We start from the raw sequence: 57671 nt of genomic DNA, 5'->3' as shown, positions 1-57671 counted from the left end.
CTCTGCACGGCGATCGAGCGCGTGTACGTGCACGACAGCGTGCACGACCGTTTCGTCGCACTGCTGAAGGACAAGATGGCCGCGGTACGCAGCGGCGACCGCGCGGAAGACGCCACGCGGATGGGCCCGCTCGTCAGCGCATCGGCACGCGCGCACATCCACGGGATGGTCGAACGCGCGATCGCGGCAGGCGCGACGCTCGAAACCGGCGGCGCGATCCCCGACGGCCCCGGCTTCTTCTACCCGGCCACGCTGCTCACCGGCGTGCGGCAGGACATGGAGATCGTGCAGGAGGAGACCTTCGGCCCGATCATGCCGGTGCTGCGCTACGCGACGATCGACGAAGCGATCGCGCAGGCGAACGACCACCAGTTCGGCCTGTCGTCGGTGCTCTACACCGAGCACTACCGCACCGCGATGACCGTCGCGAACGCGATCGAAGCCGGCGAACTGTACGTGAACCGCACGCCGGCCGATCCGTACCAGGGCTTCCACGCCGGCTGGAAACGTTCGGGCCTCGGCGGCGACGACGGCAAGCACGGGATGCTCGAATTCACGCAGACGCGCCTCGTCGTCATGAAGTACTGACACCGCGATACCCACGCACCGTTTCCGGCGCGCGCACCAGGGCACCACGCCACGCCGCGCGCCGGCCCTGACCAGACCATAAAAAAACTGCAGGCGTCCGCCTCAAGGACGCCTGATGGAGGAAGACATCATGCCGACCCAACCGTCGACGCCCGCGGCGTCGCTCGCGTTGCAAGACGAAGCGCTCGCCGCTCACGCGTCGCAGCATTCCCGCGCGCAACGCTACCTGCAACTGCTGCTGCTCGTGATTGCCGCGGGCGCGATCTATCCGATGCTGTATCTGCGGCAGGTGTACCAGCCGACGATGCTGCAGTTCTTCCATATCGACGACGTGCAGCTCGGCTACCTGTACTCGTCGCTCGGCACGATCTTCCTCGTCAGCTACCTGCCGAGCGGCTGGCTCGCCGACCGCCTGTCGCCGCGCTGGCTGATCTGCTTCTCGCTGCTCGCGACGGGCGCGCTCGGGCTCGCCTACGCGACCGGGCCGTCGTTCGACACGCTCGTGCTGCTCTTCGGCGGCTGGGGGCTGACCACCGGCCTCACGTTCTGGGCGGCCGTGATCAAGCGCGTGAACATGATCGCGGGCCCCGACGAACAGGGCCGCTTCTTCGGGCTGCTCGACGGCGGCCGCGGGCTCGTCGAGGCGCTGCTCGCGACGATCGCGATCACGCTGTTCGCCTACGTGACGCAGGCGCACGGCGGCACCGACGCGGCCGGCTTCAGGCTCGTCGTGCACCTGTACGCGTTCTTTTGCATCGCGCTCGGCGTGCTGCTCGCGCTGGTGAAGGATCCGGCGGGCACGAGCGACCGTGCGGCCGCCGCGAAGCGCCGCACCGGCAGCGACCGCCAGGGCAACGTGCTGACCGACCTGAAAACGCTCGCGGCGATCCCCGAGCTGTGGCTCGTCGCCGCGATCGTGTTCTGCGGCTACCAGGTGTTCTGGGCGACCTACAGCTTCTCGGCCTATCTGCACGAAGGCAATTTCGGGCTCAGCGCGACGGCGGCCGGCTTCATCACGACGCTCAAGCTGTGGATGCGCCCGATCGGCGGCATCGGCGGCGGCTTCCTCGGCGACCGCGTATCGAAGGTGTCGGTGCTGTTCTGGGCGCTGCTGCTCGCCGCGCTGTCGCTCGTCGGCCTGATCGCCGCACCCGCGCACAGCCCGCAGGCGATGCTCGTCGTGCTCGTGCTGTTCATCGGCATCCTCACCTACGCGATCCGCGGCCTGTACTGGTCGCTGCTCGACGACTGCAAGGTGCCGGCGCATTGCGCCGGCCTCGCGATCGGCCTGATCTCGGTGCTCGGCTATTCGCCCGACGTGTTCGTGCCGCTGATCAACGGCTACGTAACGCAGACCTGGCCGGGCGCGCACGGCTACCAGCTCTATTTCGGCTATATCGCGGCCATCGCGCTCTGCGGCGCGGGCGCGGCCGCCTTCCTCAAATACCGTCTCACCCGCATTCACCGAATCCAGGAGTCCGCATGAAGATCGTTTCGCTCGAAACCCATATCGTCGCCGTGCCGCCGCCGCATGTCGGCGGGATGTACTGGATCTTCGTGAAGCTGAAGACCGACGACGGCATCGAAGGCGTCGGCGAGATCTATTCGGCGACGTTCGGCCCGAAGGCGATGGCCCCGATCATCGACGACGTGTTCGAACGCCACCTGCTGAACCGCGACCCGCATCACGTCGAACGGCTGTTCCGCCAGGCCTATTCGAGCGGCTTCACGCAGCGACCGGACCTCACGATGATGGGCGTCGTCAGCGGCCTCGAAATGGCGTGCTGGGACATCATCGGCAAGGCCGCCGGCAAGCCCGTGTACGAACTGCTCGGCGGGAAGATCCACGAGCGGCTGCGCTCGTACACGTACCTGTACCCGAAGAACGCGAAAGGCGAATACGACTACGACGATCCCGATCTCGCGGCCGAATGCGCGGCCGAAAACGTGAAGCTCGGCTTCACCGCCGTGAAGTTCGACCCGGCCGGCCCGTATACGGCCTACTCGGGCCACCAGCTGTCGCTGGACGTGCTCGACCGCTGCGAGACGTTCTGCCGCAAGGTGCGCGAAGCCGTCGGCAGCAAGGCCGACCTGCTGTTCGGCACGCACGGGCAGATGGTGCCGTCGTCGGCGATCCGGCTCGCGAAGCGGCTCGAGAAGTACGACCCGCTGTGGTTCGAGGAGCCGGTTCCCCCCGGCCAGGAAGAAGCGATCGCGCAGGTCGCGAAGCACACGTCGATCCCGATCGCGACCGGCGAGCGCCTGACCACCAAGTACGAGTTCCACAAGCTGCTGCAGGCGGGCGGCGCGTCGATCCTGCAGCTGAACGTCGCGCGCGTGGGCGGCCTGCTCGAAGCGAAGAAGATCGCGACGCTCGCCGAAGTGCACTACGCGCAGATCGCACCGCACCTGTACAACGGGCCGGTGGGCGCCGCCGCGAGCATCCAGCTCGCGACCTGCACGCCGAACTTCCTGATCCAGGAAAGCATCATGACGTGGGGCGGTTTCCATGCCGAAGTCGTGAAGACGCCGATCCGCTGGGAGGACGGCTACATCATCCCGTCGAACGAGCCAGGCCTCGGCATCGAGCTCGACATGGACGTCGTGCGGCGCCACACGCCGTACACGGGCGAACGGCTGCACCTGCAGATGGGCGAACACCCCGTCGACGTGAAGGATCTCGCCCCCGCGAAGGGCTGAGCGCAAAGGACAGACATGAGCTACGACTACATCATCGTCGGCGCGGGCTCGGCCGGCTGCATCCTCGCGAACCGCCTGAGCGAATCGGGCCGGCACTCGGTGCTGCTGCTCGAGGCAGGCGAACGCGACGCGTCGTTCTGGTTCAAGGTGCCGGTCGGCTTCACGAAGACCTACTACAACCGCCGCTACAACTGGATGTACTACAGCGAGCCCGAGGCGCAGCTCGCCGATCGCAAGCTGTACTGCCCGCGCGGCAAGGTGGTCGGCGGGTCGGGCTCGATCAACGCGATGGTCTACGTGCGCGGCCAGCGCAGCGACTACGACGACTGGGCGGCCGCCGGCAATCCGGGCTGGGCGTATGACGACGTGCTGCCCTACTTCCGCAAGCTCGAAACCCACGCGGCCGGCGCGACCGATCCGCAGCATCACGGCACGACGGGGCCGATTCACATCACGTCGATGAAGGCCGACGTGCATCCGATCGTCCACGAATTCCTGAAGGGCTGCGGCGAACTGAACCTGCCGCGCACCGACGACTTCAACGGCGCGCAGTTCGAAGGCGCGGGCATCTACGACCTGAACACGAAGAACGGCGAACGCTGCTCCAGCAGCTTCGCGTACCTGCGTCCCGCGCTGGGCCGCGCGAACCTCACGCTGCGCCCGGGTGCGCTCGTGCGGCGCGTGACCTTCGACGGCACGCGCGCCACCGGCGTGGTCGTCGCGGGCGCGCACGGCGACGAAACGCTCGTCGCCGCGCGCGAGGTGATCCTCGCGGCCGGCGCGGTCGATACGCCGAAGCTGCTGCAGTTGTCGGGCGTAGGCGATCAGGCGCTGCTCGCGCGCCGGCGCGTGCCGCTCGTGCATGCGCTGCCGGCCGTCGGCCGCAACCTGCAGGACCACCTGTGCGTGAGCTTCTACTTCAAGGCGAACCGGCCGACGCTGAACGACGAGATGGGCACGCTGCTCGGCAAGATGAAGATCGGGCTGCGCTACCTGCTGACGAAGCGCGGGCCGCTCGCGATGAGCGTGAACCAGGCCGGCGGCTTCTTCCGCGGCACGGACGATGCGCACGAACCGAACCTCCAGCTCTACTTCAACCCGCTGTCGTACCGGATTCCGAAGAGCGACCGCGCGAGCATCAAGCCCGAGCCTTACTCCGGATTCCTGATCGCGTTCAACCCGTGCCGGCCGACGAGCCGCGGCACGATCGAGATCGCATCGAACCGCGCGGAAGATGCCGCTAAGATCCACGTCAACGCGCTCACCACGCGGAAGGATCTCGACGAAGCCGTGCAGGGCAGCAAGGTGATCCGTGCGCTGATGCGCGCGCCGGCGCTGAAGTCGATGACCGTCGAGGAAATCTCGCCGGGGCCGCAGGTCGATTCCGACGAGGCGATGCTGCAGTATTTCCGCGAGCAGTCGGGTTCGATCTACCATCTGTGCGGCTCGTGCGCGATGGGGCCGGACGCGGCGACGTCGGTGGTCGATGCGTCGTTGCGCGTGCACGGGCTGCAGGCGCTGCGGATCGTCGACGCGTCGGTGTTCCCGAACATCACGTCGGGCAACATCAACGCGCCGACGATGATGGTCGCGGAGAAAGGCGCGGATCTGATTCTGGCGGATGCGTCGCGCGGCGAGACGGCTGGCGCGCGGACCGGCGAACGGGAGCCCGTCGCGCACTGAGTGGTCGCCAGGGGACCTGTCGAAAGTCGTTCATAATTTACGAGGTCTTCCACCTCGCGCGACAGGTTCCCGATTCGATGGCGACACAAAAAAAAGAAATGAAGAGATGGCACGCAATCACCTTTCTCTCGCTGATTCTCGCGCCGCTCGTCATCATGTTCGTCGGCCTGTTTGCGACGAAGCACTGCTACCCTGCCGACTGGCCCGGTTCCTCGGCTGTCGTCGCCGGATTCGCCATTGCCTTCGCGCTGCTTGCCGTCATCGTCACGTCGGACCTGCGAAAGGCGGGCGGCCTCAAGGAGCTCCTTTTCTGCCTTTTCATGTTCGGCGGCCTGGGCATGATGTTCGGCAACTTCACGCTCATCGCGCTGGTCAGAATGACCGCGCATTCGCCCCGCTCCTTCGAGGCCGGCTTCGCGCTGGACGAGTCCGGTCCGAAGGGCTGCCGGCACCAGGTCACATTCATGGACAACGGCCTCGATGCGCCGGTCTCGGTGTGCAACCGTGATCTGGATCTGCCTGACGCAAGCGCGTCGGGCATCGTCCGCGTCAAGGAACTGGTCGGCCCGTACGGCGTGCGGCTGACCGACATATCGGTCGTCACGTCGACCGCGGCCGGCAAGTAGTGTCGTCTCGCAACCTACCACCGCCGGCCCGGTTCGCACTCGTGCGCCTCGCCACGAACCGCCTCACATCATCGTCGGCCGGCGGCGACGGAATATCGTCCGGCGTGCCGCCGGGCAGGAGCGCGATCCGGTTGCCGTTCCCGCCTCAATCCTCCACCCCGCCCTGCACCGGCACCTCGTCGAACACCCGCACGATGTGATCGATCATCGCGCTCATCCGCGCGGTATGCCGCAGATCCTTGTGCGTGACCATCCAGACTTCATAGGGCCGCGCCGACGTGCGTGCCGGCCACACGCGCACCAGCCCGTCGCGCTCCGCGATCGGCACCGGGAGTTCGGCGAGCCCGAGCCCGGCGCGCGCGGCCGCGCGCAGCATGAGATTCGAATTCAGCGCCGACACGATCCGCCCCGCGCGCACCGGCTCGCCGACCACCGTCAGCGGGCCGCGCGCATTCAGGTGCGGCAGGAAGCACACGAGGTCATGCCCTTCGAAGCCGGTGCCGGGCACCGGCTCGCCATGCCGCTCCAGGTATTCCTCCGACGCGTACAGCGCCGTCGGCCATGCTGCGAGCCGGCGCATGAGTAGATCGGGATTGTCGGGCTTGATCGTGCGGATCGCGATGTCCGCCTCGCGCTTGGCCAGGTTCTCCACCTGCGTCGACGTGTTGAGCAGCACGCGCACGTCCGGATGCTCGTCGTGCAGGTTGCGCATCGCGCGCATCACGAATTCGAGCCCGATCGTATCGGTCGTCGTCACGCGCACGTCACCGGCGAGGCGCCGGTCGACGCCCTGGGTCTGCCGCACCAGATCGATCGCCGACTGCTCCATCTTCTCCACGTTGCGCAGCGCCACCTCGCCCACCGCGGTCGGCACGTACCCGGCCGACGTGCGCAGGAACAGCGTCGCCCCGAGCGCGCGCTCGAGCGCCGCGAGCCGCCTGCCGACCGTCGCCTGGTCGAGCCCGACCGCCCGCGCGGCGCCGCGCAGGCTGCGTTCACGGTGGATCGCGAGAAAAATCCGTGCGTCGTCCCAGTTCAAGCGCCCTCTCCCGGTGTGATGCAAATTTGCATCTGTGGTCGTGAAAATCGCTGCGCGAATTCATCAAGGCCCAAGCCTATACTTTTTTCACCGATCACTCACCTGGCTTTCCGAGGCAAACATGTCCGATACGCTCTCCCCCGTTCCCGCCGACATGGCGGCAGTCGAAATCACCCGCCCCGGCGGCCCCGAAGTCCTCGCGACCGCACGTCGCCCGGTGCCGCGGCCGAAAGCCGACGAAGTGCTGATCCGGGTTCACGCCGCCGGCGTGAACGGCCCGGACGTGCTGCAACGCAAGGGGCTCTACAACCCGCCGCCCGGCGCATCCGACATCCCGGGCCTGGAAATCGCGGGCGAAGTCGTCGCGACCGGCGAAGCCGTACACGACTTCGCGCCGGGCGACCGGGTCAGCGCGCTGGTGACGGGCGGCGGTTATGCGGAATACGCGGTCGCCCATCACCTCACGACGATGAAGCTGCCGCCCGGCCTCGACATGATCGAAGCCGCGGCGATGCCGGAAACGTTCCTGACGGTCTGGCTGAACCTGGTCCAGCGCGGGCGGCTGCAGGCGGGCGAGTCGGTGCTGATCCACGGCGGCGCGTCGGGCATCGGCACCACCGCGACGATGATCGCGAAGGCGATGGGCGCGTCGACCGTCATCACGACGGTCGGCTCGGAAGCGCATCGCGCCGCGAGCCTGCGCCTCGGCGCGGATCACGCGGTGCATTATCGGGAAGAAGATTTCGTGGCCGAAGTCGACAGGATCACCGCCGGCAAGGGCGTGGACGTGATCCTCGACATCATCGCGGGCGACTACGTCGCGCGCAATTACCGGGCCGCGGCGATGAACGGGCGGATCCTGCAGGTCAGCGCGCTCGCCGGGCCGGCGAAGGAACTCGACGTGTGGCCGATGATGACCAAGCGCCTCACGCACATCGGCTCGACGCTGCGCTCGCGCACGCCGGAGGAGAAAGGCGCACTCATCGCCGAACTCGAACGGCACCTGTGGCCGCACGTCGCGGCGGGCACGGTCAAGCCGCAGGTGTTCCGCACCTTCGCGCTCGACGACGCGCGCGGCGCGCACGTGCTGATCGACTCGGGCGAGCACGTCGGCAAGATCGTGCTGACGACGGCCGCGCACCGCGCGGCCTGATCGGGCACGACGCGTCAGTTCACGCTCGTGCGCTTCTCGACGAACCGCTTCACGTAATCGTCCGCCGGACGCGACAGGATGTCGTCCGGCGTGCCGACCTGCACGAGCGTGCCGTCACGCAGGATCGCGATCCGGTCGCCGATGCGCAGCGCCTCGTCGAGATCGTGCGTGATGAACACGATCGTCTTCGCGAGCGTCGCCTGCAGTTCGAGCAGCTGATCCTGCATCTCGGTGCGGATCAGCGGATCGAGCGCGGAGAACGCCTCGTCCATCAGCAGCACATCGGTATCGGCCGCCAGCGCGCGTGCCAGCCCGACACGCTGCCGCATCCCGCCCGACAGCTCGTCCGGGTAATGATCGCCATACCCGTCGAGCCCGACCTTCGTCAGCCAGTTGCGCGCGGCGTCAGCCGCGTCCTGCCGCTTCTCGCCGCGCGTGCGCAGCGCATACGCGGCATTGTCGAGCACGGTCTGGTGCGGCAGCAGCCCGAAGTTCTGGAACACCATGCTGACCTTGTAGCGGCGCAGCTCGCGCAGCCCGTGCGCGTCGAGCTTGATCACGTCGCTGCCGTCGATCACGATCTCGCCGGCCGTCGGCTCGATCAGCCGGTTGAAGTGCCGCACGAGCGTCGATTTCCCGGAACCCGACAGCCCCATGATCACGAAGATCTCGCCCGACTCGATGCCGAGGCTCACGTCGTTGAGCCCGACGTTGCAGCCCGTTTCGGCCAGCACCTCGGCCTTGCGCCTGCCCGAGCGCAGCAGGTCGAGCACGCGCGCATGCGCGGCCTGCGGCCCGAACAGCTTGTACACGTGTTTGACGTCGATGGTCGCCATGTCTGCCTCCGTTCCTATGCGCGCGACGATTGCGTCGCCTGATTCGAATCGACGCCCGCCGGCTGCGCCTTGCGCGGCAGCCGGTACGGCACGCGCGACGCGCCTTTCTGCCGGCGCTGCTGCGCGAGCCGGCGGCGCGCGCGTCGCTCCTGGCCGAAGCCCTGGCTGATCCGGTCGATCACGATCGCGAGGATCACGATCGCGAGGCCGGCCTGCGTGCCCTTGCCGACGTCGAGCGTCTGGATGCCCGCGAGCACGTCCTCGCCGAGCCCGCGCGAGCCGATCATCGACGCGATCACGACCATCGACAGCGCCATCATCGTCGTCTGGTTGATGCCGGCCATGATGCTCGGCCGCGCGAGCGGCAGCTGCACGTTGACGAGCAGCTGCCAGCGCGTCGTGCCGAACGCGCGCGCGGCCTCCGTCACGTCCGGATCGACCTGGCGGATGCCCAGATCGGTCAGGCGGATCAGCGGCGGCAGCGCATAGATGATCGTCGCGAGAATCGCGGGCACCTTGCCGAGCCCGAACAGCATCAGCACCGGGATCAGGTACACGAAGCTCGGCAGCGTCTGCATCACGTCGAGCACGGGCAGCAGCATCCGCCGCAGCCACGCGCTGCGCGAGGCGAGGATGCCGGCCGGCACGCCGATCGCGACCGACAGCACCGTCGCGACGAGCATCAGCGCGAGTGTCTGCATCAGCTTGTCCCACAGGCCGAAGCAGCCGATCACGTAGAGCAGCAGCATGAAAAGCGCGCCGAGGCCGATGCGGCGCGTCGCATTCCACGCGATCGCGCCGACGACCAGCAGCACGAGCCACGGCGGCGCCACGCGCAACGCGCCTTCGAGCGGCACGAGCAGGTAGCGCAACACGAGCACGCTGAAGTGATGGAAACTGTCGCCGTATTGCGCGACGAAAGTCTCGAGCGCGCTGTTCACCCAGTCGGCGATCGACAGGTGCAGAAAGAAGCCGTTCATGTTGATTCTCCGTCGCGCCGCGAAGGCGCGTGACGGCGGCGGCGGGCGCGGGCCCGCCGCCGCGCGCAGGTTACGCGCCCTTCAGGCTGCCGGCGATCTTCTGCGCGACGTCGGCCGGCACCCACTGCTTCCACATGTCCTGGCGGGTCTTCAGGAACTGCGTGGCCATCGCCGCGCCGTCGATCTTCTTCGTCGTCATCTCGAGGATCGTCTGATTCAGGAAGTCCATCGGGAAACGCACCTTGCCGAATACGCCGACGAGATCGGGATTCGCATCGGCGAACGGCTTCGACACGCCAACCGTCAGCCGCGACACCATGTACGACGACGCGCACTGGTGCGTGCTGCTCTCGTCGCGCAGCGTCTTCCAGCATGCGTCGTTATAGGCCGGCATCTTCAGCGCGGTGAACTTGTACTTCGCCATCAGCGCGGCCGGGCCCCAGTAATAGAACACGATCGGCGCGCCGCGCTGGTACGCGGACGCGATCGCCGCGTCGAGCGCCGCGCCGGTGCCCGGATGGAAGTTCGTGTACGACTGGTCGAGCTTCAGCACCTTCAGCAGACGCGTGTTCACACGCTCGCAGTCCCAGCCCGTCGGGCAGTTCAGGAAGCGGCCCTTGTCCGGCTCCTCCTCGTCGGCGAACACCTGCTTGAACTTCGGCAGATCGTCGACCGACACGAGCCCGGGCGCGACCGGCTTGATGTTGCGCGCCGGATCGCCCTTCACCACGTAGTCGGGCACGAACCAGCCTTCGGTCGTGCCGCCCGGCAGCGTGTCGCCGATCAGTTTCACGGCGCCCGACGAGACAGCCTTCGCGGTGATCTCGCTGCGGCCCGTCCACTGCTCGGCCCAGATCTGCAGGTCGTTGCGCGCGAGCGCCGTTTCGGTGGCGGCCGTGCTGCCCGGCACGACGTCCGTCTTGCAGCCGTAGCCCTTCTCCATGATCTGCCGCAGCACTTCGGTCGCGAACGACCCGCTCTCCCACGTGATGCCCGCGAAATGGACCGTCTTGCCGTCGGCGCACGCGCCGCCGGCCGCGTGGGCCGCGGGCGCGGACAGGATCGCCGCGGCGGCGAGAAGGACCGTTTTCAGTCGTCGAATCTGCATGGTGGGTCGTCTCCAAATCGAATCTGTTGTTTGTGCGTCGCGGCATGCGCGGCGACCGGCGAATCGTGCATCCAGCCACGTCCGGTTAGCCTGCATGTTTCAGCCGCCAATATGTTTAGGGAAACGAGTAATTCCGATCATGGCTATCGGCAGCGCCAATCGATCTCCGGGTGCCCCGCCAGGCCCGCCTGGCGGGCCTCTCGTCCGATTTCCCGCGCCTGCGCACGGCTCCGGCCAGGCTGCGTCGCGCCCCCGTCCGGCGATGGCCAGACCGGCGTTGGCGCGCGACGCCGCGCATACGGTTTCGACTGTCGAAACGGCCGGCCGCGACCCCATCGGCGAACCCGATCCCATCCATCGAAATTACTCGCTTCCGGTTCCTCTTCGGCTTGGGAAGAATGCGCGGTGTCATCGGAGGAGACACGACCCGGCACAGCCGGTCGCCGCGCCGCCGCGCCTCGCGCGTTTCCGGCGCCGCGCGCGCTGCGCCGGAAACGCCCCGTATGACGGGGCGCGCCTCGCCGGTCGCGCCCACGACAACCGATACAAGAAGCTGGATATCCCGGAGATCTCTCAATGAAAAAGACCCTGACGGCGCTCGCCGTAACGGCAACCTTCGCCGCCCCCGTGTTCGCGCAGAGCAGCGTCACGCTGTACGGCGTGATCGACGAAGGCCTGAACTACACGAACAACGTCGGCACCGGCCACGTCTACGAGATGGCGAGCGGCTACGCGCAGGGCAGCCGCTGGGGCCTGAAGGGCAGCGAGGATCTGGGCGGCGGCATGAAGGCGATCTTCCAGCTCGAAAACGGCTTCGACGTGAATTCCGGCCGGCTCAACCAGGGCGGCCGCATGTTCGGACGCCAGGCGTACGTCGGCCTGAGCCAGGCGCAGTACGGCACGCTGACGTTCGGCCGCCAGTACGACTCCGTCGTCGACTATCTCGCGCCGACCACGGCCAACGGCAACTGGGGCGGCTACCTGCTCGCGCACCCGTTCGACAACGACAACACCGACAACTCGTTCCGCCTCGACAACACGGTGAAGTACGCGAGCCCGAACTTCGGCGGCTTCACGTTCGGCGGCGCGTACAGCTTCAGCAACAGCACGAACTTCTCGGACAACCGCGCGTACAGCTTCGGCGCGCAATACCAGAACAACGGGCTGCTGATCGGCGCCGCGTACCTGCAGGCGAACCATCCGGGCAACGGCTCGGCCGGCGCGATCACCGCGAACGACGCGAGCTACATCGCGGAACGCATGCGCGTGTTCGGCGCGGGCATCAACTACACGTTCGGGCCCGCGACGGTCGGCTTCGCGTACACGAACTCGAACTACAAGAACCCGACCGGCAACGGCTACCTCGGCACGCCGGGCGCGATCATCGCACCGGGCGCGACGGTCAGCGCGATCAAGTACCAGAACTTCGAGGTCAACGGTTCGTACCAGGTCACGCCGGCGTTCATGGTCGGCGCGCAGTACGTGCTGTCGCTCGAGAAATACGACGCGTCGACCGGCGACGCGAAACCGAAGATCCACTCGGTCGGGCTGATGGCCGACTACAACCTGTCGAAGCGCACCGACGTGTACGTGCAGGCCGCGTACCAGCACATCGCCGGCGACAAGACGAACTCGATCCTCGACAACGCGTTCATCCCCGGCACCGACGCGCCGTCGTCGACGTCGAACCAGGTGGCCGTGCGTCTCGCGCTGCGCCACAAGTTCTGACGCAACCCGGTTCTCCGTTCTTCACGCGACACCCGCGCCGGTCGGCCCGGGGTGTCTTCGCCCGCCCGCACGCGCCAGCCTGCCGGCGGGTTTTTTCATTGTTCCTCGCCGATTTGCGGCGCGCGTGCGAAAGCGGCCATCGCGTCAGACCGGACCCGCGCGTTCGACGGCCGCACGAAAATCCACGAAAATCGCTTCCGGCCTTTCATGTCCGCTGGTGCCCGTCTCGGTCCTGCGCCCGCGCCGATACGTTCGCAGGGGCGCGGTATCCGTCCGACAGCGCACGCTTCGCCACGTTCGGGTCGCTCACCGATGAGCCCCGCGCGGAATGAAGGGCGTTCGCGGTGGCGCATTGCTCACAATAGTTTGCAATTCCGCGTCAAGCCGGTCGATATGATCTGCCTGTCACCGTCGGGGCAACATCGGCATCAACCATCCCGCGGCCGCGAACTGCAACGAGCCCGAACGGCTCGACGACCACAACGCATCGGGGGCGACGACAATGGAGCGCAATGAAAACCAACAATCGCACGGCGCCGCAGGCTTCTGGCGACGAACCGCCGCCTTTTCGATCGATTCATTCATTCTCGGACTGATCGGGCTGGCAATCGCGATCCTGTTCTTCGATGCCCTTTCGACGATCGGCGATTGGGGAAGGCTGATCGGCTTCCTGATCGGTTCCATTTACTTTGGCCTGCTCGAAGGCGGAAATCGGCACCAGTCGTTCGGCAAGCGGCTAATGAATATCCGTGTTGCCGATAGCGCCGCGCCCGGCGCATCCGGTCCCGGGTACTGTCGCGCCTGGGCACGGTACGCGCTGATCGCCGTTCCGCTGATACTCGGCGGCATCGGCTTTATCGACCTGCCCGCGCTTCACGATCCGGGCATGCAATGGCTCGCCACCGCAAACAGCGCAATCATGTTCTTCTGGGGCATGGCATTGCTGTATCTGCTCGTTTTCAACAGGCCGAGCCGCCAATCCATACAAGATCTGCTCACCGCCAGCAGGGTCGTGCGTGTCGCGGTGCCCGTCGAGGATACCGCTCCGGTTGGCCGGAGGCACTGGGCAATCCTGGCCGGCGTTGCCGTGCTTCTGTTCGTCGGCAGTCGTTTTGCGGTAACGCGGCTGATCGATGACGATCGCATGGACGACGTCCGTCAGATCCAGCGCGCGACATCCACCGTTCCGGGCGTGATCCAGAGCGGCGTCTGGATCGGCAACATGCGTGCGGTCGGCCCGGCTGGCCAGACGTCGAAAGCGGTCGCCACTATCACCGTGCTCTCGAGCACGCCGACGCTGCTGAACAAGGCCGGGGCGACCGCGGTTGCACACGCAGCGCTTTCCGCATCGACCTGGCTGCGGCAGCAGGATCTCGTCAACGTGGTGAGCGTCCGCGCGGTCAATCTTGGCATAGCGACGTGGCGTAACCAGTTTTTCATGGGTCGCTCGCCGGCCGACTGGGCCGCAACCGCCAGCAACGGGGTGACGTGATGAAGCCGGCGTGACCGCATCCAGCTCGATTGCGCCATGCCCGTCCGCAGGACGAAAGCAGGCGGGCGCGAAGCGGGAGCGACGGTGCCAACGCCAGCGCACGCGGCCAGTGATTGCGGCGATCGCAAGCCCATGCGGGGCAATCGTCGGGAGCCGACAAGCCGTATCATGGCGCCAGTTGAACATGATTGAACGCACATCCACACACAACGGAACATCCTGAATGAGTGACATCGGCATCGACCTGCCGATCTGGGTCATCCCGGTCCTTTACGGCGCCATCTACTGGCCGGCGACGCTCTTTTTCGGATCCCTCTGCCTGTATGTCGGCGTGACTCGCCTGCGCGGCATCGGTCGTATTGCCTTCATCGTCATCGCGCTCCCGCTCATCGCCGTTGCGTGCCTCGGGATCTATTACGCCCTTGCCGGATATTGAGCAACGGCGCATTGCCCCGCGACTGCTCGATATCCGCGGATATCCGGGTTCGATCGTGTCATCCCGTGTCATGAAGCGCCTGCCGCCCGTCAATCGTGACAGGTCGACAGCCGGCGATCCGTCGATACACTGTGTGCCGCCCCATCCGAAGGAGTGTCACTTGAAGCACTGGCGCCGCGCGCTGTTCACCCTCGTCGCCGGCCTTCTGGCCAGCGCGACTTCCCATGCCCACCCGGTGTGCACCGTCGTCGCCGACGCCGCCACCGGCCAGATGCTCGTGCAGCAAGGCGACTGCGCGACCCGCGTCACGCCCGCGTCGACGTTCAAGGTCGCCATCAGCCTGATGGGCTTCGATGCGGGCGTCCTGACGGACGCTCACACACCGACGCTCGAGTTCCACACCGGCTACCCCGACTGGGGCGGCGCGCCGTGGCGCGAGCCGACCGATCCGGCGCGCTGGATGAAGCTGTCGGTGTTCTGGTACTCGCAGCAGGTCACCCAGGCGCTCGGGCAGGCGCGCTTCCAGCAATACACGAGCGCATTCGGCTACGGCAACGCGGACGCGACCAGCCCGCAGGGCGAACTGAACGGCGTGATGGGCGCCTGGGTCAATTCATCGCTGCGCATCTCGCCGCTCGAACAGGTCGGCTTCATGCGCAAGATCGCAAACCGGACACTGCCCGTCAGCGCGCACGCGTACGACATGACCGAGCGCATCACGCTGATCGACACGCGGCCCGGCGGCTGGATCGTGCACGGCAAGACGGGCACCGGGTCGCCGGGGCGCAAGTACGATGCGTCGCATGCCTACGGCTGGTTCGTCGGCTGGGCGGCCAAAGGGCCGCGCACGCTCGCGTTCGCGTACCTGATACAGGACGACGAACGGCAGACGCCGAACGCCGGCCTGCGCGCGCGCGACACGTTCCTGGCGACGCTGCCCGCCCTCGCCGAACCGGGCAGGCCGCAATGAGCGCCGGCCCGCGCAACGCGCGGATCGACCTGCTGCGCGGGATGTCGATCGTGCTCGTCCTGCTGCATCACTTCAACATCCCCTACTCGCTGCGCGAGACGTCGCTCGCGCGCGTATTCGGCTGGGAAACGGTGCATGCGGTGGTGCGCAACGGCAACTACGGCGTGACGATGTTCTTCGCGATCTCGGGCTACCTGATCACGTCGAATGCGCGGCACCGCTGGGGCAACCTCGGCGCGGTCGACGTGCGCGCGTTCTACGTGTCGCGCGTCGCGCGCATCGTCCCGTGCCTGCTCCTGCTGCTCGCGCTCGTCAACGGCCTCGCGGCGGCCGGCGTGCCGATCTTCCGGAACCACGCGCCGGAGGGCATCGCCGTGTCGTTCTGGCTCGTGAATCTCGCGTCGCTGACGTTCTGGATGAACGTGCTGATCGGCGCATACGGGTGGGTCAACTACGCGCTCGGCGTGCTGTGGTCGCTGTCTGTCGAAGAGGTGTTCTACCTGTCGTTTCCGCTGTTGTGCATCGCGCTGCGCCGCGACGCGCGGCTGGTCGCGTTCTGGGTGGTTATCGCCGCGATCGGGCCCGTGTACCGCTTCACGCATGCCGGCGACGAAGGCGGGTTCCTCTATGCGTACTTCGCGTCGTTCGACGGGATCGCGATCGGCTGCTGCACCGCGTTGCTGGCCGAGCGCAAACGCTGGCAGCGACTCGCCGCGCCGCTCGTGCAGGGGCTCGTCGCGGCGGCGATGGCCGCGCTGTATCTGGCCTGGCCGATCGCGGAAAGCCACGTCGCCGGCGTCACCGCGATGGCGCTCGGCACGGCCGTGCTGCTGATCGGCGCGCACGTCAACGGCACGCGCGCGCCGGGCCGCCTGCTCGCGCCGTTGCGCCGGGCCGGCACGCTGAGCTACGAGCTGTACCTGTTTCACCTGATCGTGCTCGGCGGGCTGCGCACGTTCTGGCCGCCGTCGGCCACGCATGGCGACACCCGGCTGCTGTTGCTGATCGCGTATCTGGCGTTGTCGGCGGTGCTGAGCGCGGCGATCGCGCGCGGCTATGCGACACCGCTCGACCGCTTCATCAAGCGGGTCGCGTCGCGGCCGTCAACGCGCGTGCCGGACGGTGCGCGGTTCTAGCGGATCGTCGGCCGCCCCTGCCGGGTGACACGACTTCGGGAAGAGAAAAAAGCGGCCAGCGCCCGGCCGTATCGCGATGGCGATACCGGCCGGCCTGACCGCAAACCCCGCGTACGCATCGCACGATCGACCGAAGCCGTCGGGTAATCGGTAGCGTGTGGCCGCCCGCCGGTCAATCCAGATAGTCGGCGTATTCCTTGCGCGCGTAGCGGGCGAGCGTCGTCCACGGCGGCGGCTCGCGCCGCGCGGCCGGCGCCGGTGTCAACGTCAGCTTGCGCACGACGCGGCCATCGGCACTCCGGTATTCGACCGACAGCGGCGCCTGCAGCGTCTCGCTCCACAGGATCCGGTTCACGCCGCGCGCGCCGGGCGTATCGACCGCCTGCTCGTACCAGAGGGTGCCGGGCGCGTCGCCGCGCTTCGCGACCGCGAGCCGCTTCAGCTGCGACGGCGGCGTGACGTAATACGCGTTGTCCCACGAGCCGTCGAAACCCGTGGTTTCGTACTCGGCCGGCGGCACGCTGACGACCGTCCGGTTCGCCGCATCGACGTACTCGATGCGGGCCGTCTTGCCGTCGTAAGTCACATGCCGTGCAGCCGCCTGGAAGTTGAAATGCCTGTGGCCAGCGTGGGCGGCCGCCGGTTGCACGCCGGCGCGGCGGCCCGGGCCCGCATCGTGGTCATGATCGTGATCGTCACCCTGCCCGCCGCCGGCCGACGCGGCGGGCAGCACGCGTTCGACCCACACGTGCCCGTCGCGCCGCACCATCCGTTCGCGATACAGCGTCGTGCGCGTCACGCCGTCTGCCGTCACCGTGCGGCTCTCGTGCAGCAGCACGGCGTCGAGATCGGCCGCTGCACAAGCCGGCAGCGCAATCATCCCGCCGGCGAGCGCACAGAAGATCTGGCGTTTCATCGCGCGTTCCTGTTCATCGTCCCATCACCCGCCTCAGAAACCGAACGCCGAGCGCACGAGACCGAACACCTTCGTGTTGTCGATCGTGCCCTTGAACGCCTTCGCATCGGCACCGTCGGCGAACAGCATCACGTCGCCGCCGCCGTGCGTCTCCGAACCCGCGCTGCCCATCCGCACGCCCACTTCCTGCAGATACGCATCGTTCGTCGCGGTGGCCGAATCGACCGACGCGCGCACGTTCGGCCGGTTCGCGCCGTTGCCGAACACCAGCGTCGTGTAGGTATTGCCGTCGGCGTCCTTGCTCGGCTGGCCGTCGCGATAGTTGCGGCTGATGTCGAGAATCGGGTTGCCGCGCTTCGAATAACCGTTGATCGTCATCGTGTGGTCGTGGTCGGCCGTCACGACGATCAGCGTGTTCGACAGGTCGACCTTCGACAGCGCGACGCGGATCGCTTCGTCGAATGCCGCCGTGTCCTCGAGCGCGCGCTTCGCGTTGGTGCCGTGCAGCGCGTGATCGATCCGGCCGCCTTCGACCATCAGGAAATAGCCGTTCGAATTCTTCGACAGCACGTCGATCGCCTTCGACGTCATCTCGGCAAGGCTCGGCTGCGACGGCCCTTCGCCCTTGCCCGCGACGCGATCCAGTTCGTATTCGAGATGGCTCGTCGAACTGAACAGGCCGACCAGCTTGCCGTTGCCGGCCTGCGCGAGCTGATCCTTCGTCGCGACGACCGTGTAGCCCTTCGCCTTCATCTCGTTGAGCAGGTTGCGCCCGTCCGCGCGGCCGCGCTTGTTGGCCACCGGATCGAACGGCGTCCAGTGGTTGCGGCCGCCGCCCATCAGCACGTCGACGCCGTCGCCGAGCGCCGCGTTGTAGCCCGCGCCGCCCGGCGCCGCCTGCGCGGCGATATCGTATTGCGCGTCGCGATGGCAGATGTGCGAATAGGTCGCGGCGGGTGTTGCGTGCGTGAGCTCGGTCGTCGTGATCGCGCCGACCGCCTTGCCGCGCGCCTTCGCCAGTTCCAGCAGCGTCGCGACCGGCTGGCCGTTGCCCGGCGCGCAGTTGTTGACCGTCTTGTTGCCGTTCGCGTCGTTGCCCGGCGCAACCGCGCGCGTGTCGGACGACATCGACAGCACTTCGTTGTTCATCTTCACGCCGGTCATGTACGCGGCCATCGACGGCGCGCTGTCGGTCGTCTGCGCGTCGTTCGAGAAGGTCTTGATGCGCGCGGTGCGCGCCAGCTTCTCCATCGTCAGTTGTCCCGACTCACCGACCTTGTAGATCCGGCTCGCCGTCACGGTCGTCGGCCCCATGCCGTCGCCGAGAAAGAAAATCACGTTCTTCGCCTGGCCGGCGGCCTGCGCCGCGCCGCATGCGAAACCCGCGACGGCCAGCGCCGCCGCGATGCACTTGATGGTCGACATCCTGTATTCCCCTGTACCCGTATGGTCGGCGCTCACAGCTGCACCGCGTTGCGCACCAGCTCGAAGACCTTGTTGTTCTCGATCACGCCGTGGAACGCATCCGCGCCGCGGCCGATCGCGCCGAGGAACACATCCGTTCCGCCGTGCGTCTCGTTACCCTTGTCCATTCGCACGACCGCCTCCTGGCGATAGTCGTCGGCGCCCGTCACCGCGTCGGTGAGTGCGGTGCCCGCGCGGCTGCCCTGCACGCGGTTCTCGCCGTTGCCGAAGCCGATGATCGTGTACGGCGCGCCGTCCGCGTCCTTCGCGACCGCGCCCGTCTGGTAGTTGCGCAGCACGCCCAGCACGCCGGCCTTGCCCGCTTCGGTCTTGCCGGTGCGCGCCGCATAACCGTTCAGCACCAGCGTGTGGTCGTGGTCGGCCGTGACGACGATCAGCGTGTTCTTCAGGTCGGGATCGGTCTTGCGCACCTTGTCGAGCGTGGCCTTGATCGCGTTGTCGAACGCGACCGTGTCCTGCAGCGCGCGCTTCGCATTGGTGTCGTGCAGCGCGTGGTCGATCCGGCCGCCTTCGACCATCAGGAAATAACCGTTCGGGTTCTTTTGCAGCACGTCGAGCGCGCGCGTCGCCATGTCGGTGAGGCTCGGCTCCTTCGTCGCGCCGCGATCGAGGTCGTAGCTCATGTGGCTCGACGAGAACAGGCCGACCAGCTTGCCGCTCTTCGTCGCATCGGCCGCCAGCAGGTCGTCGCGGTTCTGCGCGAACGCGTAGCCCTTCGCCTTCAGTTCGTTGACGAGGTTGCGCCCGTCGGTGCGCTTGCCGCCGCCGTCCTTCGGCACGAAGAACTGCGTGCCGCCGCCGAGCACGACGTCGACGCCGTCGCCGAGCGCACCGTTGTAGCCCGCGCCGCCCGGCACGAGCTGCGCCGCGATGTCGTTCTCGGCGTCGCGATGGCACACGTGCGCGTAGGTCGCGGCGGGCGTGGCGTGCGTGACGCGCGTGGTCGTCACGACACCGGTGGCCATGCCCTTCGCCTTCGCGATCTCGAGCAGCGTCGTCGCCGATTTGCCGTTGTTCGCGCCGCAATTGCCGGTCAGGCTCGCGCTCGGCTCGATCGCCTTCGTGTCGGGCGACATCGAGATCACTTCGTTGTTGGTCTTCACGCCGGTCATGTACGCCGACATCGACGGCGCGCTGTCCGTCACCTGCGCATCGTTCGAATAGGTCTTCACGAACGCGGTTTCCGGCAGCGTATCGATCGTGAGCGCGCCGTCTTCACCGACACCGTAGATGCGTGCGGCCGTCAGCGTCGTCATCCCCATGCCGTCGCCGAGGAAGAAGATCACGTTGCGCGCGGCCGTCTGAACGGGCGGCTGGGGGGGCGACGTGCTGGTCGGGCCGTCATCGCTGCCGCATCCGGCGAGCGCAAGGGCGCCCGCGCACAGCAGCGCCGCCGTTTTGATTCGATTCATGGTGCCGGTTCTCCCCGCCGTTGATGCTTTCGAAATGAAAGGCGATGGTAGGAACCCGATGTGACGGCAATGTGAATGGAAACTGGAAGGTGCCGAATGAATTATGAAAGGCGACGGCGAGGCGCCACCGCTGCGCGTGCTGCGGCGTCATTCCGCGTGTTCGGCGGCGATGTTGCGCACGGTCACGATGCGCGCAGGCGGAATGTTCGCCCAGACGATCCGGCTGCCGCAGGCGACAAATGCCGGATCGCCCAGCGGATGCCGCCCGGGCGGCCGCAGGTCATATGTGAACTGGATCATCACGCCGTCGGCGGACAGCACGCGATGGCACTGGCCGACGATCGCCGTCACGTCCTGGCGCGGCAGCGTGCGCAGCGGCAGGCACGACACGATCGCGTCGACGCGCGCGTCGGGCGGCAGCAGGCGTCCGAGCTGCCGCGCGTCGCCCGACACGATCGAGATGCCCGGAAAACGTCGTCGCAGATGCTGGACGAACGCCGGCGAACGCTCGACCACGACGAGCCGCCGTGGCGCGACGCCGCGTTCGAGCAAGGCCGCGGTGATCGCGCCGGTGCCGCCGCCGAGCTCGACGACCAGCCCGTCGCCGTCCGGCACCGCATCGGCCATCACGCGCGCCAGCTGCCGCGAACTCGGGCACAACGCGCCCACCGCGGCCGGACGGCCGACCCACTCGCGCACGAACAGCGCCGAGACACGCCACGCATTCGGCCACATCACAGGCAGCCCTCGAACGATTGCGCCGCCGGCAACGACGCGTCAAAGACTTCATGGAACAGGGCTACGGCGACACGGGGCTTTGGCATGCGCATCCTCCTGGACGAATCGGTCCGTCGCAGGAAGCGCGACGATCAAATCGATTCTAGGAAACGCAAACTTAAGGCGACGTGAAGATTGACCCTGATTCCCCCGATCAATTCGTACCGGATCAACGGCCGACGCCCGCCCCGTGCGCGGCCCGTCTCACCGCAGGTTGGTTCTCGCCAGCTCGACGATCTCGTCGCCGCGCCCGCTGAGGATCGCGCGCAGCATGAACAGGCTGAAGCCCTTCGCATGCGCGAGCTCGATCTTCGGCGGCATCGCGAGCTCGTACTTCGACGTGACGACGTCGACGACGGCCGGCCCGTCATGCGCGAACGCCGTGCGCAGCGCTTCCTCGACGTTCTCCGAGTGCTCGACCCGCACGCTGAAGATGCCCGCGCCCTTCGCGATCGCCGCGAAATCGGTCGGGCTCAGGTCGACGTTCGTATCCAGATAGCCGGCCGCCTTCAGCTCCATCGACACGAAGCCGAGCAGGCTGTTGTTGTACACGACGATCTTGACCGGCAGCTTGAGCTGGCGTGCGGTGAGCAGGTCGCCGAGCAGCATCGACAGCCCGCCGTCGCCGGACAGCGACACCACCTGCCGCCCCGGATGCGCGCCCTGCGCGCCGAGCGCCTGCGGCATCGCATTCGCCATCGAGCCGTGATTGAACGAACCGTGCAGTTGCCGCTTGCCGTTCATCGTCAGGTAGCGCGCGGCCCACAGCGTCGGCGTGCCGACGTCGGCCGTGAAGATCGCGTCCTCCGCCGCGACTTCGTCGACGATCTTCGTCAGGTATTGCGGATGAATCGCGCGGCCCGGCGGCTCGGCCACCGCGAGATCGTCGAGCCCCTTGCGCGCGGCCGCGTAGTGCTTCAGCGCATTCTCGAGGAAACGCCGCTGCGTCTTGCGCGTCAGGCGCGGCAGCAGCGCCGCGATCGTTTCCTTCACGGTGCCGACGAGGCCGAGCGCGAGCGGCGCGCGATGGCCGAGCTGCGAGCCTTTCCAGTCGATCTGCGCGATCTTCGCGTTCGACGGATAGAACGGCCGGTACGGGAAATCCGTGCCGAGCATCAGCAGCGTGTCGCACGATTCCATCGCGTGATAGCCCGAGCTGAAGCCGATCAGCCCCGTCATCCCGACGTCGAACGGGTTGTCCCATTCGACGAACTGCTTGCCGCGCAGCGCATGCACGACCGGCGCGCCGAGCGTGTCGGCCAGCGCGACCACCTCGTCGTGCGCGCCCTGCGTGCCGCTGCCGCACAGCAGCGTGACCGCGTCGGACGCGTTGAGCAGCGCCGCGAGCCGATCGAGATCGGCGTCGGCCGGCAGGATCGACGGCGGCGCCGATTCGCTCCATGCCGGCGCTTCGTCCGAGCCGTCGCCCAGCGCGATGTCGCCCGGCAGCACGATCACCGCGACGCCGCGTTCGTCGATCGCGGTGCGCATCGCGCGCGCGAGCACGCGCGGGAACTGCGATGCGTTCGTCACGAGTTCGGCGAAATGGCTGCACTCGCGGAACAGCTCCTGCGGATGCGTTTCCTGGAAGTAGCCGAGGCCGATCTCGGTCGACGGGATGTGCGCGGCGATCGCGAGCACCGGCTGATGATTGCGGTGGCAGTCGTAGAGGCCGTTGATCAGGTGCAGGTTGCCGGGGCCGCAACTGCCCGCGCACACCGCGAGCCGCCCGGTCGACGCGGCATCCGCGCCGGCCGCGAACGCGGCGCTTTCCTCGTGCCGCGTATGCATCCAGCGGATCGAGCCGATCTGGCTCAAGCTGAACGACAGGCCGTTCAGGCTGTCGCCCGTCACGCCCCAGATACGCTCGACGCCCGCTGCCGCCAGCGTCTTCGCCAGGTATTCCGCCATCGTCTGTCTAGCCATCATGCCCTCGCTCGTTGATCGGTCGTCACACGATTGAAGCGGCAACGGCGGCCGCCGTTGCCGCTGACGGGACGAGCATACGCGATCGTGCCGCGCGGCGTCGTGACGATGCAAGCGCCCTGCGCGCCGTCGCGGCAGCGATCCGTCGTGCCGCACGCGGCCCCTTTCGACGGCGTCGGGCAATCGTCGGCGCTTTGTCATGGTTCCGACTGCAGCCGGCAGCCGAAAGGCGGGCAGGCGCGCCTGCGACGCCCCGCTCAGCTCCAGTCGGATGCCGCTTCGTCCGGATCGACGAGCGTCAGTCCGGACACCGGCAACGGCAGCGCGGTCTTGTAGCGCACCTGCTTCAGCGCGAAGCTCGACCGGATGTTCGATACGCCGGGGATCGTCGTCAGGCGCTCGATGATGAAACGCTCGAGCGTGCGCATGTCGGGCATCACGACGCGCAGCAGGTAGTCGGCGTCGCCCGACATCAGGTAGCACTCCATCACCTCGGGCCGCTGCGAAATCGCTTCCTCGAAGCGCTGCAGCGCGTCCTCGACCTGCTTCTCGAGGCTGACCTGGATGAACACGTTGATCCGCAGCCCGAGCGGCTCGGGGTCGAGCAGCGTGACCTGCTGCCGGAACAGCCCGAGCTTCTCCAGCGCGCGCACGCGGTTGAAGCACGGCGTGGCCGACAGGTTCACCGCACGCGCGAGTTCCGCGTTCGTGATCCGCGCGTTCTGCTGCAGCTGGTTCAGGATGCCGATGTCGATGCGGTCGAGCCGCCGCGGGTTTGAACTCATGGTCTAAATATTCCGGAAGAGTGGCCACAACCGGAATATTTACACTATCGGCGCACGAAATCTCAATGAAATCAGACGCATATTTTGCGGATCGGCGGGTAGCATGATCCGACCGATTGCCACTGATGCGCGCCGCTCCCAACCGGCGCGCGGGAGACCTGCGATGACGGACCTGTCGAACGGTATCGACGCCACGCGGCGCGCGGGCGGCGCTCACAACGACACCGACCCTGAAGAAACCGCCGAATGGCTGGAGGCGCTCGACGCCGTCGTCGCGCACGTCGGCAAGGAGCGCGCCCAGTACCTGCTCGGCCGGCTCGCCGCGCATGCGCACACCCGCGGGCTCGCGGCGCCGCGCGGCCCGGTCACGCCGTACGTGAACACGATCGCCGCGCACGAGCAGCCGCCCTATCCGGGCGACGCCGATCTCGAGGAACGGCTGTCCGCCGCGCTGCGCTGGAACGCACTGGCGATGGTCGTGCGCGCGAACCGTGCGTACGGCGAGCTCGGCGGCCACATCGCGAGCTACGCGTCGGCATCCGACCTGTTCGAAGTCGGCTTCAACCACTTCTTCCGCGCGGCGCCGGCCGGCGCGGGCGATGAAAGCGGCCCTGGCGGCGATCTCGTGTACTTCCAGCCGCATTCGTCGCCGGGCGTCTATGCACGTGCGTATCTCGAAGGTTTTCTCGGCGAGGATCACCTCACGCACTATCGCCGTGAAATCACCGGGCCCGGGCTGTGCTCGTATCCGCACCCGTGGCTGATGCCCGATTTCTGGCAGTTCCCGACCGGCTCGATGGGCATCGGCCCGATCAACGCGATCTACCAGGCGCGCTTCATGCGCTACCTGCAGCATCGCGGCCTCGCGAACACCGCGGGCCGCACCGTGTGGGGCTTCTTCGGCGACGGCGAGATGGACGAACCCGAATCGCTCGGCGCGCTGTCGCTCGCCGCGCGCGAGGGGCTCGACAACCTCGTGTTCGTGATCAACTGCAACCTGCAGCGGCTCGACGGCCCGGTGCGCGGCAACGGCCGCGTGATCGACGAACTCGAGGCGCAATTCGCGGGTGCCGGCTGGAACACGATCAAGGTGCTGTGGGGCTCCGACTGGGATCCGCTGTTCGCGCGCGATCACGCCGGCGCACTCGCACGCGCATTCGCCCATACCGTCGACGGGCAGTTCCAGACCTTCTCCGCGAACGACGGCGCATACAACCGCGCGCGCTTCTTCAGCCAGGCCCCCGCGCTCGAAGCGCTCGCCGCGCAGCTCACCGACGCGGAGATCGACCGCCTGCGCCGCGGCGGCCACGACGCGCGCAAGCTGCACGCCGCGTATGCGCGCGCGCTCGCGCACCGCGGCCAGCCGACGGTGATCCTCGCGAAAACGATGAAGGGATACGGGATGGGTGCGGCCGGCCAGGGCCGGATGACGACCCATCAGCAGAAGAAGCTCGACGTCGACGATCTGAAAGCGTTTCGCGACCGCTTCCGGTTGCCGCTGTCGGACAGCGACGTCGAGCAGTTGATGTTTTACAAGCCAGCGGAAGACAGCCCGGAAATGCGTTACCTGCATGCCCGCCGGGCTGCCCTGGGAGGCTATCTGCCCAGAAGGCGGATGGCGGCATCGAAGGGGCTGACCGTCCCTTCGATGCCGGCCTGGGGTGCGTTCGCGCTGGATGCGGCCGGCCGCGAGATGTCGACGACGATGGCGCTCGTGCGCATGCTTGCCGCGCTGATCAAGGATCGCGAGCTCGGCCAGCGCGTCGTGCCGATCGTCGCCGACGAAGCGCGCACGTTCGGCATGGCGAGCCTGTTCCGGCAGGTCGGCATCTACTCGCCGCTCGGCCAGCGCTACGAGCCGGAGGATCTCGGCTCGATGCTCTATTACCGCGAGGACACGCGCGGCCAGATTCTCGAGGAAGGCATTTCGGAAGCGGGTGCGATCTCGTCGTGGATCGCCGCCGCGACGTCGTACAGCGTGCACGACCTGCCGATGCTGCCGTTCTACATCTACTACTCGATGTTCGGCTTCCAGCGCATCGGCGACCTGATCTGGGCCGCCGCCGACCAGCGCGCGCGCGGCTTCCTCGTCGGCGCGACGTCCGGGCGCACGACGCTCGGCGGCGAAGGGTTGCAGCACCAGGACGGCAGCAGCCACCTCGCCGCGTCGACGATTCCGAACTGCCGCGCATACGATCCCGCGTTCGCGTACGAAGTCGCGACGATCGTCGATGCCGGCATGCGCGAGATGGTCGAGCAGCAGCGCGACGTGTTCTATTACGTGACGGTGACGAACGAGAACTACGCGCAGCCTTCGCTGCCCGGCGGCGATGCGCAAGCCTTGCGCGAAGGAATCCTGAACGGGATGTATCCGCTGGCGGCGGAATCGCATGCGACGGCGCGGGTGCAGTTGCTCGGCGCGGGCGCGATCCTCGGCGAAGTCATCGCCGCGCAACGCATGCTGAAGGAAGACTGGGGCATCGATGCGGCCGTGTGGAGCGTCACGAGCTTCACCGAACTGCAGCGCGACGGGATGGAGGCCGAGCGTCGCGCGCGGCTCGACGACGACCACCCGCACGCCACGCCGTATGTCACCGGCGCGCTCGCCGCGACGCGCGGGCCCGTGATCGCCGCGACCGACTATGTGCGCGCGGTGCCCGAACTGATCCGCGCGTACGTGCCGCGCCGCTACGTGACGCTGGGTACCGACGGATTCGGCCGCAGCGACACGCGCGACGCGCTGCGCGCGTTCTTCGAGGTCGATCGTGCAAGCATCGTGCTCGCGGCGCTGAAAGCGCTGGCGGACGAGCACGAGATCGCCCCGGACATCGTGCGGGCCGCGCGCGAACGCTACCGGCACGACACATCGCCGGATACACCACCCTGGCAACGCTGACGCAAAAACGCCGCGCGACCTGCGCGGCGTTTTCGCATGGATCGGCCGTTGCACGTCGTGACCACCGACGGTCATTGACGCCTCGCGCTCCACACCACCCGCCGCCGAACCACACTACACCGGCAACGCGTGCGTCGACAGAATCTCCTTGAGCACCATGAACGAGCGCACCTGCCGCACGCCCGGCAGATAGATCAGCTGCTCCGCATGCAGCCGGTTGAAGCTCTCGTTGTCGCGCGTGCGCACCAGCATGAAGTAGTCGAACTCGCCGGTCACGACGTGGCATTCGACGCATCCCGACACCTTCTGCGCGGCCTTCTCGAACGCGGCGAACGCCTCCGGGGTCGACCGGTCGAGCACGAAGCCGATCACGACGAGCATGCCGGCCCCGAGCGGCTTCGGGTCGAGCAGCGCGACGATCCCGCGAATCATCCCCATCTCCTTGAGCCGCTCGACGCGCCGCAGGCACGCCGGCGCGCTCAGCTTCACCTTCGCGGCGAGGCTCACGTTCGAGATCGACGCGTCCTGCTGAAGCTGCCTGAGGATCGCGCGATCGATGCGGTCGAGCGCGGGCGCCGCATCGGCCGGCGCCGCGGCATGTCCACTTAATTTCATTGCGTCACTCTCCAATTCTTCGATCCGCAATTGCTTATACATCGCCTTATTCATTATCAACGTAGGCCAATGGCATTTATTTCGCAAGCTCATTTCGTACGTACTTGCCTATCATTTTTCCATCGGGAGGCCGCGTGCCGGCGCTTGCCGAAACTGCGCCTTCCCGTACCCACCCCGCCTTTCCGGAGACCCGAGTCGATGAACCTGCAACGTTTCCCCCGTTATCCGCTGACGTTCGGCCCGACCCCGATCCAGCCGCTCAAGCGCCTGAGTGCGCACCTCGGCGGCAAGGTCGAGCTGTATGCGAAACGCGAGGACTGCAACAGCGGCCTCGCGTTCGGCGGCAACAAGACCCGCAAGCTCGAATACCTGATCCCCGACGCGCTCGCGCAGGGCGCCGACACGCTCGTATCGATCGGCGGCGTCCAGTCGAACCAGACGCGCCAGGTCGCGGCCGTCGCCGCGCATCTCGGGATGAAATGCGTGCTCGTGCAGGAGCACTGGGTCAACTACGACGACCCCGTGTACGACCGGGTCGGCAACATCCAGCTGTCGCGCATGATGGGCGCCGACGTGCGGCTCGTGGCGGACGGTTTCGACATCGGCATTCGCCGCAGTTGGGAAGAGGCGATGGAAAGCGTGCGGCAGGCGGGCGGCAAGCCGTATCCGGTGCCGGCCGGCTGCTCCGAGCATCCGCTCGGCGGGCTCGGCTTCGTGGGCTTCGCAGAAGAAGTGCGTGCGCAGGAAGCGCAACTCGGTTTCAAGTTCGACTACATCGTCGTGTGCTCGGTGACGGGCAGCACGCAGGCGGGGATGGTGGTCGGCTTCGCGGCCGACGGGCGCGCGGACCGCGTGATCGGCATCGACGCGTCGGCGACCCCGGAAAAGACCCATGCGCAGATCACGCGCATCGCGCGGCATACCGCTGAAATCGTCGAGCTCGGGCGCCGCATCGACGAACAGGACGTCGTGCTCGACACGCGTTATGCCGGCCCGGAATACGGCCTGCCGAACGACGGCACGCTGGAAGCGATCCGGCTGTGCGCGCGGCTCGAAGGCGTGCTGACCGATCCCGTCTATGAAGGGAAATCGATGCACGGGATGATCGACAAGGTGCGCAACGGAGAATTCGAGCCGGGGTCGAAGGTGCTGTATGCGCATCTCGGCGGGGTGCCGGCGTTGAGTGCGTATGCGGAGATTTTCCGGCAGGGGTGATATTGGCAGGGCGGAGGTACAGCGCGCACCAGCGTCACGCCTCCGCCGAACCGGCACGGCATCCACCTGGTTCGGCTCCGCTCATCGGGCCGTCTCGCCCAGTGCCTTCATCTCGATGTCGCCGTAATACATCGTTCGTTCGGTCACATCGGACGGGCGGGTCTTCCACCACCATTTGTAGAGGCCGAGCTTGAAGTAAGCGTCGCGATCGTTCGGATACGCGTTCGGTACGCCCGTAACATGCACGACGCGTTCGCCGTTCCGGAAAACATCGGTCAGCGCGTCGACGCCTCGATCGTCCGGTCGATACCGCAGCACCCAGCAAACCCGTTTCCCACGATCCGCCGACGGGTCGCCGAACGCAATGGATCGGCTCGGCATGCCCGGCGCGGCGCGCACGTCGACTTCATACCTCCCGTTATTCAACAGCAACGCAAACGGCGGTGATCCGTTGCTGCCCCACTGATGCAACTGCGCGATGAGTTCCGGCTGTCTGGAATCGAACCGGTAGTCGGCGGGAATGACCGTGGACCAGCGCACCTCGTAGTCGCCACCGTTGACGAAGCGAAACACCGACGAGAAGCTGATCTCGGAACGTGGCGTGCCGCTCGCCACGCTGCTGAAGTCCTGCCAGCGGTTCATCGTTACCCTCAACAGCGTGCCGTCAATACCGACAACTTCGGCGGTAGTGATGTTCTGCGCCACCGGCTCCTGCAAACGAAGCCGCGAATCAATGCCGCGCACCCAGTCCGACCGATAAACGCGCGCCTCGTCATGCTTGCCGCCGTCCGGGCCCGCATGGCAACCCGGTGCCACTAGCACGCATGCGGCAACGAAGAACCTATCGCGCATTCTGCTCCCCGGTTCGCCGGAACAACCGCGACACATAGGCGCGCGTCAGCATCACCAGGAAGCGGCTGTTGGTCGACAGATAGCGTTTCCACATCCGCCCCGGCTCCTGGATCACGCGAAATGCCCACTCCAGCCCACTGCGCTGCATCCATAGCGGCGCCCGCCTCACTTTCCCCGCCACCACGTCGAACGTCCCGCCCACGCCCATCACGAAATCGACGCCCAATTGCGATTTCCAGCGATTGATGAAGTTTTCCTTGCGCGGCGACGTGATCGCGACGAACAGCAACCGCGCGCCTGACCGACGAATGCAGTCCACGACCGCCTGTTCATCGTCCCAGAAATAGCCATGGTGATATCCGGCGACCGGCAGCCGTGGATAGCGTGCCGCCGTCACCGCTACAACCCGTTCGACGACCTCCGGCGTGGCGCCGAGCAGATAGACCGGCAGCCCTTTCGCTTCGGCCAGCGCCAACAGCCGATCGAACAGATCCACGCCCGCCACGCGCTCCGGCACCGGGATGCCGAGCAGCCGCGCGCCCCAGACAACGCCCATGCCGTCCACGTTGACGATGTCGCATTCGCGGACCGACGCGGCGAGTTCCGCATCGCGCTGAAGCTTGACGATCTTCGCGACGTTGACGACGACGTGCTGCGTGAATTGCCGCTTCTCGACTCTCGCGCCGATCCAGTCCACCGTATCGTTCATCGACATCAGATGGATCGGGCACGAAAAGATTTCAGCGCGGTTCATTGCAAGCCTCGCCGTCGTTCTTTTTGACGTCCGGAATATCGTCGGCAAATCGCGACAACCGGTGCAGCGACGCGTAGAGTTCCTTCAACTTCGCCGAAACATCGGCGGAGAAGCAACCGAGCGCCGCAAGCTTCTCGCGCCCGTTGGATCGCGCGCCAGCCTTCAACACGTCGGCAAGCTCGTTCGTGAGACGGCCCGCGTCGTTGTCGAACACCACCATGCCCGGCGACACGCCGTCGAGCAGTTGCCGCACGTTGCCGACATCGACCGATACGACCGGCAGATTGAGTGCCATCGCTTCCTTGACCGATTGTGGCGATCCTTCGCGGGTCGACGTCATCAGCAGGCACGCGGCACGCGCCAGCAGGTCGCGCACCTCGCTGCGATCGAGACCGTCGATATGCCGCTCCTGCACCGGGATGCCGTGCTGTTCCGCAAGCTGCCGCAGTACCAGCGCAAACAGCGGATAATTCTTCTCCGGCCGCTTCAGCGACGACGGAAAGACAACGATCGGCACGGCGGATTTCATGAGCGCATCGTCGCGATGTTCGGCGAAGACCGCTTCATCGACAGCGCACGGAATCGTCACGCAACGGCGGCGCGGCCGGATCAGACGCGATGAAATTTCCGCGCTCACGCCGATGCACGCATGCGCGAAGCAAGCCATAGATTTCGACACCGCGCGCATCCAGAGCGGGCCCAGGATGTCCGTGCCGTGGAACGTGATAACAACCCGCGCTTTCGTGAACAGCCGGACCAGCGGTGCGGAACACGCGCTCAGGCCGAAGTGGTAATGCACGACGTCGTACCGGCCCGCACGAGCGGTCTTCCAGACCTGCCAGATCGAGCGCACGTATTCACGCTTGCCGCGATACCCCTCGACGACGAGCACATCGACCGTGCAGCCGCCGGAACGCCGCAGCGCCTCGACCTGCTCGGTGACGAACACGCCTTGCCAGGGGCTCGCGCGGTTGCTGCCGAGATACATGTTCGTGACGACAAGAATTTTCATGAGCGAACCTTCACCGCGCCACGCGATGTACCGGGCCGACGCGCGGTCGCCCCCACGAGAATGCATACATTGCCAGCAGCGCGGAAAATACGTAAGACGGTGACACGAATGCCATCGAGAAGATGTTGTCGAAGCAGAATGCCCCGACGATATAGAACCAGACGGCCAGCTTGCATCGCCCTTGTCCGTACCCCAGCACGAACACCAGCCACGCGAGCGCGCCGAACGCACCCATCTCGACGAACAGGTGCGGGTAGAACGTGTCGGTGGTCTTCAACAGCCCGCTTAGCCCGTACCAGTCGAAGTGATAGAGCTGATAGAGCGGCGACGAGAATTTCACCGATGCCGGACCACCGAAGCTGCCCAGCCCTTCGCCGAGCAGATTGCCGTTGCGGATCGACTCGAACATCACGCGATAGGATTCAGCGCGTGCCGAATTTCCCGCGACGACGTAGAACAGGATCTTCGCCATGCCGACCTTCAACAGTGAATCCAGTACGCCCATTGCCATTAGCACGAGCATCATGCCCGCGATGCCGGCAGCAGCCAGCCACGCGCGCACATCCCTGACGTTCCTCACGAACGGATAGAGCGCCAGCGCTGCGAACAGCTTGAACGAGAAGCCGAGCAACGCGAAGAACAGGAACCCCCACGACGCAATCGCTGCGCGAGGGCCAGACCAGTACCATCGGCACAGCAGAAATGCGCAGAGATTGATGAAGCTGAACTCCGAAAAGAACCCCATCCACCCCTGCGCACGCAAGAACAATCCCGAATCGATCCTCACCGGCATGAACAGCGGCAGCCCGGTCGCATACGACACGTAGAAATACAGCTGAAACAGGTCGTTGCTCACGACCACGCCGATGAACGTCTTGACCAGCACGTCGAGCCGGTCGCGATACGGGAAGATCGCCACCGTGATCGCGATCGGAAAGAGGAAACGGACGAGCTCCTCGATCCCGGCGTGGAAGTTGAACGACAGAAGCATCCCGATGCAGAGCGAAACGACGATGGGGAGCGCGAGAACGGCCAGCCGGTGAAAGCGCGGACGCAGCAGGATCGCTGCGAACACGAGGCCGAACGCGCTCATCTTGACGATCTGCGAACGATCGTCGTCGAGCGTAAGCAGCGTGTCGCTGACGCAAAAGACGAAGTAGGCAAGCGCCAGCAGGCCGGCGCCCAGATCGGATACGCGCGATCGACGATGCGGCACGATCGCCGGAAATCGGGCCACGGCGCTCATGGACACGCTCCCGACGACGCCGGCATCGCCGTCATGCCGGCGCCGTCCGCCGCACGGATCGATTCCGAATAGGCGGCACACACGCGCCGCGCATGCATCATGACGATCGAATTCCGGATCAGCGTGACAACAACGCCTGACGCCAGCATGCAGAAGAACCCGGCTTCACCACCGATCGCGACGCTGCCGCCGAGAAACACGGCGAACAGCGAAGACGTGCCGATGTTGATCCGCGCGGTTACCGCGCTCCGTTCGAATGCCATCATCACGTTGCTGCCGACGATACCGAGCACGCCTGCCGCGCACTGGATCGCGAGCAGCACGCCGCCCGCGAGCAGCGCATACGCATCGATGCCGTCGGGTCCGTTCCGATACGTCAGCCCCGCCACAATCGCAAGGTTCACGACGAGCACGCACAGATTCGACAGGTCGATCGTGCGCCGCATCGCGCCCAGCGTCGCGTCGAGCGACGCGTTGTTCTTCTTCCGCTGTACCAGGGTCGGCAATTGCGCGATCGAAATCGCGCGCGGCAGCAGGTTGCCGATCGCGGTGACCGAAGAAAACAACGACAGCATCCCCGCGAACGATGCGCCGCACATCGCCTTCGCCGCCGGCACGATCACCAGCACGATGCCGCCGGACAGGAAATTGGTCAACCCGAACTGCAGCCCCTTCGCGTCGATGCGCATCGAGAACACGTGACGCTCGGGCACGCCGATCGCGGCGAACATCGCGACAGCCGATACGATCAGTGCAACGGCTAGGCACGGGGCCGACGCATAGCCATGGCGCGCGCCGACCCACAGCATCGCGCACGAGCCCGCGATCAGCAGGCAGTCGAACGCAATCGTGATCCGGTAGCAACGGTACGACACGAAAAAATGCCGCGCGAGCTGATACGCGCTCCAACCCCACAGCAACGCGATCACGCCGCCGAGATCGAACGCCACGAGACCTGTCGCAGACACCAGCACGCAGGCGAGCGTGGCGGCCGCGGCAGTCCAGGCCGCCATCGACACCAGCGAATAGAACGCATTGCGCGCCGCCCGCTTCCCGTCGGCCGCCGGTACGCGCACCAGAATCAGCGTCGCCCAGCCGATGGCCGTGAAAAAGCCGATCATCTGCGCGATCGACAGGCTGGACGCGGCGTGCCCCAGTTCGTCCAGGGAATAGATTCGCTGGACGACCCAGAACGTCAGTACGCGATACAGGCCGGGCGCACCGGTACAGACAAGCGCCTCGAGACGGCCCAGCAGCTTTTTGACGTCGATGTCCCGCATGATCTCGCCCGTCCGTTACCCGCGCACCAGCACGCCGCGCGTGTCGATCACGACCTTGGTCTGCAACCGCACCGGGTCCATGCGCCGGAACGGCGCGTGATCGACGAGAATCACGACCACGTCAGCTTCGGCGAGCGCCGCGTTCAGATCGCACAGCCGGGCCTTCGCGTCGAGCGACGCCGGCAACACGGCGATGTTGGGCTCGACGACCAGGAGCGTCGCGCCGGTGCTCTCCGCCAGCGCTGCGACGATCTCCATCGCCGGACTCTCGCGCAGATCGTCAATATCTGCCTTGAACGCCAGCCCGAGACACGCGATCACCGGCTCCCGGAACCGGCTCGCCGCCTGCCGCACGCGCTCGTGGACGAAATGCGGTTTGTCGTCGTTCACGTTGCGCGCGGTGCGGATCAAACGCGCGTGCTCCGGCGCGGAATCGACAATGAACCACGGATCGACCGCGATGCAGTGGCCGCCTACGCCCGGGCCCGGCTGCAGCACGCTGACGCGCGGATGACGGTTTGCCAGCCGGATCAATTCCCATACGTTGATGTCCAGTTGGTCGCAAATCACCGACAGTTCGTTCGCGAACGCGATATTCACGTCGCGGAATGCATTCTCGGTCAGCTTGCACATTTCGGCGGTGCGCGCATCGGTCAGGATGCATTCGCCGCGCACGAACACCTCGTACAGTTCCTGCGCACGCGTGCCGCATTTGCGCGTCATCCCGCCGATCACGCGGTCGTTCTCCACGAGTTCGCGCACGACATGGCCCGGTAGCACGCGTTCGGGACAGTGCGCGATGCGGATGTCCGAGCGCTCGCCGGCCTGTTGCGGAAATGTCAGATCCGGGCGATGCGCCGCGAGCCATGCGGCGACTTTTTCGGTTGCGCCGACCGGCGAAGTCGACTCCAGCACCACAAGGTCGCCCTTCTTCAGCACCGGCGCGATCGACCCGCATGCGGCCTCGATATAGCTCAGGTCCGGCTTGTTGCCGTCCGAAAACGGCGTCGGCACCGCGATCAGGAACGCATCGGCCGGCTCGGGCGTGGTCGTCGCGCGCAGGTAACCTTGCGTCACGGCGGCATGCACGAGCATGTCCAGTTCCGGTTCGACGATATGGATCTCGCCGCGATTGATCGTGTCGACCGCGTGCTGCGACACGTCGACGCCGATCACGCCTTTACGGCGCGCGGCGAAGGCCGCCGCGGTAGGCAGGCCGATATAACCCAGCCCGATAACGGAAACGGTTTCGAATGACATGAATGAGGTTTCTCCAAACGTCGTGGAATTCAGCAATGCGGGCTGACCAGGTATGCCGGCCCCTGCGTCAGGATGCGCGGCGAGACCAGCAGGTCCGCAATCCGCTCGCTCGCACGGCCGTCGCCATACGGGTTGTGCGCGCGACTCATCGCGCGATAGGCGCGGCCGTCTTCCCACAGCTCAACCACCGCGCCGACCAGCCGCTCGACCTCGGTGCCGACCAGCCGCACCGTGCCGGCCGCGACGGCTTCCGGCCGCTCGGTGGTGTCGCGCATCACGAGCACCGGTTTGCCGAGCGACGGTGCCTCTTCCTGGATTCCGCCGGAATCGGTCAGGATCAGCCACGCGCGGCTCATCAGATAGACGAACGGCAAGTACTCCTGCGGCTCGATCAGCACGACGTTACCGATGTCACCGAGCAGCCGCGTGACGGGTTCGCGCACGTTCGGATTCAGGTGCATCGGGTAGACGATGCGGCACTCCGGATAGCGCTTCGCGATAGTCGCGATCGCTTCGCACATCTGCTCGAACCCGCGGCCGAAGTTCTCGCGGCGATGGCCGGTCACGAGGATCATGCGCCGCTCGTCGTCGACGAACGGGAACTGCTCGCGCATCTGCTGCACCAACGCGCGGTCGCGCTCGAGACGCTTGGTGATCGACAGCAACGCGTCAATCACGGTGTTGCCGGTCACGTGCACGCGGTCGGCTTCGACACCTTCGGCCAGCAGGTTGGCCCGTGAAGTTTCGGTGGGCGCGAAGTGATGCAGCGCGAGCGCGCCCGTCACCTTCCGGTTCGCCTCTTCCGGCCACGGCGAATACAGGTTGCCGGTGCGCAGCCCGGCTTCCACGTGCCCCACCGAAATGCGCCGGTAGTATGCCGCGAGCGTCGCGCCGAGCGTCGTGGTCGTATCGCCGTGCACGAGCACCAGATCTGGCCGGAACGATTCCAGCACCGGGTCGAGCGCATTGAGGATGTGTCCGGTCAGGCTGCCGAGCGTCTGCCCGGCGCGCATCAGGTCGAGATCGAAATCCGGCACGATGCCGAACAGGTCGAGCACCTGGTCGAGCATCTGGCGATGCTGAGCCGTCACGCAGACGCCGCAGTGCACGCCTTTGCGGGCTCGCAACGCGTGGACGAGCGGCGCCATCTTGATGGCTTCCGGGCGGGTGCCGAACGTAACGAGAATGTTTTCGTGGTGATGGGTCATCGGAATCTCCGTCGGCGGATCACGCGCGATCCGCAGCGGTTTGGGAATCGTCGTTGCCGTACCCGTATGCGCCGTAGTTGCCGTACCGAGCAGAGCGCAACCCTGGCCGGAAGTCGTTAAACACGACAGCGGTCGCACGCGCGCCGACGCGTTCGATCCGCTTCGCCGATTCGAGCAGCTCGTCCGAGGTCGTCACGCCGGCGCGCGCCGCAAGCAGGATCGTGTCCGCATGCGCGGCCAGCACGACCGCGTCCGTCACCGGCAGCAGCGGCGGCGCGTCGAGGAGCACGACGTCGTAATCACGTGCAACGTGCGTCAGCAACGCCGCGAGACGATCTGACGTCAGCAGTTCGACCGGCCGGTCGGCGCGCGGTCCAGGCGGCAGCAGATCGACGTTCGGCGCGACGTCGCGCACGATGGCATCGGCAGCGGTCACGTCGCCGCGAAGCACGGTCGACAGGCCGATATCCGGCCGCATGCCGAAGCACTTGGCCAGCTCGCCGCGACGCAGGTCGCCGTCGATCAGCAGCACGTGGGTGCCAGACTGTCCGAGCAACGCGGCCAGGTTGGCCGACACGAACGATTTCCCGATACCCGCGGACGGTCCCGTGATCAGCACACGGTTACCCTCGGGCCGGTCAATCAACTGGAACCGCAGCGCCGTGCACAGGCTCCGCAACGCCTCGACCGCGGGTTCGTTCGGTCGCGCCAGCGCCAGGATCGCCGCTCCGTCTACGGCAGCGGCGCGCTGCGCGATGCGGCGTTGCACGACGCTGTGAGGAATCGTCGCCATCACGTTCAGGTTCGTGTCGCGCTCGATCTCCGCGGGATCGGTCGCGCCGCCGAACAGCACTGCGCGGCCGATGACGCCGCACGTGCCGAGCACGAGCCCCACCATTGCGGCAATCGCCGTGACCAGCACCGGCTTCGGCCGCACGGGCTCGTCCGGCGCGATCGCGCGATCGATCACGCGCACGTTGCCGATCTTGCTCGCAGTCGCCAGGCGAAGCTGCTGGACGCTGTTCAGCAAGCCGACATAGATCTCCGTTTGCACTGTCACGTCCCGGCGCAGGCGCACGACGTTCTGCTGCGCATCGGGCAAACGCCGGATCGTGTCGTTGATCGTCCCGATCTGCGCCTTGGCGGCGGCGATCTGCCGGTCGACCGCCGCGAGTTCCGGGTGAACCTGTGTCATCGTCGACGCCAGCGCCAGCCGCTTTTGTTCGAGTTCGAACAACGACATCTGCGCGGCAGTCGATTGAGTCAGCATCGCCTTCGCCTGCTCGGTCAGGTCCACGATTTCATGGCGGGCCTGGTACGAATTGAGACGGTCCTCCGCCGTCCGCAACTGCTGCTCCACGGTCGGGACCTGGTCGCTCAGGAACGCAAGCGACTTCTCGGCGGTAGCCGCCTTGCGATTCGCGTTCTGCCGCACGTAGTTGTCGGCGAGCACGTTCAGCACGGCGGCAGCGCGCACCGGATCGTGGCTTTCGTACGACACACCGATCACGCCGGACTGATCCTTGCCGCGGTTCGCTATCGTCAGTTTCTTCTGCAGTTCGGCGAGCACGACCTGCCTCGAGTTGGCCTTCACGACGAACTGCGCGCCCACTTCGGCTTCGATGCCGGTCACCTTCAGCGTCACGTCGCCGGCGGCCGTCTTCACGCGCAGCGGCTCGCCGATCGCGCCTTCCGCATCGCGATCGAGATCGCCGCCGGACAGGCGATAACGCCTGTCGCCAAGCGACGTGACGACGAACGTGTGCTCCTGGAGGCCGCGCGGCACGTCGAATTGCGGAACATCGATGCGCTCGTTGCCCCAAACGAACCCGCCTATCCCGAACAGGCCGGGTGTCGACAGCCCACGATTGAAGCGTGCGACGACGGGGCCGATCACAGGTACGCGACGCGGACGCGCTTCGATGTGCAGATGCTGCCCGTCGACAACCGGTTCGGTCACGAGCCGCGAGCGCAGAATCTCCATCTCGCCGTCGTCGGTCGACTTCACGTCGAACAGTGCGCCGATGCCGCCGACCAGCCCGCCTCCCGCCATGCTGCGCAGGTCCGAGCCGCCACTTTCGACCTGCACGGCAATGTCTGCCTTGTAGACCGGCTTCACGACGAACGCATAGCCGGCGCCGAGCGCGGCGCACGCCATCGTGACCGCGACGATGTGGCCTGCATGGCGGATCAGCACGTCGAGAATGCCGCGCACGTCCAGTTCATCGGCGTCGCGTAAATGGGGTTGGCGTGAGGTCGGTGCGTTCATTTGAGGCTCACTGCAAGTGTCCCGGCGCATCCGCACCGGTATCCGAAGGCTGTTGCAGGTTGGGTTCGAAGGTGGCGATCCGCGCAGCCCAATGGGCAACGCCGAGCTCGATCAGCTTTGTCGCGTAGTCGTAGACGTGGCGGCTTCGGCGGTACGGATCCGGAACGTCGGTCTGGTAGCGCTCGGTCAGGCGATACACACGGCCGCGCGTCGTCGGGTAAGTCCGCTCGATCAGGTGCCGATGCGCAGTCTCCATCACGAGAATCAGGTCGGCCCATCGGGAAGCCCGATCATCGATGAGTCGGGCCCGATGCGCCGACAGGTCGAAACCACGCTCGGCAAACAGAGCGTTCATCACCGGGTCGACCGCCATCCCGCCGATCGCCGCGGTGCCTGCCGACGCGATCGAGCGGCCGGGCAACGCGTGCGCGAGCAGCGCCTGCGCAGCCGGGCTGCGGCATACGTTGCCGGTGCACACCACTATGATCCGTCTCATCATTTCGTGACGATCGCAGTCGTCAGGCCCGCGTTGATGGCCGGCAGCAGTTGCGCGAGCACGCGGCCGAAGCGCGCGAGCTTCGTGCTGTCGACGTACACGACGTCGCGCGGCTGTAGCTCGAATTCGTTGGCAAGCACCATCGACACCGGCGAGCTGCCATCCAGATGAAACACCTGCGCCTGCCGGTTCTCGCCAGCGCGAATCACGTAGGTCTGCTTCGGATCGGCCGTACCCTGGTTCACGCTGCCGGCCTGCGACAGCGCATCGGCCAGCGTGAGCCGGCCGTTGCGCAGCGGCAGCGCCGTCGTCGGTTTGTTGACTTCGCCCATCACGTACACGCCGAACTGGTCACGCGCGCCGACCTGCAGCAGGTCGCCGTTGCGCAGCACGATGCGCGACGGATCGACGCGCTCGCGAATCAGGCCCGGCAGGTCGACCGGATAGGCGGCGCCGTCGCGCACGAGCATCATGCGGCTCTGATCGGCATCGGCCGTGAAGCCGCCCGCACGCGTGACAGCTTCGAGCAGTGTCATCGGCGTATCGTTGAGCGGTTGTGCGCCCGGTGCGTGGACTTCGCCGTCGATGTAGATGCGATTCGCGCGATATGACGCGACACGCACCGTCAGCTGCGGCGCGACGAACCACTTCGACAGCCGCGCACGAAGCGCGGACTGAATCTCCATCGTACTCATGCCGGCGACATGCAGTTCGCCCACGTACGGGAAAGCCAGGTTGCCGGCCTGATCGACGACGAAGCCCGCCGGCGGATCGGCAGCACGCACCTGTTGCGTGCCCGGGTTGCCCTGCGCCGCGGCCAGTTCGGGGTGATCCCACACGGTGATCTGCAGCACGTCGCCTGCGTCGATCGCGTATGGCACCGGCGCAGCAAAGAGGGCCGCGCGCGCATGTTCCTCCTGCATGCGTGCCTCGCGCCGCTGGTCCGCAATCAGTTGGCCGTCGATCGACCCGACCTGTACCGACGGGGTCGCTTCACGCGAAGCGGGCCCTTCTTGCAACTGGCTGAGCGATCCCGCAACGATGCGATGTATCGACACCGTCAAGCCGCCGTCATATGCCTGCGTCGCGATTTCGCCATTCCGCGATGCATCGTGCGCGAGATTCATATGCATGCCCGGTTCGACCGCGCAAGCTGACAGCAGTACGATCGGCAAGACCGCGATCGCCAATCGCAAGCGCTGCGCCCGTGAACTGGCTCGTTTTCCTGTTTCCATTTCCGTTGTCCAGACTCCGTACATCGACGCGTCATTCAGTACGCGTTGCGATGCGTGAACCCGTAAAGAACGGTCGCCGCCACGATCCGCATGTCCATCGCAAACGACCAGTTGTTCAGGTAATAAAGATCGTGCTCGACCCGCTTCTGCATCTTTTCGACGCGATCCGTTTCACCACGTAACCCGTTGACCTGCGCCCAGCCGGTAATGCCCGGTTTCACGCGATAGCGGTGGATATAGCCGTCCACCAGATCCCTGTAGACAACGTCGTGTTCGACCGCGTGCGGCCTCGGGCCGACCACCGACATGTCGCCCTTCAGCACATTGAGGAATTGCGGCAACTCGTCGAGGCTTGTCCGTCTCAGCAATGCGCCGACGCGGGTAACGCGCGCATCGCCGCGAGTCGCCTGGCGCACCTCGTCCGACGGCCTTACGTCGTTCACGTACATCGTCCGGAATTTGTAGATCGTAAAAATGCGGCCGTACGCCCCCATGCGCTTCTGCCGAAACAGCACCGGGCCAGGTGACGACAGCTTGACCGCGAGGGCGATTGCGGCCATCAGCGGGGCGATCCCTATCAGCGCAAGACTGGCAAAGATGCGGTCGAACACCGCCTTGCCAACGCGCGCCCGCGTCGACAACGGTGACGCGACGAGATCCAGCGCGGGCATGTCCGAAAGATTCGTGCGACGCGACTCGAACGGCGCCACGCCCGTCAGGTCCGGCACGAAACGGATATTGACGAGATCATTGCGAAACGCGTTGACGAAATCGCTGATGTGATCAGCATCTTTCAGTGGCAGAACGATCCAGATTTCGCTGATACCTTCGCAACGCACGCATTCGACGAAATGCTTCAGTTCGCGATGAACCATCACATCACCCGTGTCGAGCGTGGCGGTACCGGACGTATCGAAGACCGCCGCCACGCTAAACGGCGATGGGATGACGCGATTTGCCAGCGCCCCGCAGAGCCAGCCATGTCCGATGATCGCGATGGCATCACGCATTGCGTGCAACGGCTTCATGCGGTTGCTGCGCCACATCCGGAGCGCACGTAACGCGGCCAGCCCCATCGCAGACGTAACAAACCAGTTGGCGACCCAGTCCGGAATCGGCCAGTACGCTTGGTCGCACGCATACATGACGCCCAGCGAGGCACTCTGAACAATCGCCAGCCCAACAAGCGACACTCCGATGGCTCGCCACGAAACACCGCTCATCCGCCCGGCGACGATTCCGATGAGCGGAAACAGGAACAACGCGAACAGCACCGAAAGCGCGATCAGCAGATGATCGAACAGGAAGTTCGACGAACTTCCGATCCAGTACTTCGCCACGACAGCGGTGACGACCAGCAAGCCAATATCGGGCAGTTGACCGCGGAGAGCCTTCTTCCGAAGGATCGGGCCGTACTGCGCATGATCAAACGAACTCATAACGCCTCATTGATTTCTTACGTCATCGCTTTTTAATTCGATCGCACCAGAAGCACCACCTCATCGGATGGCGAGCAAATTTCAGATACCGATTCTCCGAGAAAATCACCAACCAGAGCCTTGGATGCGTTGATACTGCCATTGCGATTGCATCCATTAAATGAGACACGTCCGGAATGAGGGTGATTTTTAATCGTTCTTGTACTATTCACGATGAGACTTGCCATTTCTTGTGTGGCTCACACGATGATGATTCGGCAGTCAAGGCTTCATGCTGTCGCACTCTTCGAATGCGACACCGAACGGGCACCGTCTGTCTCGGTCCAGTTGGCCGGAACACCGGGGCCATTGACGAATCGTCGCCTACCGGCAGGGCCTCCGGAGGCATCTGCGAGGTGCCTTGGTAAGTTTGTCGGCGAAAACTCGAACGACGTGCCGGTGTATCCGACACACCAACTACATCGAGGATCAAGCCGAAGCTTTTTCGCGACGGAATGACCGTTGCATTGAGGTCTGCCCCCAATTCATTCGTATTGCGGCCCCTGCACCAATCGCATGTCGCACCATCGAGAACGTCCGAAATTTCCATACGCCTCCATAGGACGTGCGATACATGAAATCCATGACGACCACGGGCGCTTGAATTTGTTCTCGCCGGGCACGATCAACATTCAGGCGATTGAGTTTCCGTCTGGCCGAGCGGATCTCAAACGGCGCGACGCGCCATTGCCGCCGGTCAACAACATGGCCCTTCCTGCTTGCCGTTCGGATACGACTCGCTGCCAGGCATGACTCGCCCTGGCACGCCGAATAATCAGGGACCGCGTACCGCGAACGCTTGATTTCACGATTCCGCGCCGATTCATCATGAAATCGCTCGGCCGGGGTCAACCGATCGAAGCGATTCCGGGAAACCGGGAGGTGCGCATCGGTTCGCATGATCGCCCTCTTGCTCGATTCATCGGATGATTTCCATTCGGCCATACCATCAATGTCGAATCTCCTTAATCATTCACCGCCACGCGCGGCATGTTCCGTGAAAAAGTGCGAAATCGTACGAGTCAATTGACACTGGAAATTTTATTCGTACTCGTCCTATACGAGAATTTTCGATGCCCCGATAAACTTTTTCCTGACTCTTCCAAGAGTTAATTCACCTCAATCTCGATTGGAGAAAATCGTGGCTTTCAACAAGAAAATTCTCGCACTGGCAGCATTCGCAACCATGTTCGCAGCCGGCTCGGCCATGGCAGCTGACGGCACGCTCAACTTCACCGGCTCGATCACGGCTGCATCCTGCTCGATCACGGGCGGCGCCGGCTCCACCGTGACGGGCGGCAAGGGTGACCAGAACATCGCGGTCAACCTCGGCACCGTCAGCGCCGACGCACTCGGCGGCGCAGCGGGTGGCGGTATCGCTGCCGGCACGTCGATCAACCTGAACCTCGATTGCGGCAACACCGCAACCGATCTGACCACGGTCAAGGTGAAGTTCGACCCGCTCGCTGGCTCGGGCAGCGATGCGCATAACAACAAGCTGCTGAAGATCTCGGGTACGGCCAAGGGCGTCGGCATCGGCATCTATAACGCCGACAACAAGCTGCTCAACCTGGCCGCCAACGAAACGTTCGACGCACCGCTGGTCAAGGGCGGCACCGACGACGCCCCGGTCTACACCGCAGCGCTGAACCTGCGTGCAGGCTACGTCGCGAACGGCGAGAAAATCGACGCAGGTAGCGCAAACGGCACGCTGCCGTTCACGCTCACCTACGAGTAAATCGTTCCAATCGGGCGGCGGGATGGCAGCTCATGCCGCCCCGCCGCCAGCCCAGATTCAGATTCCGACATGAAAAAAAAGCTCATTGCCGGGCTGGTCGTGGCCAGCTCGTTGCTGACTCTTACCGTTCCCTCCTACGCCGGTATTTCGCTGTCCGGCACCCGGATCGTCTATTCGGCCAAAAGCAAGGAGGCATCGGTACTCGTCAAGAACCAGGCGAAGGACGACGTGATGATCCAGTCGTGGCTCGAAGCGCCGAACGACGCACGCAGCGATCTACCTTTTGCCATCACGCCTTCCCTCAGTCGCCTCGGCGGCGACAAGCAGCAAACGTTGCGCATCTTTTATGCGGGCCAGGGTCTGGCGACCGATCGTGAATCGGTCTTCTGGCTCAACGTGCAGGAGATTCCGCAAAAGCCGAAGGGCGACAACTCGCTGCAAATCGCGGTTCGGCAACGCATCAAGCTCTTCTACCGTCCCGCCGATCTTCCCGGCAAGCCCGAAGATGCAGCTGGCCAGTTGAAGTGGCGCTGGGCCGGTGACGACGGCAAGCCGGCAATGGAAGTCGTCAACGATTCGCCGTACTTCGTGTCCGTCGTGCGGGCAAGCCTCCATATCGGCTCACATGCGTACAAGGTTGTCCCGGAGATGATTGAACCGAAATCTACGCGACGTTTGGCAGTCAAGGATTTATCGAGCTTGTCTGCCGCAGCGGACGCGAAAATCGAATTCGAATCGGTCAACGATTTCGGTGCGGCTGTCAGCACTGAATCGACCGTCTCGAAGTAACCGCACAACAGTACGTTGCTGCCTCTGTCAACCACCATTGACATTACGTCGTACTAATTTAATAGAGGGCGAGCATTTCTGACTCTTCGGCAGGTAGGAAACGCACGCGAACAAGGCATGAATACAACCGTAAGAAAAATCGTAGCGGCTTGCCAGGGAGCGTACTGTCTGATGGCGCTCGGCGGGATCGCCTTGCCTGCCGCCGCCGAGGCGGCAGAGTTCAACGACATGTTCCTGAAGAAGGGCGAAGCTCCCGTCGAGCTCAAATATTTCGAGCAGGGCAGCTCGGTTCCGCCGGGAACGTACGATGTCGACGTGTCGCTGAACCAGCGGAGCACGAAACGCGCGTCTATCGTCTTTGCGGCTAACGCTTCAGGTGAAGTCAAGCCGGTTATCACGTACGGGCTGCTCAAGTCGCTCGGCGTCGACATGAATCGCCTCGAACGCGAACACAAGCTCGAATCCGGCCTTGCTGACGACACGCAGGTGAACCTCGCCGATCTCGTCGAAGGCGCGTCATCCGATTTCGACGTCGGCATGCTGACGCTCAACGTGAGTATTCCGCAAGCCTACGTGCCGGGCCAGTCGCGCGGCTACGTCGACCCGTCGCACTGGAACGAGGGTGTCACCGCAGCCTACACCAACTACCAGGCGACCTTCAGCCACGATACCGACTCCGGATATCGCAGCGACTACTACTACCTCGGCTTGCGCAATGGCCTTAACGTCGGCGCGTGGCGAATCCGGAACGAATCGGCGCTGACGGGGAATCGCGGCACGGCATCGAGCTTCACGGCCAACCGCACCTATGTCGAGCGCGATCTGCAGCGCATCAAGGGCCGGCTGGCGATGGGCGAAGTGTATTCGTCCAGCGATATCTTCGACAGCGTACGCCTCCTTGGCGTTCAGGTGAGTTCCGATACGGGGATGCTGCCGGACGATGAGGTCGGCTATGCACCGGTCGTGCGCGGCATCGCGCAGAGCAACGCCGTCGTGGAGATTCGCCAGAACGGCTATGTGATTTACTCGACGTCCGTCACGCCGGGCGCGTTCGAACTGCGCGACATCTACCCGAGCGGCTCGAACGGCGACCTCGAGGTCCGGATCATCGAATCCGACGGCAGCGTCCGCACCTACCGGCAGTCGTATTCATACCTGCCGGTGATGATCCGCCGCGGCACGATGCGCTACGCGTTCTCCGCGGGCCAGTATCGCGGCTTCGGCCAATCGCGGCCAATGTTCGCGCAAGGCTCGATGGTCTATGGCGTGTCGGACAACCTGACCGGCTATGGCGGCCTCATCGGCGCCGAGCGTTATGCCGCTATCGCACTCGGTGTCGGTTACAACTCGCCGATCGGTGGCGTATCGTTCGACGTCACGCACAGTCAGTCGAACGCGCCGGGGCGCAAGGCGAGCGGCCAGAGCTTCCGCTTCCTGTATTCCAAAACGCTGACGGCAACCGACACGACGCTCACGATGGTCGGCTATCGCTACTCGACCGACGGGTATCGCACGTTCAGCCAGCACGTCGACGATCTCGATCGCATTCAGGGCACTGGCCTGCAGCGCCAGAAAAGCCGCATCGACCTGAACATCAACCAATCGCTCGGCAACAACGGGTCGATATACGCGAGCGTCGGCGAAACGAGCTACTGGAACCGTGGCGGGTCGAGCCGCAACATCCAGCTCGGCTATAGCAGTGCGCTGAAGAATCTCAGCTACAGCGTTGCGGTCGCGCGTACGCAAGATACCGGGCCGTTCGGGCGCTCCGATACGCAGTTCACCGCATCGATCAGCATTCCGCTCGGCGGCGGATCGCGCTCACATCGCGCGTTTGCGAATACGGTCGCGTCAACGAGCGGCGACGTCAACGTCCAGGCTGGTGTCAGTGGCTTCCTGAACGACCAGAACACCGTCAACTATTCGGTTCAGGGCAACTATGCGAAGGGCGCCGGCGGTTCCGGCGGCGCAAGCCTCGGCTGGGACACGCCGCTGGTCAAGCTGAGCTCGAACTACAACCAGTCCGGTCATGGCAAGCACGTCGACGTCAGCGCGGCGGGTTCGATCGTCGCACACAGTGGCGGTGTCACGCTCGGCCAACCGGTCAGCGAAACGTTCTCGATCATCGAAGTGCCTGGTGTGAAGGGAGCCCGCTTTGATTCATCGTCGACGATCAGTACCGACTACCGCGGCTACGCCGTTCTGCCCTATGCACAGCCGTACCGGTACAACTGGATCAACATCGACACAGAGAGCCTCGGCAACGAGACGGAGATCGTGGCGAACTCGCAAGCGATCGTACCGACACGCGGTGCAATCGTGAAGACACGCTTTTCTGCGGAAACGGGTCGTCGCATCCAGTTCGACGTTGCAACTACGGACGGCAGCAAGGTTCCGCTCGGCGCTACGGCATACGATCAAGATAACAAAATAATTGGCATGGTCGACAACGCATCACGATTACTCGTGTTTGGCATCAAGGATCAAGGGCGCTTGTCCATTCGCTGGGGAGAAAGCACTTGCGAAGGCAACTACACGCTTCCACGGAAGAATACGGCGCTTACATACGAGCGTGTCGCCATGAGTTGTCGCATTTCGGGGCGCTAATCTGCGGCATCGGGGTCATTCAGGCCGAAGCAGCCTCTGAGTCGATTGTCTAAGGAAGCGACTTTTGATAACGCGCAATTATTATGAAGGAGGGAATGTCATTGCATACGCCATTCTTTTGCACACCTCCAACCTGCCATTTCGAGCCGGATTCCGCTGTGCGCTCGAAGAAGCGCGGATGGTTTTTTTATTTAAATCTATAATTTTTTTCCTCGTATTTTATTCGACACTTTCCACCGCCCATATTTCATTTGACGACAAAAATCGATTCATAATGAGCGGAAACCGTATGAGCGTCAATATCGTCAACGACGGCGTGGACGCCGCATTGGCCGAGGTGTCCGTTTCGTGGGGCGATAGCAAAAACGTCGACTATGTCCCGCTGGTTGTATCGAATCCGTTATTGAAAATCCCGGCAGGTGGCCGTGCGAGTGTAAATATCCTCTATCAAGGCGAGGGATTGCCGAAGGATCGCGAGTCCTACATGTTGCTCAATATTCTTGATGTGCCGACCGCACCTCACGAACCAAACAACCTGCAGATTGCGTTGAGACATCGCCTCAAGCTGCTCTACCGACCGCCCCTGAAAGAAACACTGGACGATGCGATGGCCAATTTGGGCTGGAAACTACTGGGTAATGGCGATCAGATAGCAGCCAATAACCCATCTCCGTATTATCTAACCCTCACCGATATCGAGATAACCGACCAGAACCATCGAATCTGTGGAGAGCCGATCGAACATCTAATGATTTCGCCATTTTCGTCTACGTCGCTTGAAATTCCAAATTGCTCTCCCGCAAGTTTGCGCTTTGGCATCGTAAGTGACGCCGGCAACATGCGCCCGTATCAGGCGGAGTTAATTCCGGACAAGAATAACCTCGGATCAAGAATGTAACGCTTTAAATGATATTGATAGGAATACCATGAGCAAGATAATTAGATGGGCTTTATTCTCAATTACCCTACTCCTGTCGCACGAAAGTTTCGCGCTGCAGTGTCTTAACAACGCATCAACAGGCAAGGATCCAAACGGACGTCCAATGAACTGGTATGGCGAGAAGAGTCAGTCAAGTGCGCTCGACACCACTATTGCAGTACCGAACACATTGCCAAAGAATACGGTACTGTGGCGATCCCCGAACGTCAGCCTAAAAATTACGTGCTGGGCGGATCAGGCCTCGAGTGGAGAATACGTATACATCTATTTGAGTCCAGACGATGCCGGATACACAAAATTGGGACCGGATCTGGAGCTGGGCATCACGATGAATGGCGTAGATTATTATTGCGATAATGGAATGGAAGTTTATCAAGGCATGTGTCGCAAGAAGCTTGATTGGTATATCCGTTTCTGCGGCTCGAGCTATGGTTGCGCCGACAGTTATTACCAATCCGACTTAACAATCAGCTTTTTTATTTCGAAACGAAGTGCACCCAGCCCCGGCAAGGAAGGGAATTTATCTGGTGTGACGGGAATCTACGGCGCCTTTCAATTTGATGGCGTCGGCGGATTGAACCCCAAAAATTCGACGTTTCGAATGAACGTGACCGGATTGAATAGATTACGCTATGTCGCATGCTCTTCGAAACTGAGCGTCTCGCCAAGCACAATAAATTTCGGCGCTGCCAATCCGAATAATGCCGTCACCGGAAAAACAATCCGGGAAGTTCCGTTTTCCATTACCTCATCAAAGACGTGCAATAGCATATACGGATTGAATGCAATGTTAAAACCAATCCAGGCCACCACGCCCGACAACTATGCAATTATTCCGAACAACAACAAATCAGTATCAATTTCATTGTTTAGCGGAAAAGATCAAAGCGCGATTCCGCTCAATAAAGAATTTGTGCTTGTAGAGAGCAGTGGGGATCGTGTGTCCGTACGAAATTTTCTTGCCCGGCTTAAATGGAACACCAGTAAGCCCACGCTTGGAGAATTTCGTGCCGGTGCCACAATAGACGTTTTTTACAAATAAAATCGCCTTGTCACGTCTTTTAATTCTCCATGGGCAGTGGTACCTGAACAATCCGCAAAGGCCGTGCGACGGAGCATGCGCGGCAACCCACCGCCAGCCCGCGACTGACGGCTGCGACACGTTAGCGTCGGTCGTGCATGGCGGGTTCACCACGGGCAGACGGATCCTGCGCGTTGCACTCGTCCACATACCGGATCGGGTCCAATTCACGGACGATTTCCAGTTTTTGCGCGCTCGTTTTCTAGGAATTGACAGCCCGCTTGCTGAGATGCGACTGCGTGACAATCTCACCGACCGCGTAACCCGCGCCGAAGAGCAGGACCACGTCGATTTCGCGCGCGGATAACGCACGCGTGGCGGGCGAGTCATCGCCGCCCTCAAGCAGTTGCTTGACGAGCGGCGACAAATCTCGGAAAGACGTAGTTTACGATCCCGGCTCAGTCAGCCGCTGCAATGCCAATCCGATCTCATCCCGGAAACCTGGCCAACGTGCGCTGACGGCATCCACCCCGCCCTCGCCCAAGATAGCCTCCATTTCCGCACAAACATCGCGCGCGTCTCCATCACTCGCCATCGCGAAGCCGCCCCGCATCGAATGCAGTTCGACCTTGATCGAATCGATCTCTCCTTCCGGCAACGCTGCTTCGATCACCGCCAGCGAACGTAGCGTCGCGTCGCGCAACGCCCGCCGCATCTCTTCGGTCACGACCGGCGACCCGTCATGCGCGACCGCCGCAAGTGCATGCACATCACCCGTCACCACCCGCCGCCCGCCATGCCGGCGCAATACCGCTTCGAGCGTTCCGATCGACAACGGCTTCAGCACGACCTCCACCGTACCGGCCCGTTCGCAGCGCTGGCGGTCCTCATCGGTCGCGTGCGCGGTCATCGCGATCACCGGCACTTTCGCGCCCTGCTCCCGCAGAAAATTTGCCAGCGCGAACCCGTCGAGTTCCGGCATGCCGAGATCCGTCAGCACGACGTCGTACGGATGCTCGAAAAACGCGCGCATTGCCTCTACGCCGTTGGATACGATCGTCGCGTCGTAATGCAGCGCGTCGAGCTGGTCGCGCAGCAATGCGCGACTCGCGGGATGATCCTCGGCGACTAGCACACGCAGCGGCTCCTCGTCGTCCTCCCGGCCCGGCGGGCCCGCGTCGGCCGCCGCCGTCGCTCGGGACTCGTCATCCGCTTCCGATGCCGATCCATAACCGCGCACCGCATCCGCGAACGCCGGCAGTTCCGGCACGTCGATACGCCACCCGGGTGCGGCTTCGGGCAGCGGCAACGCGGCCACGAAGGTCGTGCCTTCGCCAAGACGACTGTCGACGCTCAGCTCACCGCCCATCAGCGTGACGATGCGCTTGCACAGCGGCAACCCGAGCCCCGTGCCGCCGAAGCGGCGATACACCGATGCGTCGGTCTGGATATAGACGTCGAACAGCGTCGACACGCCGTCTTCGGGAATGCCGATGCCCGTATCCCGGACGATGATCTCGACTCGTCTTCCCGCGGCACCGGCCGGCGCGGGCCGCGCCTCGACCGTCACGTCGCCGCGCTTCGTGAACTTGATCGCGTTGCTGACGAGGTTCGACACCAGTTGACGCAGCCGGGTCGGATCGCCGACGTAGCCGTCGGCCAGTTCCGGCGCTACGCGACAAGCAAGCCCGAGGTTTTTCGCTTCCGCGAGCGGACCGAACATCGCGGTCACGTCGTCCAGCAGGCGACGCAGATCGAACGGGATGCTTTCCAGCACCATCTGGTTCGACTCCGCCTTCGAAAGATCGAGTACGTCATTGATCACGCGCAGCAACGTGTCCGACGACGAAGCGACCGTATTCAGGCGCCGCCGCTCCGCCGACGGTAGCGCCCCGCGCGCCATCAACTCGAGATTGCCGATGATCGCATTGAGCGGCGTGCGGATCTCGTGGCTCATCGTCGCGAGGAACGTGGATTTGGCCTTGTTCGCGTCCTCGGCGGCCACACGCGCCGCACGGAGCGTCTCCTCCACTTCCTTGCGCGCGGTGATGTCGATCAGTGTGCACAGCAGCACGTCGATGCCGCGGTACTTGGCGCGCACCATGTGCGCATCGAGATACGCGGTGCCGTGTTCCGCGCGCTCGATCTCGAATTCATGCGTGACGAGCCCGTGCGCGCCATCGTCGACGCGCACCTCATCGCGATAAACCTGCCACAGTCTTTTGCCGAGCGGCGACCCCGAAACGGCCTTGTCGTAGGCAGCCATCGCATCGTTGCGCACGATCGCGTCGCCGTCGGCGAGCGACAGCAGCGCGAGGCCGGCCGGCGCCGTGCGAATCAGCGTGCGGTTCAGCGCCTCGCTTTCGATCAGGCGTATCGCGCGCCGATTGGCAGGACGCAGCGCGCGCCGGTCGAACAGGACGATCGCGACCCACAACACCGCGATGCCGAACAGCGCCAGGACGCACGTGATGCCGATACGCGTGGCATTGGCCACCGCCACGCTTTGCCACGAAACGCTCTTGATCAGCACGAGGTCGGCCCCGGGCAGGCGATCCCCAAGCACGAAGCGGCCGCCGATGCGATGCGGAATGGCTGGCGCACGATCCCGATTCAGCACGCGGTCGAGCATTCGCGCGACGACTCCGCTGTCATGCGTCCGCCCCATCACGATATGCCCGCTCGTGTCGACGAGCACTTTCTCTTCGTCCGGCGCCTGCGGCGCCATGATCCGGTCGAGTTCGGGACGCCCGTTGAAGACAAGCCATGCGAACGGCTCGCCGTTCTCGTTGCGCAGCCGTTGCGCAATCCGGGTCACGGGCCTGCCAAGCAACGGATCGTCGCGCGTCTCGATGACGACGCGGTCATCGACGCCCGCCGGTTCGAGGCGTCGCGCCAGCGCCCGCAGATCGGACGGGGCCAGCCGTGCGGGGGCCCGTGCAGCCAGTTCAGCGCCGAACAACACCAGATAGTCGTCGTTCACGCCGATCAGGTAAGCCGAGAAACTCAGCGCAATCGAAACCGGCGACGGTGTGGCCACGGCGTGGCCCATCCGGTAGAGCGCGCCGATATAGCGCAGATACGCAGCAGGCGAATGCCCCGGCGTGATATCTGCGAACCCGACGACCCTCGACTTCCCGTACGGGTTCGGCCAATCGAGCCGGCCGCCATTGTCGATCAACGTCTGCAGATCGGACGGCGGCACGACTTCGGGGTTGCTGTTGGCCGCGGTCATGTTGTCGGCGAATCGTCCAAGCAACACCTTCGTCACCTGCAACTCGCCGTGCAGTTGCGCCGCTTCCCGCAGGAACGACGAGCGCATCTGGGCAACGTAGTCGTCGACGGCAAGCCGGACGACCAGGAACGCACACAGCACGATGAACACGGTGATCGCCACGCCGCCGCCGTACAGCAGCGCGTACTGCTGGCGACGGACCCGGACCGGGTCGAACGGTTTGCCGCCAACGGCGGCAGCCTGCGCGGCCAGCCTTTTCAGTTTGTCGGGCATACGCTTCGATGTGGTTTCACTGTCGTCGAACGTGAGCCGGTATTCGCCCTTGCTGGCAACAGCTTGCCGAGGGTGCAACCGTCACGCGTCGGACATGCGCGCAGGAACGGTGCGTCACCGTGCCGCCCGCGCTGCGCGCCTGCCTGTGGCCGGTGCCGAGCCGTGTGGCCCAGGTCAGTCACGTGCGGGGGTTGCGCCCGGAGCGGACGGATCCTGCACGTCGCCTTCGTCCGCATACCGGATCAGGTCCGCGTCGCGAACGATCCCCAGCTTCTTCATCGCGCTCGACTTCTGGGAACTGATGGTCTGCTTGCTGCGATGCAGCTGCGTGGCGATCTCGCCAACCGTGTAGCCAGCGCCGAAGAGCCGGACCACCTCGATCTCGCGCGTCGTCAGCGCGCGCGCGACGGGCATCGCATCGCCATCCTGAAGCAGTTGCTTCACGAACGGCGACATGTAGTTCGCGCCGACATAGGCCGCGTGCACGGCGCCGATCAGGTGCGACAGCGCATCCGACTTGCTGAGGATGCAGCTCACGCCCTGCTTCTGGATCGCGCGCAGCACGCTCGGGTTGTCGATCATCGTGATCGTCACGATACGCAGCGCGGGGTAACGACGCTGCAGGAACGACAGCAGCACGAGGCCATCGCCGTACTTGCCGCCTGGCATCACGTAGTCGAGCACGAGCACGTCGCTCGGCTGCGCATCGAGCGCCGTGACCAGATCCGTCGAGTTCGAAACGGCGCCCACCAGCTTGATCGTGCTGTTGCCTTGCATCGCCTGCGACATCCCGAGCGCCGACGCCGGATGATCATCCGCCACCATCACGCGCACTGAAAATTCGTCCATGCTCCTGTTTCTCCCCGAGGCTTCCCGTCACGCATCCGGCGCACGACGCAACGCTCGCATCCTCGCGCCGTCGGCCGATCGTCAGCTACATACGGCCGCCGGACAATAGTGACCTAATTTTAAGATAAATCCGGCCGCGTTTGCCGGTCGGGCGGTCGATGCATCGCGCATCCTGCGCGCCAACTGGCGAACGGGCTGCGATGGCCGCGTCGCGCAGTTTGAGGGATCGAACACGCGTCACCGGGGAAATCGGCTACGCGGCGCGCCCGTACGTGCCAGAGGCGGCACTTGCAAGCGGCTGGCACGTGCGGGTCCTCACCGCCTGCCGCCATCATACGGAGGGCGTCTCGGCGGACGGGCGCGGGGAGATCCCGCTACGTACCGCCCCGCCACCACGCACTATCGGTGCACCGACTCGCCGGGTTCGTCATGCCGCGCACCTTCCTGGCGCATTTTCCAATCGTTGATCGCGCGCCGTCTCTGAGTCGGCGACATCAGCAGATACTCGTTCATTATCGTCAGAAATTCCTTGCGCGACCGCTCGGACAGCGCCGCGAATTCGATCAGCAATGCGAATATCTTCCCCAGGTGACGCATGGTCTTCCCCTCCAGTGTGATTTGAAATGTGCACTGCGACCGGCGCAGGCACTCTGCCCCTGTCATGTCGGACATGCGTTGCCGGATTCCGTGTTGCCGGTTACTTGTCATGCAGTGCCGCCTCGCGATCGGTCGGCACGCTCGCCGCGCTTTCCGGCGCAGCACCGCACCGCTGCCACACAGAGGCAAGCGCGGTGCGCAAGTGGACGAGCGTCACGGGTTTCGTCAGGACGCGCCGCACGCCTGCCGACAGGTAGCGGCGCATGCCATCGGGCGACACGTGCGACGTGATGACCAGTACGTCGCACGCGGCACCTTGGTCGCGCGCGGCTTCCGCCAGCTCGTGCGCGCGCAGATCGGGAAGATCGGCGCCGATCAGCAGCACGTCCCAGTCGCCGCCGGCCAGCGATTCGAGCACCGCGCGCCCGGACCCGACCTCGGCCACCGTGCAGCCGAGTGCATGCAGCTGCTCGCGGAAAATCGACCCGTCAACGGCTTCGTCGCGAGCGACCAGCACGCGCGGCGCACGGGCGATGGAGGGCTGTGACTGCGCCATCCCGGCGCGCCGCCGGCCGGGCATGGCGACAAGCGCAAGTTCGCCACCGGACGAAGCGGCAATCGCGCTTTCACCGCGACACGACGCGCAACACGACAGCGCGGCGCGCAGGCCGCCGAGCGAATAACTCGATACGCGCACCGTGCCGCTTGCGCGGTGCGGTTCGAGCGGGCCATCGCGCGTGGCGAGGATCAGGGGCGCACAGCCGCGCAGGTTGCCCAGTTCGGCGTGCGACCAGGTGTCGGGATCGCCGATCAGCACGACCGGGCCTGCCAGATCGCCCGGCAGGCTCGACAGGGTGTCGTACACGTCGACGTCGAACCCCCATGCATGCAGGTGCGGCAACGCGAATTCGCGCCATTCGCGATGCGCGGCAACGAGCGTCAGCGCACATGCATGCGCGCGCACGCCGTGCGGCCGGCCGAGCATCGCGACTTTCGTGCCGAGCGGCAGACGGATCGTGAAGCGACTGCCGACACCCGGCTCGCTCTCCACGCCGATGCTGCCGCCCATCGCCGCGACGAGGCGGTCGCACAGCGCGAGCCCGAGCCCCGTGCCGCCATAGCGCCGCGTGATCGACGTATCGACCTGCGTGAACGCCTTGAACAGCTTGCGCCGATGCTCGTCGGCAATGCCGATGCCGGTATCCTCGACCGCGACCGACAGCACCGGCGCGCCGTGGCCGTCCGCAACGACGGCCACGCGCACCGTCACGCGGCCCGTGCTCGTAAACTTGATCGCGTTGTTCAGCAGGTTGCCGAGCACCTGCGCGAATCGCGTCGGATCACCGCGCACCCGCTGCGTATCGGCCGCGTCGATTTCGCAGAACAGCTGCAGGCCCTTCGCCTTCGCGATCGGCGCGAACGCGCTCAGCTCGCGTGCGACCGTCGCGATCACGTCGAACTCGATCGACTCGACCTGCATCGCGCCGGCCTCGATCTTCGAGAAATCGAGAATGTCGTTGACGAGCGCGAGCAGGCTCGTCGCCGACGTGCGCAACGTGCCGATGCGGCCGTGCTGGACCGCATCGAGCGCCGAGCGTTCGAGCAGTTCGAGGTTGCCGAGGATCACGTTCAGCGGCGTGCGGATCTCGTGGCTCGTCGCCGCGAGGAACGACGATTTCGCGGCATTGGCCGAATCGGCCGCGCGCACGGCCTCTTCGAGCTTCTGCATCAGCTGGTGCTTCGCGGTGGTATCGGTGACCGCGGCGATCAGCACGTCCGCGCCCTGATAGCGTGCGCCGCACGCGATGAATTCGAGATGCAGGTGCGCGGCTTCGCCGCTGCCGATCACGAGATCGTCGTGCAGCACGCGGCCCGCGCCACCGCTCGCGACGTGCACCTGCCACGCGGTGGCGATCTGGTTCGACAGCTCGCGATGATCGCCGCCGTTGCGGGCGACCATCTCCCTGAGCGCGGGACTCGCCAGCATGCAGCGCCCGTCGTCGCGCGCGATCAGCCCAAGGCCGATCGGCGCCATCTCGATCACGCTGCGGCACAGCGCCTCGCTGTCGAACACGCGCTGCGAGCGCGCATAGAGCGGCGCGAATTCGCGCCGGTGAAAGCGCAGCAGCAACACCCACATGACGGTGAGCGTCAGCAGCGTCGCCGCCGCCAGCGTGCCCGCCGAATGCGCGACGCCGGCCGCAACGTCGGCCCACGACAACGCATACGTGAACGTCCAGCCCGTCGATTCGAGCTTGCCGTGAAACATCAGGAAACCGTCGCGGAACACCGGCGAACCCGACGGGCCGCCGCCACGCCACCGGGCCAGTTCCAGCAGGCGCGCCGCGCGGCCGGCGTCGCCCACGGCGGGATCCATCGCGACGAGCCGGCCGTCGGCCGTCGCGATGGTGAACACGCCGTCGGGCCGATAGTCGGCCAGCCATGACAGCAGGTACTCGGGCGGATATTCGGTGACGAGCACGGCAAACGTTTTACCGTTGTCGTGCGCCTCGGCCGCGATCCGGATGCGCGGCTGCCCCGACACGGGATCGATGAAGGGCGCGAGCCAGCGCACGTGCGGACGGCTATCGACGACACCCGGATACGCGCGCTCGAAATCGATGCGCAGCGCGTCCAGCACGCGTGCGCGATCGTCAGGCGACACCAGCGCGGGATCGTCGCGGTTCCGGTTCGGCACCAGCCCGAACATGCCCGTGCGCGTGCTGTAGTGGTAGCCCTCCAGCGTGCGCCCGCGATTGATCGAACTCGCCGCGCAGATGCGCGCCAGCAGCACCGACAGCGACAGGTAGCGCGCCACCTCGATGCGATCGCCCGTCTGCCCCGGCACGCCGAGCACGAGCGACGGATGCGGCCGGATCGCGACGCGCTGGTCGTCGCCGAAGAAGGCATCGACGACCGATTCCGGCGCGCTATCGGCCTCGCGCCAGATCAGCTGCGCATTCGCGACGCCGTTGCGGAACGAGGTTTCGCTCACCTGGATCTCGTTGAGCGTCTGCTCCAGCCCGTTCAGGTAGTTGCGCCGCTCGCCCTCGACATGCCCCGAGACGATCGCCGTCATCCCGAGACCGCATGCGATCAGGACCAGGATGGTAACGACGATGCCGCCACCGAACACGGAAATGCTCAGATAGCGGCGAAGGGATTGAAGCGGACTCTGCGGCATGACGCGCGACGAGGGTCGCGCCCTCGAACGATGCCGATTCGAAGTGCGACGCCTGGCCGGAATTCACCATGGAAAAGATGGAATGAATTCCGACGATGCCAAACGGGTATGGGAGCGTCCACCCCAAATGAACCGTTTCGTACACGTCAAATCCTATTGAGCGGATATTTAGAACTTGACCGAAATTCGGTGCGGGAAAATGTGGCGTTCGGACGCATCCCGGCTGCACGTCGGACCCTGCGACGCACAACCGGGAGGAAGAGGAGGCGAGGAAAAAAGGCGGGGGCGGGCCATCAAGCGGCATACCCCCACGGAAGCGCCGCTCAGGCGGCGAGGCACTTCGGCGGCCGTCGAACGACGGCAGGTCAGTTCTGCGTGAGCGGGTTGAGCGTCGTGCACAGGAACCCCGTGCAGTTCGCCGGCTTGAAATAGAACGACGCCATCACCGGCGTGGGGGCGCCGAGCGCGAGATCGCTCAGATACGCGGTACCCTGCGCGCCGAACGTGTTCGACTGCTGGACGAAGCTGGCACCGGTCGACTGGATCGCGGCCGACTGGTACGTGAAGGTCGGCGACTGCGTCTGGTCCTTCACGTAGACCCACGAGATCGTGCTGCCGAACACCATCGCGCCCTTCGCGCGATAACCCTTCGCACCTTCGCTGTTGGCCTGCGCGATGAAGTCGCTGACGCTCGTCGTCGGCGTGAGCGCATCGTACGTGTAGGTTGCGCTCGACGCGTTGTTCTTCATGTACACGTTCGACTGCACCGAGCCGATCACCATCGGGCCCAGGAACCAGTAGCCCGACTGGCCCTGGCCGTTCGCCTGCGTGAGGAACGCGTTCGGG

At 65.0% G+C, this 57671-nt stretch carries 47 protein-coding genes (2 of these 47 cut by a window edge); 19 read left to right on the top strand and 28 right to left on the bottom strand.

Going from position 1 to position 57671, the window contains the following annotated elements:
- The 5 genes from aldA to DPV79_RS16500 all read left to right on the top strand — a co-directional run.
- Nucleotides 1-588, top strand: the 3' portion of a protein-coding gene (gene aldA / locus DPV79_RS16520; protein ID WP_113045938.1) for an aldehyde dehydrogenase. It extends 837 nt beyond the left edge of the window; the window shows 588 of its 1425 coding nt (coding positions 838-1425); its start codon lies off the left edge, out of view; it ends in the stop codon at nt 586-588.
- Between the two features lie 130 nt (nt 589-718).
- Nucleotides 719-2074, top strand: coding sequence for an MFS transporter (locus DPV79_RS16515; RefSeq protein WP_113045961.1), 1356 nt, complete (start codon nt 719-721; stop codon nt 2072-2074).
- Nucleotides 2071-3288: a mandelate racemase/muconate lactonizing enzyme family protein gene (locus tag DPV79_RS16510; RefSeq protein ID WP_021160525.1), complete on the top strand. Its 1218-nt coding sequence runs from the start codon at nt 2071-2073 to the stop codon at nt 3286-3288. Before DPV79_RS16515 ends, DPV79_RS16510 begins: the two co-directional genes overlap by 4 nt.
- A 15-nt stretch (nt 3289-3303) precedes the next feature.
- A complete protein-coding gene (locus DPV79_RS16505; protein ID WP_113045937.1) occupies nt 3304-4971 on the top strand; it encodes a GMC family oxidoreductase in 1668 nt (555 codons plus the stop codon).
- Nucleotides 4972-5048: 77 nt separating this feature from the next.
- Nucleotides 5049-5597 (top strand): hypothetical protein, encoded by a 549-nt coding sequence (locus tag DPV79_RS16500; protein ID WP_133295672.1) that lies wholly within the window; start codon nt 5049-5051, stop codon nt 5595-5597.
- Nucleotides 5598-5742: 145 nt separating this feature from the next.
- On the opposite strand, the gene DPV79_RS16495 is transcribed toward DPV79_RS16500, so the two are convergent.
- Nucleotides 5743-6636: a LysR family transcriptional regulator gene (locus DPV79_RS16495; protein ID WP_113045935.1), complete on the bottom strand. Its 894-nt coding sequence runs from the start codon at nt 6634-6636 to the stop codon at nt 5743-5745.
- 121 nt (nt 6637-6757) lie between these two features.
- Here DPV79_RS16495 and DPV79_RS16490 point away from each other — a divergent pair, with 121 nt between their 5' ends.
- The gene (locus DPV79_RS16490; RefSeq protein WP_081064045.1) at nt 6758-7789 is read left to right on the top strand and encodes an NAD(P)H-quinone oxidoreductase; all 1032 of its coding nucleotides are present in this window, start codon (nt 6758-6760) and stop codon (nt 7787-7789) included.
- Nucleotides 7790-7803: 14 nt separating this feature from the next.
- On the opposite strand, the gene DPV79_RS16485 is transcribed toward DPV79_RS16490, so the two are convergent.
- From DPV79_RS16485 to DPV79_RS16475, 3 genes are all read right to left on the bottom strand, one after another.
- A complete protein-coding gene (locus DPV79_RS16485) occupies nt 7804-8625 on the bottom strand; it encodes a quaternary amine ABC transporter ATP-binding protein (protein ID WP_059621212.1) in 822 nt (273 codons plus the stop codon).
- Between the two features lie 14 nt (nt 8626-8639).
- The gene (locus DPV79_RS16480; RefSeq protein WP_113045934.1) at nt 8640-9605 is read right to left on the bottom strand and encodes an ABC transporter permease; all 966 of its coding nucleotides are present in this window, start codon (nt 9603-9605) and stop codon (nt 8640-8642) included.
- A 70-nt stretch (nt 9606-9675) separates the two neighbouring features.
- Nucleotides 9676-10713, bottom strand: a complete 1038-nt coding sequence (locus tag DPV79_RS16475) for an ABC transporter substrate-binding protein (protein WP_048021501.1) — start codon at nt 10711-10713, stop codon at nt 9676-9678.
- Between the two features lie 576 nt (nt 10714-11289).
- On the opposite strand from DPV79_RS16475, the gene DPV79_RS16470 reads away from it, so the two are divergent.
- The 5 genes from DPV79_RS16470 (at nt 11290) to DPV79_RS16450 (ending at nt 16475) form a co-directional block, all read left to right on the top strand.
- A complete protein-coding gene (locus tag DPV79_RS16470; protein WP_021160535.1) occupies nt 11290-12441 on the top strand; it encodes a porin in 1152 nt (383 codons plus the stop codon).
- A 502-nt stretch (nt 12442-12943) separates the two neighbouring features.
- Nucleotides 12944-13933: an RDD family protein gene (locus DPV79_RS16465; RefSeq protein WP_060376527.1), complete on the top strand. Its 990-nt coding sequence runs from the start codon at nt 12944-12946 to the stop codon at nt 13931-13933.
- A 223-nt stretch (nt 13934-14156) separates the two neighbouring features.
- Nucleotides 14157-14369, top strand: coding sequence for a hypothetical protein (locus tag DPV79_RS16460; RefSeq protein ID WP_034195981.1), 213 nt, complete (start codon nt 14157-14159; stop codon nt 14367-14369).
- A 160-nt stretch (nt 14370-14529) separates the two neighbouring features.
- Nucleotides 14530-15339, top strand: a complete 810-nt coding sequence (blaOXA, locus tag DPV79_RS16455) for an OXA-1043 family class D beta-lactamase (protein WP_113045933.1) — start codon at nt 14530-14532, stop codon at nt 15337-15339.
- On the top strand, nt 15336-16475 hold the full coding sequence (locus DPV79_RS16450) for an acyltransferase family protein (protein ID WP_059553729.1): 1140 nt from the start codon (nt 15336-15338) through the stop codon (nt 16473-16475). The genes blaOXA and DPV79_RS16450 overlap by 4 nt, the downstream gene beginning before the upstream one ends.
- 172 nt (nt 16476-16647) lie before the next feature.
- Here the strand turns inward: DPV79_RS16450 and DPV79_RS16445 are convergent, their stop codons facing one another.
- The 6 genes from DPV79_RS16445 to DPV79_RS16420 form a co-directional block, all read right to left on the bottom strand.
- Nucleotides 16648-17391 (bottom strand): hypothetical protein, encoded by a 744-nt coding sequence (locus DPV79_RS16445; RefSeq protein ID WP_021160539.1) that lies wholly within the window; start codon nt 17389-17391, stop codon nt 16648-16650.
- Between the two features lie 33 nt (nt 17392-17424).
- Nucleotides 17425-18816 (bottom strand): alkaline phosphatase, encoded by a 1392-nt coding sequence (locus DPV79_RS16440; protein ID WP_059553733.1) that lies wholly within the window; start codon nt 18814-18816, stop codon nt 17425-17427.
- Nucleotides 18817-18848: 32 nt separating this feature from the next.
- The gene (locus DPV79_RS16435) at nt 18849-20288 is read right to left on the bottom strand and encodes an alkaline phosphatase (protein WP_113045932.1); all 1440 of its coding nucleotides are present in this window, start codon (nt 20286-20288) and stop codon (nt 18849-18851) included.
- Nucleotides 20289-20435: 147 nt separating this feature from the next.
- On the bottom strand, nt 20436-21026 hold the full coding sequence (locus DPV79_RS16430; RefSeq protein ID WP_113045931.1) for a class I SAM-dependent methyltransferase: 591 nt from the start codon (nt 21024-21026) through the stop codon (nt 20436-20438).
- A gap of 243 nt (nt 21027-21269) precedes the next feature.
- Nucleotides 21270-22991, bottom strand: a complete 1722-nt coding sequence (poxB, locus tag DPV79_RS16425) for a ubiquinone-dependent pyruvate dehydrogenase (RefSeq protein ID WP_113045960.1) — start codon at nt 22989-22991, stop codon at nt 21270-21272.
- Between the two features lie 257 nt (nt 22992-23248).
- Entirely contained in the window at nt 23249-23776 is a 528-nt protein-coding gene (locus DPV79_RS16420) for an Lrp/AsnC family transcriptional regulator (protein WP_113045930.1), read from the bottom strand.
- A 163-nt stretch (nt 23777-23939) separates the two neighbouring features.
- Here DPV79_RS16420 and mdeB point away from each other — a divergent pair, with 163 nt between their 5' ends.
- Nucleotides 23940-26672, top strand: coding sequence for an alpha-ketoglutarate dehydrogenase (mdeB, locus tag DPV79_RS16415; protein ID WP_113045929.1), 2733 nt, complete (start codon nt 23940-23942; stop codon nt 26670-26672).
- A gap of 114 nt (nt 26673-26786) precedes the next feature.
- Here the strand turns inward: mdeB and DPV79_RS16410 are convergent, their stop codons facing one another.
- On the bottom strand, nt 26787-27287 hold the full coding sequence (locus DPV79_RS16410; protein ID WP_113045928.1) for an Lrp/AsnC family transcriptional regulator: 501 nt from the start codon (nt 27285-27287) through the stop codon (nt 26787-26789).
- Nucleotides 27288-27485: 198 nt separating this feature from the next.
- Between DPV79_RS16410 and DPV79_RS16405 the strand changes: the two genes are divergently transcribed.
- Complete coding sequence (locus DPV79_RS16405; RefSeq protein ID WP_059652529.1) at nt 27486-28502, top strand: 1-aminocyclopropane-1-carboxylate deaminase; 1017 nt, start codon at nt 27486-27488, stop codon at nt 28500-28502.
- Between the two features lie 81 nt (nt 28503-28583).
- Here the strand turns inward: DPV79_RS16405 and DPV79_RS16400 are convergent, their stop codons facing one another.
- Genes DPV79_RS16400 through DPV79_RS16355 form a run of 10 tightly spaced genes read right to left on the bottom strand, consistent with a single transcriptional unit; the run spans nt 28584 to nt 40012 of the window.
- Nucleotides 28584-29354: a heparin lyase I family protein gene (locus DPV79_RS16400; RefSeq protein WP_165843525.1), complete on the bottom strand. Its 771-nt coding sequence runs from the start codon at nt 29352-29354 to the stop codon at nt 28584-28586.
- Entirely contained in the window at nt 29344-30051 is a 708-nt protein-coding gene (locus DPV79_RS16395; protein WP_279636566.1) for a WecB/TagA/CpsF family glycosyltransferase, read from the bottom strand. Before DPV79_RS16395 ends, DPV79_RS16400 begins: the two co-directional genes overlap by 11 nt.
- A gap of 43 nt (nt 30052-30094) precedes the next feature.
- Nucleotides 30095-31120, bottom strand: a complete 1026-nt coding sequence (locus tag DPV79_RS16390) for a glycosyltransferase family 4 protein (protein ID WP_059652535.1) — start codon at nt 31118-31120, stop codon at nt 30095-30097.
- A gap of 10 nt (nt 31121-31130) precedes the next feature.
- Nucleotides 31131-32366, bottom strand: coding sequence for a hypothetical protein (locus DPV79_RS42675; RefSeq protein ID WP_165843524.1), 1236 nt, complete (start codon nt 32364-32366; stop codon nt 31131-31133).
- Nucleotides 32363-33646 (bottom strand): hypothetical protein, encoded by a 1284-nt coding sequence (locus tag DPV79_RS16380; protein ID WP_113045925.1) that lies wholly within the window; start codon nt 33644-33646, stop codon nt 32363-32365. Before DPV79_RS16380 ends, DPV79_RS42675 begins: the two co-directional genes overlap by 4 nt.
- A 15-nt stretch (nt 33647-33661) precedes the next feature.
- Nucleotides 33662-34906: a UDP-N-acetyl-D-mannosamine dehydrogenase gene (gene wecC / locus DPV79_RS16375; protein WP_113045924.1), complete on the bottom strand. Its 1245-nt coding sequence runs from the start codon at nt 34904-34906 to the stop codon at nt 33662-33664.
- A 29-nt stretch (nt 34907-34935) separates the two neighbouring features.
- Nucleotides 34936-36114 (bottom strand): non-hydrolyzing UDP-N-acetylglucosamine 2-epimerase, encoded by a 1179-nt coding sequence (gene wecB / locus DPV79_RS16370; protein ID WP_059652547.1) that lies wholly within the window; start codon nt 36112-36114, stop codon nt 34936-34938.
- Nucleotides 36115-36133: 19 nt separating this feature from the next.
- Nucleotides 36134-38383, bottom strand: coding sequence for a polysaccharide biosynthesis tyrosine autokinase (locus DPV79_RS16365; protein WP_113045923.1), 2250 nt, complete (start codon nt 38381-38383; stop codon nt 36134-36136).
- 7 nt (nt 38384-38390) lie between these two features.
- The gene (locus DPV79_RS16360; protein WP_113045959.1) at nt 38391-38879 is read right to left on the bottom strand and encodes an arsenate reductase/protein-tyrosine-phosphatase family protein; all 489 of its coding nucleotides are present in this window, start codon (nt 38877-38879) and stop codon (nt 38391-38393) included.
- Nucleotides 38879-40012 carry a polysaccharide biosynthesis/export family protein gene (locus DPV79_RS16355; RefSeq protein ID WP_244321763.1) on the bottom strand — a complete coding sequence of 378 codons (1134 nt, stop codon included), beginning with the start codon at nt 40010-40012 and terminating at the stop codon, nt 38879-38881. The genes DPV79_RS16360 and DPV79_RS16355 overlap by 1 nt, the downstream gene beginning before the upstream one ends.
- Between DPV79_RS16355 and DPV79_RS43070 the strand changes: the two genes are divergently transcribed.
- Nucleotides 40011-40172, top strand: coding sequence for a hypothetical protein (locus DPV79_RS43070; protein WP_208866729.1), 162 nt, complete (start codon nt 40011-40013; stop codon nt 40170-40172). The genes DPV79_RS16355 and DPV79_RS43070 overlap by 2 nt on opposite strands.
- Here DPV79_RS43070 and DPV79_RS16350 read toward each other — a convergent pair.
- Nucleotides 40150-41553: an undecaprenyl-phosphate glucose phosphotransferase gene (locus tag DPV79_RS16350; protein WP_113045922.1), complete on the bottom strand. Its 1404-nt coding sequence runs from the start codon at nt 41551-41553 to the stop codon at nt 40150-40152. The genes DPV79_RS43070 and DPV79_RS16350 overlap by 23 nt on opposite strands.
- A 468-nt stretch (nt 41554-42021) precedes the next feature.
- Nucleotides 42022-42537, bottom strand: a complete 516-nt coding sequence (locus DPV79_RS42100) for a hypothetical protein (RefSeq protein ID WP_133295670.1) — start codon at nt 42535-42537, stop codon at nt 42022-42024.
- A 196-nt stretch (nt 42538-42733) separates the two neighbouring features.
- Here DPV79_RS42100 and DPV79_RS16345 point away from each other — a divergent pair, with 196 nt between their 5' ends.
- The 5 genes from DPV79_RS16345 to DPV79_RS16325 all read left to right on the top strand — a co-directional run bounded on the left by DPV79_RS16345 (nt 42734) and on the right by DPV79_RS16325 (nt 48708).
- On the top strand, nt 42734-43330 hold the full coding sequence (locus DPV79_RS16345; RefSeq protein WP_244321762.1) for a fimbrial protein: 597 nt from the start codon (nt 42734-42736) through the stop codon (nt 43328-43330).
- 69 nt (nt 43331-43399) lie between these two features.
- Nucleotides 43400-44119, top strand: coding sequence for a fimbrial biogenesis chaperone (locus tag DPV79_RS16340; RefSeq protein WP_113045921.1), 720 nt, complete (start codon nt 43400-43402; stop codon nt 44117-44119).
- 117 nt (nt 44120-44236) lie between these two features.
- The gene (locus DPV79_RS16335) at nt 44237-46726 is read left to right on the top strand and encodes a fimbria/pilus outer membrane usher protein (protein ID WP_208451971.1); all 2490 of its coding nucleotides are present in this window, start codon (nt 44237-44239) and stop codon (nt 46724-46726) included.
- 289 nt (nt 46727-47015) lie between these two features.
- Nucleotides 47016-47624 carry a fimbrial biogenesis chaperone gene (locus tag DPV79_RS16330; protein ID WP_208866728.1) on the top strand — a complete coding sequence of 203 codons (609 nt, stop codon included), beginning with the start codon at nt 47016-47018 and terminating at the stop codon, nt 47622-47624.
- Nucleotides 47625-47652: 28 nt separating this feature from the next.
- Entirely contained in the window at nt 47653-48708 is a 1056-nt protein-coding gene (locus DPV79_RS16325) for a fimbrial protein (RefSeq protein ID WP_113045918.1), read from the top strand.
- 424 nt (nt 48709-49132) lie between these two features.
- Here DPV79_RS16325 and DPV79_RS16315 read toward each other — a convergent pair whose 3' ends face one another.
- From DPV79_RS16315 to DPV79_RS16295, 5 genes are all read right to left on the bottom strand, one after another.
- Complete coding sequence (locus DPV79_RS16315) at nt 49133-52195, bottom strand: hybrid sensor histidine kinase/response regulator (protein WP_113045916.1); 3063 nt, start codon at nt 52193-52195, stop codon at nt 49133-49135.
- A 174-nt stretch (nt 52196-52369) separates the two neighbouring features.
- Complete coding sequence (locus tag DPV79_RS16310; RefSeq protein WP_113045915.1) at nt 52370-53044, bottom strand: response regulator; 675 nt, start codon at nt 53042-53044, stop codon at nt 52370-52372.
- A gap of 399 nt (nt 53045-53443) precedes the next feature.
- Nucleotides 53444-53716 carry a hypothetical protein gene (locus DPV79_RS16305; protein ID WP_308043792.1) on the bottom strand — a complete coding sequence of 91 codons (273 nt, stop codon included), beginning with the start codon at nt 53714-53716 and terminating at the stop codon, nt 53444-53446.
- A 25-nt stretch (nt 53717-53741) separates the two neighbouring features.
- A complete protein-coding gene (locus DPV79_RS16300) occupies nt 53742-56825 on the bottom strand; it encodes an ATP-binding protein (protein ID WP_113045914.1) in 3084 nt (1027 codons plus the stop codon).
- A 365-nt stretch (nt 56826-57190) separates the two neighbouring features.
- Nucleotides 57191-57671: the 3' end of a hypothetical protein gene (locus DPV79_RS16295; protein WP_113045913.1), read on the bottom strand. It continues 536 nt past the right edge of the window; 481 of the gene's 1017 nt are visible here — the last part of the coding sequence; the start codon falls outside the window, past its right edge; the stop codon is at nt 57191-57193.

The sequence above is a fragment of the Burkholderia reimsis genome (assembly GCF_003294055.1).
Lineage (GTDB): Bacteria > Pseudomonadota > Gammaproteobacteria > Burkholderiales > Burkholderiaceae > Burkholderia > Burkholderia cepacia.
This window is presented reverse-complemented; position numbering and strand designations above follow the sequence as displayed.

Coding starts and splice junctions, on each gene's coding strand:
- DPV79_RS16515 (WP_113045961.1), top strand. CDS start 719: ATGCCGACCCAACCGTCGACGCCCGCGGCGTCGCTCGCGTTGCAAGAC.
- DPV79_RS16510 (WP_021160525.1), top strand. CDS start 2,071: ATGAAGATCGTTTCGCTCGAAACCCATATCGTCGCCGTGCCGCCGCCG.
- DPV79_RS16505 (WP_113045937.1), top strand. CDS start 3,304: ATGAGCTACGACTACATCATCGTCGGCGCGGGCTCGGCCGGCTGCATC.
- DPV79_RS16500 (WP_133295672.1), top strand. CDS start 5,049: ATGGCGACACAAAAAAAAGAAATGAAGAGATGGCACGCAATCACCTTT.
- DPV79_RS16490 (WP_081064045.1), top strand. CDS start 6,758: ATGTCCGATACGCTCTCCCCCGTTCCCGCCGACATGGCGGCAGTCGAA.
- DPV79_RS16485 (WP_059621212.1), bottom strand. CDS start 8,625: ATGGCGACCATCGACGTCAAACACGTGTACAAGCTGTTCGGGCCGCAG.
- DPV79_RS16480 (WP_113045934.1), bottom strand. CDS start 9,605: ATGAACGGCTTCTTTCTGCACCTGTCGATCGCCGACTGGGTGAACAGC.
- DPV79_RS16475 (WP_048021501.1), bottom strand. CDS start 10,713: ATGCAGATTCGACGACTGAAAACGGTCCTTCTCGCCGCCGCGGCGATC.
- DPV79_RS16470 (WP_021160535.1), top strand. CDS start 11,290: ATGAAAAAGACCCTGACGGCGCTCGCCGTAACGGCAACCTTCGCCGCC.
- DPV79_RS16465 (WP_060376527.1), top strand. CDS start 12,944: ATGGAGCGCAATGAAAACCAACAATCGCACGGCGCCGCAGGCTTCTGG.
- DPV79_RS16460 (WP_034195981.1), top strand. CDS start 14,157: ATGAGTGACATCGGCATCGACCTGCCGATCTGGGTCATCCCGGTCCTT.
- DPV79_RS16450 (WP_059553729.1), top strand. CDS start 15,336: ATGAGCGCCGGCCCGCGCAACGCGCGGATCGACCTGCTGCGCGGGATG.
- DPV79_RS16445 (WP_021160539.1), bottom strand. CDS start 17,391: ATGAAACGCCAGATCTTCTGTGCGCTCGCCGGCGGGATGATTGCGCTG.
- DPV79_RS16440 (WP_059553733.1), bottom strand. CDS start 18,816: ATGTCGACCATCAAGTGCATCGCGGCGGCGCTGGCCGTCGCGGGTTTC.
- DPV79_RS16435 (WP_113045932.1), bottom strand. CDS start 20,288: ATGAATCGAATCAAAACGGCGGCGCTGCTGTGCGCGGGCGCCCTTGCG.
- poxB (WP_113045960.1), bottom strand. CDS start 22,991: ATGGCTAGACAGACGATGGCGGAATACCTGGCGAAGACGCTGGCGGCA.
- DPV79_RS16420 (WP_113045930.1), bottom strand. CDS start 23,776: ATGAGTTCAAACCCGCGGCGGCTCGACCGCATCGACATCGGCATCCTG.
- mdeB (WP_113045929.1), top strand. CDS start 23,940: ATGACGGACCTGTCGAACGGTATCGACGCCACGCGGCGCGCGGGCGGC.
- DPV79_RS16410 (WP_113045928.1), bottom strand. CDS start 27,287: ATGAAATTAAGTGGACATGCCGCGGCGCCGGCCGATGCGGCGCCCGCG.
- DPV79_RS16405 (WP_059652529.1), top strand. CDS start 27,486: ATGAACCTGCAACGTTTCCCCCGTTATCCGCTGACGTTCGGCCCGACC.
- DPV79_RS16400 (WP_165843525.1), bottom strand. CDS start 29,354: ATGCGCGATAGGTTCTTCGTTGCCGCATGCGTGCTAGTGGCACCGGGT.
- DPV79_RS16390 (WP_059652535.1), bottom strand. CDS start 31,120: ATGAAAATTCTTGTCGTCACGAACATGTATCTCGGCAGCAACCGCGCG.
- DPV79_RS42675 (WP_165843524.1), bottom strand. CDS start 32,366: ATGAGCGCCGTGGCCCGATTTCCGGCGATCGTGCCGCATCGTCGATCG.
- DPV79_RS16380 (WP_113045925.1), bottom strand. CDS start 33,646: ATGCGGGACATCGACGTCAAAAAGCTGCTGGGCCGTCTCGAGGCGCTT.
- wecC (WP_113045924.1), bottom strand. CDS start 34,906: ATGTCATTCGAAACCGTTTCCGTTATCGGGCTGGGTTATATCGGCCTG.
- wecB (WP_059652547.1), bottom strand. CDS start 36,114: ATGACCCATCACCACGAAAACATTCTCGTTACGTTCGGCACCCGCCCG.
- DPV79_RS16365 (WP_113045923.1), bottom strand. CDS start 38,383: ATGAACGCACCGACCTCACGCCAACCCCATTTACGCGACGCCGATGAA.
- DPV79_RS16360 (WP_113045959.1), bottom strand. CDS start 38,879: ATGAGACGGATCATAGTGGTGTGCACCGGCAACGTATGCCGCAGCCCG.
- DPV79_RS43070 (WP_208866729.1), top strand. CDS start 40,011: ATGCCCGGTTCGACCGCGCAAGCTGACAGCAGTACGATCGGCAAGACC.
- DPV79_RS16355 (WP_244321763.1), bottom strand. CDS start 40,012: ATGCATATGAATCTCGCGCACGATGCATCGCGGAATGGCGAAATCGCG.
- DPV79_RS16350 (WP_113045922.1), bottom strand. CDS start 41,553: ATGAGTTCGTTTGATCATGCGCAGTACGGCCCGATCCTTCGGAAGAAG.
- DPV79_RS42100 (WP_133295670.1), bottom strand. CDS start 42,537: ATGGCCGAATGGAAATCATCCGATGAATCGAGCAAGAGGGCGATCATG.
- DPV79_RS16340 (WP_113045921.1), top strand. CDS start 43,400: ATGAAAAAAAAGCTCATTGCCGGGCTGGTCGTGGCCAGCTCGTTGCTG.
- DPV79_RS16335 (WP_208451971.1), top strand. CDS start 44,237: ATGAATACAACCGTAAGAAAAATCGTAGCGGCTTGCCAGGGAGCGTAC.
- DPV79_RS16330 (WP_208866728.1), top strand. CDS start 47,016: ATGAGCGTCAATATCGTCAACGACGGCGTGGACGCCGCATTGGCCGAG.
- DPV79_RS16325 (WP_113045918.1), top strand. CDS start 47,653: ATGAGCAAGATAATTAGATGGGCTTTATTCTCAATTACCCTACTCCTG.
- DPV79_RS16315 (WP_113045916.1), bottom strand. CDS start 52,195: ATGCCCGACAAACTGAAAAGGCTGGCCGCGCAGGCTGCCGCCGTTGGC.
- DPV79_RS16310 (WP_113045915.1), bottom strand. CDS start 53,044: ATGGACGAATTTTCAGTGCGCGTGATGGTGGCGGATGATCATCCGGCG.
- DPV79_RS16305 (WP_308043792.1), bottom strand. CDS start 53,716: ATGTCCGACATGACAGGGGCAGAGTGCCTGCGCCGGTCGCAGTGCACA.
- DPV79_RS16300 (WP_113045914.1), bottom strand. CDS start 56,825: ATGCCGCAGAGTCCGCTTCAATCCCTTCGCCGCTATCTGAGCATTTCC.